Source organism: Psychrobacter sp. JCM 18903 (assembly GCF_000586475.1).
Lineage (GTDB): Bacteria > Pseudomonadota > Gammaproteobacteria > Pseudomonadales > Moraxellaceae > Psychrobacter.
In genome coordinates, this window is the sequence record NZ_BAWJ01000011.1 from 57,672 (window position 1) to 115,342 (window position 57,671).

Annotated in this window: 43 protein-coding genes and 13 pseudogenes; 31 read left to right on the forward strand and 25 right to left on the reverse strand. The window is 43.0% G+C overall.

The genetic code is table 11. The features are described from left to right. Positions 1 to 537: 537 nt before the first annotated feature. Positions 538 to 1,388: pseudogene (gene trmB, locus TT12_RS09105) on the reverse strand (tRNA (guanosine(46)-N7)-methyltransferase TrmB). Positions 1,389 to 1,686: 298 nt separating this feature from the next. Between trmB and TT12_RS09110 the strand changes: the two are divergent. Further along, positions 1,687 to 2,615, forward strand: a pseudogene (locus tag TT12_RS09110) (hypothetical protein). Positions 2,616 to 2,694: 79 nt separating this feature from the next. Here TT12_RS09110 and TT12_RS09115 read toward each other — a convergent pair. The 9 genes and pseudogenes from TT12_RS09115 to gmk form a co-directional block, all read right to left on the reverse strand. Continuing rightward, the gene (locus tag TT12_RS09115; protein ID WP_045454132.1) at positions 2,695 to 4,581 is read right to left on the reverse strand and encodes a monovalent cation:proton antiporter-2 (CPA2) family protein; all 1,887 of its coding nucleotides are present in this window, start codon (positions 4,579 to 4,581) and stop codon (positions 2,695 to 2,697) included. Positions 4,582 to 4,656: 75 nt separating this feature from the next. Beyond that, entirely contained in the window at positions 4,657 to 5,361 is a 705-nt protein-coding gene (locus TT12_RS09120) for a hypothetical protein (RefSeq protein WP_045454135.1), read from the reverse strand. A 635-nt stretch (positions 5,362 to 5,996) separates the two neighbouring features. Next, positions 5,997 to 6,362: a cation transporter dimerization domain-containing protein gene (locus TT12_RS19120; protein ID WP_353511623.1), complete on the reverse strand. Its 366-nt coding sequence runs from the start codon at positions 6,360 to 6,362 to the stop codon at positions 5,997 to 5,999. A gap of 38 nt (positions 6,363 to 6,400) precedes the next feature. Then, the gene (locus TT12_RS09125) at positions 6,401 to 7,186 is read right to left on the reverse strand and encodes a cation diffusion facilitator family transporter (protein WP_353511624.1); all 786 of its coding nucleotides are present in this window, start codon (positions 7,184 to 7,186) and stop codon (positions 6,401 to 6,403) included. A 211-nt stretch (positions 7,187 to 7,397) separates the two neighbouring features. Continuing rightward, positions 7,398 to 9,681: pseudogene (locus TT12_RS09130) on the reverse strand (primosomal protein N'). 249 nt (positions 9,682 to 9,930) lie between these two features. Continuing rightward, the gene (locus TT12_RS09135) at positions 9,931 to 10,311 is read right to left on the reverse strand and encodes a RidA family protein (protein WP_045454139.1); all 381 of its coding nucleotides are present in this window, start codon (positions 10,309 to 10,311) and stop codon (positions 9,931 to 9,933) included. 266 nt (positions 10,312 to 10,577) lie between these two features. Then, a pseudogene (locus tag TT12_RS09140) lies at positions 10,578 to 12,775 on the reverse strand (RelA/SpoT family protein). Between the two features lie 423 nt (positions 12,776 to 13,198). Beyond that, the gene (rpoZ, locus tag TT12_RS09145; RefSeq protein ID WP_045444217.1) at positions 13,199 to 13,459 is read right to left on the reverse strand and encodes a DNA-directed RNA polymerase subunit omega; all 261 of its coding nucleotides are present in this window, start codon (positions 13,457 to 13,459) and stop codon (positions 13,199 to 13,201) included. Between the two features lie 196 nt (positions 13,460 to 13,655). Then, a complete protein-coding gene (gene gmk / locus TT12_RS09150; protein WP_045454143.1) occupies positions 13,656 to 14,282 on the reverse strand; it encodes a guanylate kinase in 627 nt (208 codons plus the stop codon). A gap of 482 nt (positions 14,283 to 14,764) precedes the next feature. Between gmk and ispH the strand changes: the two are divergent. The 12 genes and pseudogenes from ispH to TT12_RS09210 all read left to right on the forward strand — a co-directional run bounded on the left by ispH (position 14,765) and on the right by TT12_RS09210 (position 26,737). Further along, positions 14,765 to 15,719 (forward strand): annotated as a pseudogene (gene ispH / locus TT12_RS09155) (4-hydroxy-3-methylbut-2-enyl diphosphate reductase). Positions 15,720 to 15,771: 52 nt separating this feature from the next. Then, positions 15,772 to 16,017, forward strand: a complete 246-nt coding sequence (locus TT12_RS09160; RefSeq protein WP_045454149.1) for a hypothetical protein — start codon at positions 15,772 to 15,774, stop codon at positions 16,015 to 16,017. A gap of 14 nt (positions 16,018 to 16,031) precedes the next feature. Continuing rightward, a pseudogene (locus tag TT12_RS09165) lies at positions 16,032 to 16,849 on the forward strand (thioesterase family protein). A gap of 388 nt (positions 16,850 to 17,237) precedes the next feature. Further along, positions 17,238 to 18,769: pseudogene (locus TT12_RS09170) on the forward strand (catalase). Between the two features lie 257 nt (positions 18,770 to 19,026). Beyond that, on the forward strand, positions 19,027 to 21,030 hold the full coding sequence (htpG, locus tag TT12_RS09175) for a molecular chaperone HtpG (protein ID WP_045454153.1): 2,004 nt from the start codon (positions 19,027 to 19,029) through the stop codon (positions 21,028 to 21,030). Positions 21,031 to 21,376: 346 nt separating this feature from the next. Continuing rightward, positions 21,377 to 22,858: a C13 family peptidase gene (locus tag TT12_RS09180; RefSeq protein WP_045454157.1), complete on the forward strand. Its 1,482-nt coding sequence runs from the start codon at positions 21,377 to 21,379 to the stop codon at positions 22,856 to 22,858. Positions 22,859 to 23,079: 221 nt separating this feature from the next. After that, positions 23,080 to 23,968: pseudogene (fghA, locus tag TT12_RS09185) on the forward strand (S-formylglutathione hydrolase). Between the two features lie 256 nt (positions 23,969 to 24,224). After that, positions 24,225 to 24,506 (forward strand): TIGR03643 family protein, encoded by a 282-nt coding sequence (locus TT12_RS18405; RefSeq protein WP_374190061.1) that lies wholly within the window; start codon positions 24,225 to 24,227, stop codon positions 24,504 to 24,506. A 110-nt stretch (positions 24,507 to 24,616) separates the two neighbouring features. Beyond that, positions 24,617 to 25,309, forward strand: coding sequence for a ribulose-phosphate 3-epimerase (gene rpe / locus TT12_RS09195; protein WP_045454160.1), 693 nt, complete (start codon positions 24,617 to 24,619; stop codon positions 25,307 to 25,309). Positions 25,310 to 25,429: 120 nt separating this feature from the next. Then, a complete protein-coding gene (locus TT12_RS09200) occupies positions 25,430 to 25,807 on the forward strand; it encodes a hypothetical protein (RefSeq protein WP_045454163.1) in 378 nt (125 codons plus the stop codon). A 121-nt stretch (positions 25,808 to 25,928) separates the two neighbouring features. Then, positions 25,929 to 26,240, forward strand: coding sequence for a hypothetical protein (locus tag TT12_RS09205; protein ID WP_045444243.1), 312 nt, complete (start codon positions 25,929 to 25,931; stop codon positions 26,238 to 26,240). A 185-nt stretch (positions 26,241 to 26,425) separates the two neighbouring features. Then, positions 26,426 to 26,737 (forward strand): hypothetical protein, encoded by a 312-nt coding sequence (locus TT12_RS09210; RefSeq protein ID WP_045444246.1) that lies wholly within the window; start codon positions 26,426 to 26,428, stop codon positions 26,735 to 26,737. A 156-nt stretch (positions 26,738 to 26,893) separates the two neighbouring features. Here the strand turns inward: TT12_RS09210 and rpmG are convergent, their stop codons facing one another. Together rpmG and rpmB are read right to left on the reverse strand one after the other, a co-directional pair. Then, complete coding sequence (rpmG, locus tag TT12_RS09215) at positions 26,894 to 27,049, reverse strand: 50S ribosomal protein L33 (protein ID WP_045444249.1); 156 nt, start codon at positions 27,047 to 27,049, stop codon at positions 26,894 to 26,896. 133 nt (positions 27,050 to 27,182) lie between these two features. Next, on the reverse strand, positions 27,183 to 27,419 hold the full coding sequence (rpmB, locus tag TT12_RS09220) for a 50S ribosomal protein L28 (protein WP_010201401.1): 237 nt from the start codon (positions 27,417 to 27,419) through the stop codon (positions 27,183 to 27,185). A 484-nt stretch (positions 27,420 to 27,903) separates the two neighbouring features. On the opposite strand from rpmB, the gene TT12_RS09225 reads away from it, so the two are divergent. Further along, positions 27,904 to 30,210, forward strand: a complete 2,307-nt coding sequence (locus TT12_RS09225; protein WP_045454165.1) for an Ig-like domain-containing protein — start codon at positions 27,904 to 27,906, stop codon at positions 30,208 to 30,210. Between the two features lie 184 nt (positions 30,211 to 30,394). Beyond that, positions 30,395 to 31,324 carry a formyltetrahydrofolate deformylase gene (gene purU / locus TT12_RS09230; protein ID WP_227678896.1) on the forward strand — a complete coding sequence of 310 codons (930 nt, stop codon included), beginning with the start codon at positions 30,395 to 30,397 and terminating at the stop codon, positions 31,322 to 31,324. 123 nt (positions 31,325 to 31,447) lie between these two features. Here purU and TT12_RS09235 read toward each other — a convergent pair whose 3' ends face one another. Continuing rightward, positions 31,448 to 32,239, reverse strand: a complete 792-nt coding sequence (locus tag TT12_RS09235) for a cytochrome C assembly family protein (RefSeq protein WP_045454168.1) — start codon at positions 32,237 to 32,239, stop codon at positions 31,448 to 31,450. A gap of 472 nt (positions 32,240 to 32,711) precedes the next feature. Here TT12_RS09235 and ffh point away from each other — a divergent pair, with 472 nt between their 5' ends. The 7 genes and pseudogenes from ffh (at position 32,712) to TT12_RS09270 (ending at position 39,096) form a co-directional block, all read left to right on the forward strand. Continuing rightward, positions 32,712 to 34,262 carry a signal recognition particle protein gene (ffh, locus tag TT12_RS09240; RefSeq protein WP_045454171.1) on the forward strand — a complete coding sequence of 517 codons (1,551 nt, stop codon included), beginning with the start codon at positions 32,712 to 32,714 and terminating at the stop codon, positions 34,260 to 34,262. A 204-nt stretch (positions 34,263 to 34,466) separates the two neighbouring features. Next, positions 34,467 to 35,149: pseudogene (tsaB, locus tag TT12_RS09245) on the forward strand (tRNA (adenosine(37)-N6)-threonylcarbamoyltransferase complex dimerization subunit type 1 TsaB). 96 nt (positions 35,150 to 35,245) lie between these two features. Further along, positions 35,246 to 36,088, forward strand: coding sequence for an undecaprenyl-diphosphate phosphatase (locus tag TT12_RS09250; protein ID WP_045454175.1), 843 nt, complete (start codon positions 35,246 to 35,248; stop codon positions 36,086 to 36,088). Positions 36,089 to 36,176: 88 nt separating this feature from the next. Continuing rightward, positions 36,177 to 37,045: pseudogene (locus TT12_RS09255) on the forward strand (class I SAM-dependent methyltransferase). Positions 37,046 to 37,164: 119 nt separating this feature from the next. Then, on the forward strand, positions 37,165 to 37,404 hold the full coding sequence (locus TT12_RS09260; RefSeq protein ID WP_243443546.1) for a hypothetical protein: 240 nt from the start codon (positions 37,165 to 37,167) through the stop codon (positions 37,402 to 37,404). 107 nt (positions 37,405 to 37,511) lie between these two features. Then, the gene (gene ubiA, locus TT12_RS09265; RefSeq protein ID WP_045454178.1) at positions 37,512 to 38,429 is read left to right on the forward strand and encodes a 4-hydroxybenzoate octaprenyltransferase; all 918 of its coding nucleotides are present in this window, start codon (positions 37,512 to 37,514) and stop codon (positions 38,427 to 38,429) included. Further along, positions 38,422 to 39,096, forward strand: a complete 675-nt coding sequence (locus tag TT12_RS09270) for a DUF4112 domain-containing protein (protein ID WP_045454182.1) — start codon at positions 38,422 to 38,424, stop codon at positions 39,094 to 39,096. Before ubiA ends, TT12_RS09270 begins: the two co-directional genes overlap by 8 nt. Positions 39,097 to 39,214: 118 nt before the next feature. Here the strand turns inward: TT12_RS09270 and TT12_RS09275 are convergent, their stop codons facing one another. Beyond that, the gene (locus tag TT12_RS09275) at positions 39,215 to 39,838 is read right to left on the reverse strand and encodes a hypothetical protein (protein WP_045454252.1); all 624 of its coding nucleotides are present in this window, start codon (positions 39,836 to 39,838) and stop codon (positions 39,215 to 39,217) included. 135 nt (positions 39,839 to 39,973) lie between these two features. Beyond that, entirely contained in the window at positions 39,974 to 40,606 is a 633-nt protein-coding gene (locus TT12_RS09280; protein ID WP_045454185.1) for a hypothetical protein, read from the reverse strand. A gap of 195 nt (positions 40,607 to 40,801) precedes the next feature. Between TT12_RS09280 and yiaA the strand changes: the two genes are divergently transcribed. Next, positions 40,802 to 41,359 (forward strand): inner membrane protein YiaA, encoded by a 558-nt coding sequence (gene yiaA / locus TT12_RS09285; protein ID WP_201502800.1) that lies wholly within the window; start codon positions 40,802 to 40,804, stop codon positions 41,357 to 41,359. Positions 41,360 to 41,376: 17 nt separating this feature from the next. Here the strand turns inward: yiaA and mnmC2 are convergent, their stop codons facing one another. The 4 genes from mnmC2 to ispZ all read right to left on the reverse strand — a co-directional run bounded on the left by mnmC2 (position 41,377) and on the right by ispZ (position 45,050). Next, complete coding sequence (gene mnmC2 / locus TT12_RS09290) at positions 41,377 to 43,440, reverse strand: tRNA (5-methylaminomethyl-2-thiouridine)(34)-methyltransferase MnmC2 (RefSeq protein ID WP_227678902.1); 2,064 nt, start codon at positions 43,438 to 43,440, stop codon at positions 41,377 to 41,379. Positions 43,441 to 43,601: 161 nt separating this feature from the next. Further along, positions 43,602 to 43,976, reverse strand: coding sequence for an SH3 domain-containing protein (locus tag TT12_RS09295; RefSeq protein ID WP_227676030.1), 375 nt, complete (start codon positions 43,974 to 43,976; stop codon positions 43,602 to 43,604). Between the two features lie 62 nt (positions 43,977 to 44,038). Further along, positions 44,039 to 44,368: a YciI family protein gene (locus tag TT12_RS09300; RefSeq protein WP_045444270.1), complete on the reverse strand. Its 330-nt coding sequence runs from the start codon at positions 44,366 to 44,368 to the stop codon at positions 44,039 to 44,041. A gap of 130 nt (positions 44,369 to 44,498) precedes the next feature. Next, positions 44,499 to 45,050, reverse strand: a complete 552-nt coding sequence (ispZ, locus tag TT12_RS09305) for a septation protein IspZ (protein WP_045454192.1) — start codon at positions 45,048 to 45,050, stop codon at positions 44,499 to 44,501. 222 nt (positions 45,051 to 45,272) lie between these two features. Between ispZ and TT12_RS09310 the strand changes: the two are divergent. The 3 genes and pseudogenes from TT12_RS09310 to TT12_RS17215 all read left to right on the forward strand — a co-directional run bounded on the left by TT12_RS09310 (position 45,273) and on the right by TT12_RS17215 (position 47,970). Next, positions 45,273 to 46,153, forward strand: a pseudogene (locus tag TT12_RS09310) (PHP domain-containing protein). A gap of 360 nt (positions 46,154 to 46,513) precedes the next feature. Next, positions 46,514 to 47,344: a hypothetical protein gene (locus tag TT12_RS17210; RefSeq protein ID WP_243443547.1), complete on the forward strand. Its 831-nt coding sequence runs from the start codon at positions 46,514 to 46,516 to the stop codon at positions 47,342 to 47,344. 5 nt (positions 47,345 to 47,349) lie between these two features. Beyond that, positions 47,350 to 47,970: a GGDEF domain-containing protein gene (locus TT12_RS17215; RefSeq protein ID WP_243443548.1), complete on the forward strand. Its 621-nt coding sequence runs from the start codon at positions 47,350 to 47,352 to the stop codon at positions 47,968 to 47,970. Positions 47,971 to 48,002: 32 nt separating this feature from the next. Here TT12_RS17215 and truD (TT12_RS17220) read toward each other — a convergent pair whose 3' ends face one another. Both truD (TT12_RS17220) and truD (TT12_RS09320) read right to left on the reverse strand, forming a co-directional pair. Beyond that, on the reverse strand, positions 48,003 to 48,323 hold the full coding sequence (gene truD, locus TT12_RS17220; protein ID WP_243443549.1) for a tRNA pseudouridine(13) synthase TruD: 321 nt from the start codon (positions 48,321 to 48,323) through the stop codon (positions 48,003 to 48,005). Between the two features lie 8 nt (positions 48,324 to 48,331). Next, positions 48,332 to 49,264 (reverse strand): tRNA pseudouridine(13) synthase TruD, encoded by a 933-nt coding sequence (gene truD / locus TT12_RS09320; protein WP_243443550.1) that lies wholly within the window; start codon positions 49,262 to 49,264, stop codon positions 48,332 to 48,334. A 267-nt stretch (positions 49,265 to 49,531) separates the two neighbouring features. Between truD (TT12_RS09320) and TT12_RS09325 the strand changes: the two genes are divergently transcribed. Further along, a complete protein-coding gene (locus tag TT12_RS09325) occupies positions 49,532 to 51,184 on the forward strand; it encodes an FAD-dependent oxidoreductase (protein ID WP_045454196.1) in 1,653 nt (550 codons plus the stop codon). Between the two features lie 90 nt (positions 51,185 to 51,274). Beyond that, positions 51,275 to 51,898, forward strand: coding sequence for a GNAT family N-acetyltransferase (locus TT12_RS09330; protein ID WP_045454199.1), 624 nt, complete (start codon positions 51,275 to 51,277; stop codon positions 51,896 to 51,898). A gap of 30 nt (positions 51,899 to 51,928) precedes the next feature. On the opposite strand, the gene TT12_RS09335 is transcribed toward TT12_RS09330, so the two are convergent. Continuing rightward, positions 51,929 to 52,126: a hypothetical protein gene (locus TT12_RS09335; protein WP_227678900.1), complete on the reverse strand. Its 198-nt coding sequence runs from the start codon at positions 52,124 to 52,126 to the stop codon at positions 51,929 to 51,931. Positions 52,127 to 52,337: 211 nt separating this feature from the next. On the opposite strand from TT12_RS09335, the gene TT12_RS09340 reads away from it, so the two are divergent. After that, on the forward strand, positions 52,338 to 52,706 hold the full coding sequence (locus tag TT12_RS09340) for a hypothetical protein (RefSeq protein WP_045454206.1): 369 nt from the start codon (positions 52,338 to 52,340) through the stop codon (positions 52,704 to 52,706). A gap of 95 nt (positions 52,707 to 52,801) precedes the next feature. After that, the gene (locus TT12_RS09345) at positions 52,802 to 53,251 is read left to right on the forward strand and encodes a DUF2846 domain-containing protein (RefSeq protein WP_045454210.1); all 450 of its coding nucleotides are present in this window, start codon (positions 52,802 to 52,804) and stop codon (positions 53,249 to 53,251) included. A 79-nt stretch (positions 53,252 to 53,330) separates the two neighbouring features. On the opposite strand, the gene gorA is transcribed toward TT12_RS09345, so the two are convergent. The 3 genes and pseudogenes from gorA to TT12_RS09360 form a co-directional block, all read right to left on the reverse strand. Beyond that, positions 53,331 to 54,686 carry a glutathione-disulfide reductase gene (gene gorA, locus TT12_RS09350; RefSeq protein WP_045454214.1) on the reverse strand — a complete coding sequence of 452 codons (1,356 nt, stop codon included), beginning with the start codon at positions 54,684 to 54,686 and terminating at the stop codon, positions 53,331 to 53,333. Positions 54,687 to 54,917: 231 nt separating this feature from the next. Further along, a pseudogene (locus TT12_RS09355) lies at positions 54,918 to 55,369 on the reverse strand (threonine/serine exporter family protein). 1 nt (position 55,370) lies between these two features. Next, a pseudogene (locus tag TT12_RS09360) lies at positions 55,371 to 56,158 on the reverse strand (threonine/serine exporter family protein). A 528-nt stretch (positions 56,159 to 56,686) separates the two neighbouring features. Here TT12_RS09360 and TT12_RS09365 point away from each other — a divergent pair. Continuing rightward, positions 56,687 to 57,541: a M48 family metallopeptidase gene (locus TT12_RS09365; protein WP_045454217.1), complete on the forward strand. Its 855-nt coding sequence runs from the start codon at positions 56,687 to 56,689 to the stop codon at positions 57,539 to 57,541. The last annotated feature ends 130 nt before the right edge of the window (positions 57,542 to 57,671 follow it).

The window sequence follows — 57,671 nt, forward strand, 5'->3', positions numbered from 1 at the left end:
ACAAGAAATAAAGCGTCTAAATTTAGCTTTTGTGAAACATCGGTGAGGATTAATTTAATTTAAAAATATATTGAAAATAAATTACAGTATTATAAAATACGTCATAACTTACTGATTTAAAAGGTTTTTTAAATTGTATAAAAAATGAACGATTTTACCTCATCCTTTGAGCTATCTAGGGAAATTGTTGTCAAGTGCGTACTTATGCACAGGGTTATCCACAGCTTATGGGGAGAACTCATGAATCCCTTATACTATCAATGTTTGAGTAGGTAGGTGACCTGTGAGTGTGGCGCTGCAATATATTTTTTACCCCTATATATAGCGCTATTGATTTAAAAATTCTATGAAAATAGACGATGTTTCACATATTAAAAAAAATTTATTATTTTTAATAAAAATACTTGTAGCTTGTATATTAAGGGTTGTAGCTGAAAAAAATCAAATAATATTGTCATTAGATAATTTGCAAGCACAAAAAAGCGGCTAAATAATTTAGCCGCTATGCAGAAGTCACCGAAGATAAGTGAGCCAAATCTAGTCTTTGATATAGATTAAATCCCAAACGCCATGTCCACTATTTATACCGCGGCGCTCAAATTTGGTCATTGGACGAAAGTCAGGGCGGTCGGTGAAGTGAACTGCGCCTGCTTGATTGGTTAAACCAGTAAAACCGTCTAAAACTTCAACCATCCAAAAGGCATAATGCTCCCAGTCGGTTGCGGTATGGAACCAGCCGCCTTGCTTTAGACTACGAGTCACAATCGCCATACGTTCAGGCTGACGAAGCGGCGCTTGTGATGGCGCTTTTTTTGCCATGGGTCAGGGAAGTAAAGCTGGATGCGATCAATATGGTTCTCTGGTAGTTGCTTGAGCAATTGGATGGCATCACCGTTGATGATTTTGACATTGGTTAGCGCTTGCGTACCTGCCATATAGGCGCATTTACCGATACCTGGCTCGTGCACTTCGACACCAACGAAATTGCGGCTAGGTTCTGCTGCCGCCATCTCAATGAATGAATCACCCAGTCCAAAACCGATCTCTAAGGTAAGCGGTGCTTCACTACCATTAGGGCTATCAGCGAATAGCGTTCGTAGATTGTCAATACCATCAAGATCGCCATCACCGAAACTGTTATTGACCAGATACTCAGAAAATTCTGGCGCGGTCAGTGCCAGTTCGGCATTTTTATTCATGTGCGTACGTCGTTTCATAAAGGTATTGACGATACGTAGATGTTTGCTTTCTTCAGGCTCACTCTCATTACTAATACGGGCTTCAATGTCAGTATGAGTAAGGCTTTCGGTGTTAGTACTGAGGACTTTTTGCTCATCAGTATTACTCGTACTATCGATGTTATCATTAATATCAGGATGTGGAATCATAGGATTGACAAGGCTTCATAAAATGGGTGATGTATGCTCATTATAAGTTAAATCTATACAGCTGTGAACGGACAATACTTTTTTAATATTGTTATCGTTCATTCAGCATAAAAAAGTGAAAGCGCTGACCTTGTTTGACGTATCACATATAGATTGGCATTCGGCTGCCTTGACTTTCTTTTACATTGAATTAACGGTATTTATCTGTCGTTTTACTGTTCTGCACATCGGTTTTGGCGTTATCATATAAAGTGAGTAATGGATTTAAATTTTTCTTCATCGTTAATAGGGGTCATCTATGCTATTTATCGAGACGGATTCGCCGCCCCCTTTTTACCAAGAACAGCTGACTCCTGCTAAGCGTACACAACTTGATAAATGGTTTATCGGTCACCGTAGCCAGCACTATTATCTGAAACGTTTTGAGCAGTTCGATGCGCAAGGTTATCTGTCGCCAAAATGGCATTGGGCAGCATTTTTTGTGACTTTTCCTTGGCTCCTCTATCGCAAACGCTATATGGATGCGATTGTCTATAGCGTAGCAGGCTGGTCGTTTATTCAGCTCAATGTGGCACTGGTATTGGTTGCGTTTGAATTTTTGGCAATGTCCTTCATCCTGATGCTTACCAGATGGCGACACGCATAGGTATTGCCGCGATCATTTGGTTATTTTGGTCGTTCATGGTGGCGCGTTGGACGGATGCGTATTATTACCGCATGGCGCGACGTGAGATTGCAGATGCTATCGATGATTATCCGCGTGATGAAGCAGCGCAAAAGGCACATCTGCGCCGAGAAGGTGGGGTCAGTCTATTTGGGTTAGGATTGGGGTTTGGTATTTTTGCCTTTGCTTTGATGGTTATTAAGATACAGTTTTTACCAATTATTGCCAAGCCAAAAGCCAATGAAGTACTGTTCGATGCGTATGATACAGCCAAAACGGCACAAAATCGTGTGGCACTGATTTATCAACAGACAGGGCAATGTCCGATTCATTTGCCTATTGATAAAGGCACTCAGCAGATACGAATTGATATCGATAAAAAGGCCGCTGGCGTAGTAGAAACGGATTGTGCAGTCATTGCGACCATACAAAATGTTCAGTTCCCTATCCGCTACCTAAATCAGCAGACACTGGTTTTTTACCATGTGCCAGACAGCGATATTTGGAGCTGTATGAGTTCACTAAATAAGAAACTGGCACCGGCAAGCTGTATGCCCGATTAGGGCATGTTTGATGATTTAACGATGACACTGACAGTGTCTATTTGTGAATCATCAAATACGCTTTAAAATATATAAATACTTAGGTGTTAGAGTCAGTTGCAACGTCGTCCTTTTTATCAGCGGGTGTTGCTTTACTTTTTAGCGCGTCATAAAAATCCGTTAAGTCCATTTTTCGTGCCTTATCAATGTCTTCATCAAACAAGCTTTCTAGTTCTGCCATCGCTGATTGTGCGGATTCAATCATGCTGGCTTCATCATCATAGATCGCTTGCTGACGTTCAATCAAGTCATCGTCGTAATCACGGAAGGTTTGGACCGTCTCGCGCGCTTTTTCTGGTGAGATACCAAGCAGTTGTAGCGATTCACGCGACATATCCAAGGACGATAGGTAAGTCTCACGCCAAATATGACGCACACCGACCTCACGCAACCGATAATAATGCTGACGGTCACGTGCCCGTGCCAAGACAATCAAGTCTGGATAGTTTTTACGTAAGTATTGAGCCGTGGTGATAGAGCGCTCTAAATCATCGATGGCTAAAATAAACACACGGGCTTTTTTGATACCAGCCGCGCGCAATATCTCAGGGTTTTTTGGGTCGCCGTAATAGACTTGGTTACCAAATTTACGCACGAAATCGACACGATTCGCTGAGCGTTCAATGGCGGTAAATTCGATGTCGTGCATGCGTAGTACACGACCGATAATCTGACCGACGCGCCCAAAGCCAGCAATAATGACTTGATGTTCATGATCGGGAATGGCATCGTATTCCCGGCTGGGTTTGCTTTTGGCAAATAAAGGCTCACCGATTTTCTCAAGTAATAAAAATGCCAGTGGTGTGAGCGCCATGGAGATAGTGACGATAAGGTTCAGAGTGTTGGCAAGCTCAGGTCGCAACACATTTTGAGCAGTAGCGACACTGAATAAAACAAAAGCAAACTCACCACCCTGAGCGAGCGTCACACCTAGTCTGATACTGGTTGGCCAGCGATTGCCTGATATCTTTGCAATGGCGGTAATGACACCAAATTTGATAGCCATCAATGCCATTGCACAGCCGATGATAAAAATAGGTTTTGCCAAGATAAGTTTGACATCCGTCAGCATACCGACCGACATAAAAAATAAGCCAAGTAGCAACCCTTTAAACGGCTCAATACTGGCTTCTAACTCATGGCGATACTCAGAATCTGCGAGCAGTACCCCTGTTAAAAAAGCACCCAATGCCATCGATAAACCAATTTGACCCATCAAAATAGACACACCCATCACGATAAATAGCGCAACGGCGGTCAGCAGTTCTGATGCACCACTAGACGCTACAAACTTAAAGAAAGGACGAACGACATAACGGCTAGCAAAAATCAGTCCAGCAAAAACCGCAAAAACTTTGCCAAAATAAATCAAATCATAACTTTGTTCGCGCACCCCTGATAGGAAAGGAATGACGGCTAGCAAAGGGATAACCGCAATATCTTGGAATAATAAAATCGTAAACGCTTCACGACCGTGGGTGCTAGAAAGCTGCTGTTTTTCCGTCAGTATTTGTAGTACAAAAGCTGTGGACGACAAGGCAAGGCCAAAACCGACGATAAAAGCAGTATCGAGCTGTAAGCCAAAAATTTGATGTAACAGCCCCATTAATAATGTGCCAGTCAGACCGACTTGCAAACCACCGAGGACAAATATCGAACGCCGCAGTGCCCATAATCGTGAGGGTTGCAGCTCAAGCCCGATAATGAATAGCAGCATGACCACGCCAAACTCAGAGAAGTGCAACAAGCTCTCAGCATCGCCTGCGACGTCCAGACCACTGGGCCCCAATATCAATCCTGTAATGAGATAACCTAAGACCGTCGCAATGCCAAAACGTTTACCAAGGGGTACAAAGAGCAGGGCTGCTCCTAAGAAGATTGTAGCTTGTAACATTAAATTTGGTGAGCCGGTGGCGGCAGCGAACATCTGGAATCCTTAGCAATCATGATAAAATAAGCGTTACAATATGGGCATAGCAAAAATAAAAAATCTTAGCATACGTTATTTTTTACAATAAATCTTCCACACACCATTATCGGCAAGTGGATTGTTATAAGCATCGTTACGGCGCTTACGCGGGGTCTGGCGACTATCTACGATTTTGAAATCGGGCAGCGCATGGACGATAAGCCCCGTTCGATAAAAACGCACGCGTTCAGGCTCCAGCATCTCGCCCTTGCTATCACGGCAAAATACATAGGCGCGCAAATCAATAAATTCACGATGCGCCACCAAACGCGCCTCATCATCATTATCAAATACGGCACTCATACGCGCAATTTCATCAGCACTATAATCACCACACTTATCAGTAAGCGCACCGACCGAACCGAAGCTTTTTGATTCTTTTGCACGAGTCTTGGTCAAATGTAGCCTTTGCACATGATAGATAAATTGCGGTATCTCAAGGCTGGCTGGTAGCGGCAGATGATCGGGCGGTAGGTTGGCCGCAGGATAAAACGCCATGGCGCGCTCAAGCAGATTATGCCAACGCTGCTGATAGGCTTGGACTTCGGCGATATTGCCTTCATAAATTGGCATATCACGAATTTGACGCAAAATATCAGGCGGAAACTGCTCATCTCGAAAGCTAGCAATGTCTTCTTGCAGCGTCGATAACAATGCTTTGGCATGCTTTTTACCCTCTGCTGAGATAGGGTCATCAATGTAGCTTGGAGCAACAAAAGGAGCTGAGCGTCTCGACATGGCAGAAAATAATCCATTAGTGGTAAATTGGGTGTTTCAGCTTTAAGTATACAGAATTTATATGAAAAATATGGCGGCGAGGCTAAATTTTCCATCATTTTTAACATGCCATTACAATGCTAAAAATTGGCGTGATATCAGCTTATTTAAAATAAAGCCTGTTTATGTCGGTGCATAAGAAGTTATATTCATGCATGATGATTCGTCCACTGATAGTAAGTTGCGCGGATTATTGAAGACTTTTAGCAAAATAATTTTAAGGATTTTCGGGGCAGGACTGACGCGGTTATTTGGATTTTGGTTGCTGCATTTGTCAAATATGGCACCCGCTTATTTGACACCTATCATGACTGACGCATGAGATTTTCGGATTCGAATCATATTCTTATCGTTGGGGTTAGGTATTTGGTCAATAACAGCGCTTTGGCTCATTTGGTGCATATGGAATTATGATTGCCACCATTTGATAAAACGTCGCTAATCAATGATAGGCAACGTTTAAATTGATATTTGAATGAAGAATGGTCTTTTCAATGTTTAATGTCTGACTTTCAAAGTCTGACTTTCAATGTCTGACTTTCAATGTCTCATGCTTAATGCCTCATGCTTAATGCCTCATGCTTAATGCCTCATGCTTAATGATTGTGACCAATATGATTATTACCCTCTGTTTGTTGTTCTGAGATATCGCAGACCAGCGCATCGCTATGTGCCTCAGTCTGCGGATGTGATGCGCTTTCTACCTGAATGGTCGCATGATGGATACCGAGCTCAAGCAAGCTTTGTTCTAAATTTTCAATCAATATGCTGGATTCATGAATATTCATCTCGCCATCGACAACGACGTGACAAGACAAGGCATTTAGACCACTGGTAATACTCCAAACATGCAAATCATGGACTTCTTGTACTTGCGGATGGGTAAGCAGTTTTTTTTCGACATCCACTAAGAATATGCCTTCTGGCGTGCCTTCCATCAAAATATGGACCGAATCACGCACGACGCGGTAACCACTAAATAAGATCAGTATTGCGACAATCACCGAGCTGCTGCATCCGCCCAAACCCAGCCGAAGCTCATCATCAAAAGCGCGGCCATGATAGCGGCAACCGAACCCATTAAGTCACTCAATACATGCAGGTAAGCACTTTGCATATTAAGGTTGACCGGTGCTTTACTCGCATTTTTTCCTTGAGTGTCTTCGTGACTGTCTTTATGACTACCAGCATGACTGTGACCATGTGCATCTTCGCCGCGACTGCCTCGATGCATCAGCCACGCAACCAAAATATTGACCAACATACCGATAGTAGCAACGATAAGCATGCCTTGGGTAGCAATTTCAGGCGGTGAATTGAAGCGCTTAATCGCCTCATAAAAAATCATTAGCGCAATAATGACCAGCGTCGCACCATTGACTGTTGCGACTAAAATCTCAAAGCGTTTATAACCAAACGTCTTTTGATGAGTAGCTGCTTTTTCACCAATTTTAAATGCTATTAACGTCGCGCCAAGTGCGATTGCATCACTTAGCATGTGACCTGCATCAGATAATAGCGCCAAACTGCCAGTCAGCCAGCCACCGATGGCTTCAATAAACATATAGCCTGTGATAATGATAAAGCTAAACAGCAAGGTGCGCTGATAGCCCTTGGTATCTCGCGGGGCTGTTGTTTGCTCTAAGTGTTCATCGTGATCGTGAGTGGCTTGATTGTCATGAGTGTAGTTGCTCTCATCGTCTTTATGCAGATGGTTAGCCACATTAACAGTATCATTTTGATGAGAATGGTTGCCTTGTTCAGCGTTTGATTTATTTTGACTCATAACAACACTCAGAATGACAGAAGAGGAAATTTGATTGCTTATAAGGCTGGGCTTGCTGTTCGCAAGCTAGCCAGATATAAAGAATTTAGCATATTTAATAAATGCTTGCTGTATCTAGGCAGTAAACGATGAATGAGCTATTTTGAATAACCTTCTTTATTAACGGCGAGCTACAGCAGAGTAATTGGGTTTAAAGAGTAATAGTGAGAAGTTACCAGCCAACAGGGTCAATATCCAGAGTCAGCTTCAGATATTTGGCGTTTGGAAGGGCAAGTACAGGCTGCCACCATTGGTTTAATACATGGTGTAATTGTTGTCGATTTTTGCCTAAAAGTAGCAGTTGTACGTGGTAGCGACTGTTCTTTTTACTCATTGGTGCATCGATAGGTCCTAGTACGGCGAGATTATGTCCATTTGGCAGAATGGCGATGGCATCTTTAAGGGCTTGGGTCGTGGCAGCAAGGGTTTTGCCTTCACAGCGTATCAGGCAGCATGACTGTGCGGTGGTAAACCCATCATTTACGCTCTTGCAATAGCTCGCGAGCAAAAGACAAATAACCATCTTTGACCAGTTTCAATAATAATTCATTGTCCGGTTGCAGCGTCTGAATGAGTACACGACCAGACTTGTCACCGCGTCCCGCACGTCCTGCTACCTGAATCATCAATTGCGCGGTATGTTCCGGCGAGCGAAAGTCGGCGGACAAGAAACCACGATCGGCATTGGGCAAGCAGACAAGCGTAACATTGGGGAAATGATGACCTTTGGCGACCATCTGCGTGCCAACCAAGATGGCAGGATTGCCTTGATTAATACGCTGATAGATATGCTCCCAGCTGTCTTTACGCCTTGTTGTATCGCGATCGATTTGGATAATGGGATATAGCTCTTTGCTGGTTTGCGGATTGGCAAAAATCGCATGCAGGTTTTCGCTGAGCCTCGTCGTACCCATCCCTTTGGCATCCAAATTTTGACTGCCACAATCCGGGCAAACTGTCGGAATATAAGCTTGCCAGTCGCAGTGGTGACATTTTAGATAGGAGCTACTATAAGCGTTGTGTTGGGACTGGCTATTATAATGAACGGTTAAATGCGCATCGCAGCGCGGACAATCTGCCTGCCAACCGCAAGATTCGCATAGCAAAACTGGTGCATAGCCGCGACGGTTTAAAAATATCAATACTTGATCGCCCGCTTCTAGCGTTTGCCGTATTGCCCCAATAAGCGCATCGGTCAGCCCAGTATCATAGCGCGCGCCTTCGTCCGTCGCTTGTTGATGAGTACTTTGCAGGCGCGCATCAATCAGCTGCATGGTCGCAAGCTTCGCATTACCGGGACGAGTTTGCAGTTGGCACTCCACCAGCTTGCCATCATCGACCAGTTTTAGATGCTCAAGAGATGGCGTCGCCGTACCCAATACGACAGGGATATTGGCTTGTAGTCCACGATACAGCGCGACATCAGCGGCATGATAGCGCAAGGTATCTTGCTGCTTATAAGAGCCATCATGCGCTTCATCCACGACAATTAAGCCCAAATCTGCAAAAGGATATAGCACCGCTGAGCGCGTGCCAATAATGATTTGAGCATGACCTGTACGGCAGTCTTGCCAGCCTTGTAAGCGATGAGTATTATTCATGCCAGAATGCAATAAGACAATGTGAGCGGCAAAGCGACTGGCGAAACGCGCGCGCGTTTGCGGTGTCAATCCAATCTCTGGTACCAAAATCAACACCTGCTTGCCAGCTTCCAATACGGCTTGCATCGCTTGCAGATAGACTTCTGTCTTGCCACTACCAGTGATGCCATTTAATAAAAACCCCGTGTAGCGATTGGCTTCATGAGCCGCAATAATGGCGGTAACGGCGAGTTTTTGCTCGTCATTGAGATCAAGGGGCATTTTTGCTAATTTAACAGGCGCAGGTGATTGTTTGGTCTGAATATAGCGCTCGATTAAACCTTTGTCTTCGAGCGCCTTTAAAAAACTCCTTTCCATGCCCTCTAGCAATAAAACATCTTCACTCGCGCCGCGCTCGCCATGCAGCTTAAGCATATCAAACTGCTGCTTCTGTTTTTTGGCATTGGCACGAAAGTCATCGTCGCTTACCTGCGGCAAAATTCGCCAATGGGTAATCAGTAAATCCAGCGGCTTACCTTGACGAACGAGCGTTGGCAGCATGACTGCTAAAACGTCACCAAGCGGGTAGTGATAATAACGCGCCAGCCAATGTGCCAGCTTTAGCATACTGGCGTCCAAAATAGGCTCAGCATCTAAGCATTTATTGATAGGTTTTAGCTTATTAAGTGGCACGCTGCTATTTGCTTCTGGAATATGAGCGACGACGATACCGATTAAAGTTTGACGACCAAAGGATACTTCGACACGGCAGCCAATAGGGGGTAAAGAAGGGCTTGATAAGGTGTTTATATCTGCTGGTACGCTATAGTCAAATACCCGATAAAGGGGCACGGGTAGAGCAACTTGTACCAACATAAAATGCGTTCCCAGTTTTCAGGTAAATGGTTTTTGGATAAACAGTTTTTAGGTAAATGGACTTTAGATAACCAGCTTTTGGATAACTGGGTTGTAATATTGATAAGAATAATAGCAGTAAGCCCAAATAGTGATATTTGGGCTTACTCTGGCCTTACCTTTTAGCAGTGGCTTTTTTGACGTAACGACTTGAGAATTAAGTACGTCTATGTATTAAGCCTTACCATTTACATGATGATATGGCTTAAGTTACTTAATATATAAAATTGACTCAATCTCGACCACACCGCCTTTAGGTAACGCCGCTACTTGGACAGCTGCACGAGCAGGATATGGCTCGCTCAAATTGGCAACGAATATTTCGTTTAAAACAGCAAAATCACTCAAATCTGTTAATGACACGTTAAATTTAACCACGTCATTTAAGCTGCCACCAGCCGCTTCACAGATGGCTTTGATGTTTTCGAACACTTGCTCAGCCTGTGCTTTAAAACCTTCTTTTAATTCCATGGTATCAGGGTCAAAACCCAATTGTCCTGAAATATAGACGGTGTTACCGACTTTGACGGCTTGTGAATAAGTACCAACGGCAGCAGGGGCTTTATCAGTTTGAATGGTTTGACGAGTCATATTATATATCCTTTTTATCTTTTTCTGGTTTGGTAGGTAAGGGCGCATTATTCATCATTTACATCTCGTTTTTCACCATACAAATGATGACACGCTCTACGTTTATTTGCTAAAAATCAAAAAACACAGTTTATCATTATTTCAGGTCTTTCTAAAATTTTCTAAATCCATTATTCAATGTTCTATTGAGTGAGTGTTGGTGGCAATGTATCACGCGCACTACACCACGTGCACTACACCACGTGCACTACACCTTATTACCAGCACTACAGCTGATACAGCCTGATGATATTTGGAAAACCTAGCAAGGAGCGTAGTTCGCGAATGCCTTGTGCTAGATGATTGCGGCTACGAACGATGATATGAATGATGGTATCACTACTGCGCACGTCTACTTTTTCTACCCCGATATTTAATTGGCGTAAATGATAGATGACTTCAGTAATTTGTTCGTCGCTGAGGGCAATAGATAGCTTTAAATAAGCTGGAAAGCGAATCTTTCCGGTATTTTTTATGTCATGCTCGCCAGCGTCACCTTGTTTTACGGCCTTGTCATTACGCCAGCGCAGTTGTATAACCTGATAAGGATTGTCTTTACGAATATCATCAAGTGAAAAGCACTTGTGTCGATGAACAACCAGACCGTGACGGGACAAGTGACCGACAATAGGGTCACCATAAATAGGATGACAACAATTGGCAAAATCAAGCTCAACCCCAGACGCATTGACTATCAGCTGCTGTGGTTGGGTCATATCATCGCTGTGTTCTTGTGCTTGCAAATCATTGACTTCATCGCTAAACAAGCGAGTTACTACCAGCTGTGGTAATAACGTACCAGAGCTTATTTGCTCGAATAGTTCGGATTTTTCGGTCAAGCCACGCCATTCAGTGAGGTTTTTCCAATCACTATCGGTTAAGTCATCGAGACTTTTTTGATAGGTTTTTAGCGCCCGATCTAAGGCTTGTTGACCATGGTGTTGCTTATCAGCAGGAGACAAGTCTTTAAACCAACGCAAAATCTCTTCACGCGCTTTATTGGTCACGACAAATCCTAGCCATTCTGCTTTTGGTTCTGAGTGGCTATTGACTTCTATTTCAACCAGCTGCCCGTTCTTAACGACTGTGCCAAGTTTGGCTTTTTTGCCATCGATATTGGCGCCAACGGCTACATTGCCGACCATTGGTCCGACAGCGTAAGCAAAGTCTAGCGCGGTTGCGCCTTGTGGTAGCTCATAAGCACGACCCTTTGGACTATAGCAGATGATTTTACTGGAGTGTAGGTAATCCATCAGCTCATTAATGGTAGAGACCGCCGCTGAAAAGTCTGGGCTATTTTCATCTAGCTGTCTTCATCGACCAAGTCTTTCATATTGCGTAATGAGGCTTGGATAACCGATTGGCTAACGTCTGAGGCATGCTCTGCACCAATGACACCAAGCCGCGCTGCGCTTTGCATTTGCTTGGTCAAAATCGTCACTTTGACGACATCGTTATCGCGCTCATAGATAAGCGTGAGCGATTGATTGCCACCTGGTAGCGGACGACGAATATTATCAGCGATATGAGAGTCATCAATCTGGTATTTTTTAATTAAGTAATAGGCCAGCTTGTCACAGGCTTCGACATTATCGAGGACAATCTCAAAGGCATAATGACGGAGTAGAGCGTTGATTTCACCGCGATTGCGGAAAAACTGACGGTAGATGACCACGCGATTGTCTAAAACTTTGACCAGACCATTCAACCCCAAATTATTGAGGACAATACTTAAATAGCGATGTATCGCCTCTCTTTGAAAGTTACGCCCAAGCCCGTGCTGTAGTAGCTTGTCAGACAGTTTGTTGTACATGTCAGAATCAAGGTTACGATAACAGAGCACCTCGATATAATCGGCAATATCATTAAGACCCATTAGCCGCGCAAACGGCACATAAAAGTCCAACGTTTCTTGTGCTGTGGTGCGTTGTTTTTCGGGGCGTACCGCATCTAGTGTCGACATATTGTGTAAGCGGTCAGCAAGCTTAATAATCAATACGCGTGGGTCGGCAAGGGTGGCTGTCAAAATTTTATGAAAGGTGGCTGCTTTATTTTGCTGTTTATTGTGTGAGGACGACTTTAGCTTAGTCACACCGTCGACCAGTCTCGCCACTATTTTGCCATAGCGCTGCTCAATCTGCTCATCGCTCACCTCGGTGTCTTCGACCGTATCATGCAAAATCGCTGCAATAATCGTATCTCGATCCAAACGAAAACCTGCCAGTATCTCGGCCACCGCAATCGGGTGGGTGATATAAGGCTCTCCTGATTTACGCTTATCTTTGATGTGCGCAATATCACCGAACTCACAGGCATCAATAATATCACGGCGTTCAGCAGCAGTGAGGTAACCTACTGAGCGCAGTAAATTATATTGAGCCTCATCGACTAAATGATGGCTGAGTTTGGGTAAGGTTTGACTCATAAAGTAACGATCCTATTTTCCATTACCTGTTTGCCTGACTGTCTATCGGGTAAATGGTGACTGAATGAATGCTGGAATACTATCAATATAAAAAATTTCGAGAAAAAAGATAAAAATAGGTAGACCATCCTCTAATTAATCGTAAATCGCATTCAATGTCAACTGCTAAGCGAACAGGTGCTATAAAAATTTAGAAATTCTAACTCAATGGTAGGTTTTCAGGTATAAATGGTGACTAAAACAGTCAAAGCAATATCAAAGCAATATCACAGCAACCAGCTATTACAACCAAAAAACCACAGCCTATGCTGTGGTCTCTCGTCAATATGTCATCACTGTGTGTATTTGTCTTATAAGGCAGTGGTTAGCTTTATAGGCTTCATACGACAAATCTTCAATGCTGTATCTTAATAATACAGTGTCTTAAAAACCATGATCGCCTGACAGTGCCAAATCTAATGAACTGGTGGCAAAGTTGTGCTCTGGCTGATTTAGGATATCGCGAGTGATTTTACCAGCAGCGATTTCACGCAATGCCAATACCGTAGGCTTGTCATTATCCACATCAACCAATGGTTCAGCGATACCTTTAGCCAATTGACGTGCGCGTTTGCTTGCCACTAAAATCAGTTCAAAGCGATTATCAACATTATCCAAACAATCTTCAATCGTCACTCGTGCCATATGTAGCTACCTCGGTTGTTTTATTAGTCACGGAGCTTGCCCGCCACTCAATAAAAATAATATCAAAATATAAAGGGGGATAGCGAGACATTATAGCATTTTTTGCCCAGCCGCGTAGTTGCTTTTTGCGTGTCTATTAACGTATCTATTAATAAGCGCTCATCGACTGAGTTGACAGTAGTATTTCGCTCTTGCTTTACTCTTCTACTTTATTGCTAAGTAAATTGCTGATGGTGCGATGATACCGCTGCTGTTGACGCTTAAGCGTCTGCCTGTCCGCCACGATAATGGCTTTTAGCTCAGTCAAAGCGACCTCAAAATTGTCATTAATAATCACAAAATCAAAATGGACATATTGCGCCATCTCAGTCACTGCACCAGCCAGACGTTGCTCTATTACCTCCATAGTATCTTGCCCACGCGTCGATAAGCGCTGACGTAAAGTGGCAATGCTTGGCGGTAAAATGAAAATCATAATGGCGTCAGTAAAGATTTTTTTGACTTGTAGTGCGCCCTGCCAATCAATCTCTAAAATAACATCGACGCCTGCTTCTAACTGCGTCCGCACACTTTGCTCCGAGGTGCCATAGTAATTACCAAAGACCTCAGCATGTTCTAAAAACTTGTTTTCACCGATGGCAGTCACAAAATTTTCGACGTCGGTAAAATGATAATGGTGACCATCAATCTCGCCGGGACGTGGCGTGCGCGTGGTGTGTGATACGCTGACGGTTAAGTCATTAGTCGTGGCAAGTAGCTGCTTTACCAGTGAGGTTTTGCCCGTACCTGAGGCAGCGGTAATAATAAATAATGAACCTGTCATACAATTTGTCCTAATGGAGTGTGTGCTAGTCAAATCTGTGCGAGTAAAAGAGCCAAAGCTGTTTTAGTAAACAATTCAAAACTGGTAAAAAGAAAAATCGCCATCATGTATGGCGATAGACATTGTCATCGATGCACTATTATAAACTGCTTTTGTGGCTTTTATTTTAATTAAAGCCGCCTTTGACCAGTCGTTATCATCGAAGCGATCTAAAGATGGCATAGGGCAACTTATTATAAATCACATTTTTAGTGCATTAAGTGCAGTTAACGCTGCCACTATGGATAAATACTTTGAACGTATGAATATGTGTGTGCTTCTAGTTAAAACAGCCTCTAGTACCGTGCTATTTTCAAAGGCAATAAAAGTAAATTATGCTAAAGTAGCGTAATGAATTCATCCCAATTTTTGAGTTAAAGCTTTTGACAGTAATGTCGTGTATTTAAGCTTTAATAATAAATTATCTAATGATAGGCCCTCTTATGCAAATTTATCTTGCCAATCACGTGGATTTGTGCTGGTGTGGATCGCGCGATTGCGATTGTGAACGAAGCATTGACACGTTTTGAACCGCCCATTTATGTTCGTCACGAGGTGGTACATAATAAATTTGTCGTCTCTGATTTGGCCAATCGCGGTGCGGTTTTTGTGGAAGAACTTCATGAAGTGCCAGATGGCTCTATCGTTATTTTTTCTGCTCATGGTGTATCAAAAGCTGTCGAAGATGAGGCTGAACGCCGCGATTTGACCGTATTTGATGCCACTTGTCCGCTGGTCACTAAGGTACATATCGAAGTCGCTAAATTTGCGCAAGAGGGTATGGATGCGGTATTGATTGGGCACGCTGGACATCCCGAAGTGGAAGGCACGATGGGGCGCTTTAACCGTCGCCACGGCGGTCACATTCATTTGGTTGAAAACGAAGCCGATGTGGCAGCATTGAGTGTACAAAATGCCGAACGTTTGGCATTTGTTACCCAAACGACCTTATCTATGGATGACACAGCGCGCGTCATCGATGCACTGCGTGAAAAATTCCCTAGTATCCAAGGTCCGCGCAAAGACGATATCTGTTATGCCACGCAAAACCGCCAAGATGCGGTAAAAGACTTAGCCAGTCGCTGTGAGGTGGTCTTAGTGGTCGGCTCGCCCAATTCATCAAACTCTAATCGTCTGCGTGAGCTGGCTGAGCGGATGAATTGCCGTGCGTATTTAATCGACAATGCCAGTGAGATGGATAAAAGCTGGTTAGATGGTGTGCAGAGTATCGGCGTCACCGCTGGCGCATCAGCACCCGAAGTACTGATTCAAGAAGTGCTACAGCAGCTGCAAGATTGGGGTGGTGATTTACCGAGTGAGCTATCAGGGATCGAAGAAAACGTCACTTTCAGTCTGCCTAAAGCCTTGCGTATCCCAGTTACCCAAGTGGGTAAATAGATAAGGCTTTGTACAAGACATCTAATAGGTAACGTATAGTAGGTAACGCAAAATGAAAAAGCAAAAAAAAGGATTTGTATTGGCAGAAGCCACTCTCGGTGAGGTTAACAAGCAATTGAAAGTGAATTTGTTTGTCATCGTGGTGGTGGGATTCGTGTTAGGTAGTAATATTCTGCATTTTATGCGAGAAAAGAGTGTTTTTTATGGCGTATTAATTGCCGCGATGGTCGTTGCGTTATTTTTTGTCATTAAGAGTCGACAGGTTCTTAAACTAAAACAACAAGAGCTTATCAAATAAATCATAGGACAGTCATGTCAGCTTATTATAACTTTATCAAACGCGAACAGCGAGAAGACGGCGTCAACATCGCACATTATCAGCCAACCAAACATGCTCAAGGTGCTTGGAATGAGCATGAACAGCATATGGCACCAGCGACAGGATTGCTCACGGCTGAGCTAAACGGTTATGCGCCGCAAGAAAACATGCGTATCGCTCGTATCAGCTAGATATCTTAGGATTGATTCCACTGGATGACTTTACCATCACCACGCGTTGTATTCGTCCGGGCAAGACCATTGAGCTGATTGAATCAGTCATGAGCAGTCGCGGTCGTGATGCGATTATTGCGCGGGCATGGCGTCTAATGACCCAAGATACCAGCGAGATTGCAGGCATTGAAGACCAAAAAGCGGTACATAAGCCCGAAGAGTTGCCTATTTGGGAAGACATGAAAGGCTGGCCGGGCGGGTTTATTGAGAGTGTGCGCTTGGTCGCTGATGATACGCAGCGTCGCCCAGGACGCGGTATGGTCTGGATTACTAATGATGTGGAAATGATCGAGGGCAAGCCGACTGATGACTTGGTGCATCTATTGGGCATGGTCGATACGGCCAATGGCATTGTGCCGCGCCTTGGGCTTGGCTTGTCAGAATTAGAATGGATGTTTCCCAATACGGATTTGCAAATTCATATGCATCGCGCGCCGCAAGGTCGCTGGCTTGGCATCGAAGCGGTGCAGCAGTATGGCAATGATGGCATTGGCTTAACGAGCGCTGTGTTGCATGACGTTCATGGCCCTTTTGGTCGTAGTGAGCAAATTTTGACCATTCGTCCGATGCCGCGCTAATTGCTCGGTGGTATTTAATTAAGCTCTATTTGATATGGTCAATTCGCTTTAAAAAAGTGATAGCAAGGCTGATAGAGAGTAGTTGCACTGTTAATATTTATCGTTGTTAATAACAACTATCCTAAGAAATAAAGTATTTGGATGAGTAGAAAACACGTTAAGTGGTTCTGAAAAACAAAACGAAATCATGTAATTAATTAATTATACAAATCAATGGTAATGGGTTGTAATAGTATCTAACCACAGAACATGACTGTCATTAGACATTACTATGAAAAAAACAAACCGTTTTTCGAACAAGCTGACAACTATTCTGGAACTATTAATAGAAGCGTATTCAGAATAGGTTTTGTACTTTAATCCATTTGCTATTCACAGGAGTATGACTATGAGCAACGATATGAGCGATAAAAAATGTCCTTATGCACCGACCCAATTGACCATGGGCAATGGTGCACCAGTGGCAGACAATCAAAACAGCATGACCGCCGGCAAACGCGTCCATTATTGGCGCAAGATGTTTGGCTCAATGAAAAGTTAGGAAATTTCGTCCGTGAAGTGATTCCAGAGCGCCGTATGCACGCCAAAGGCTCTGGCGCATTTGGTACTTTTACCGTGACCAATGACATCACTAATTATACCCGTGCGGATATTTTTAGCGAAGTGGGTAAGCAGACAGAGATGTTTGCGCGCTTTAGTACCGTCGCAGGTGAGCGCGGCGCGGCTGATGCCGAGCGCGACATTCGCGGATTTGCTTTGAAATTCTACACCGAAGAAGGTAACTGGGACATGGTGGGAAATAATACACCTGTGTTCTTCTTACGTGATCCGCGCAAATTCCCAGATCTAAACAAAGCCGTCAAACGTGATCCACGTACCAATATGCGTTCGGCGACCAACAACTGGGACTTTTGGACTTTATTACCAGAAGCTTTGCATCAAGTTACTATCGTTATGAGTGATCGCGGTCTGCCAGCCTCGTACAGAAATATGCATGGTTTTGGCTCGCACACGTATAGTTTTTGGAACGAAGCCAAAGAACGTTTTTGGGTAAAATTCCATTTCCGTACGCAACAAGGCATTAAGAACTTGACCGATGCAGAAGCGGCAGAGGTGGTTGGTTCTGATCGTGAGAGTCATCAAAAAGACTTGTACGATGCCATCGAAAATGGCGATTTCCCAAAATGGAAAATGTATGTGCAAATCATGCCAGAAGCTGAGGCGGATACCGTTCCTTATCATCCGTTTGACTTGACCAAAGTATGGCCAAAAGGTGATTATCCACTGATTGAAGTGGGTGAGTTTGAATTAAATAAAAACTCTGACAACTACTTTGTCGATGTGGAACAAGCTGCATTTGCGCCAAGTAATTTGGTACCGGGTATCAGCGTTTCACCAGATAAAATGCTACAAAACCGCTTGGTTAACTATGCTGATGCTCAGCGTTATCGTGTCGGTGTCAATCATCAGCAAATTCCGGTAAATAAGCCGCGTTGCCCTGTGATGAGCAATCATCGTGATGGTCAAGGCCGTGTCGATGATAACTATGGCAGTCGCCCGCATTATGAGCCAAACAGCTTTAGCCAGTGGCAAGAGCAGCCTGATTATGCTGAGCCACCATTAAAAATTGACGGCTATGCGGCGCATTATGATTTCCGTGAAGACGATAGCGATTATTTTAGCCAACCTCGCGCATTGTTTAATTTGATGAGTGCTGAGCAACAACAAGTGCTATTTGAAAACACAGCAAATAATATGGCTGGTGTGCCGGACTTTATTCAGTATCGCCACATTCGTAACTGTAACTGGTGTGATGCCGCTTATGGCGCAGGCGTTGCCAAAGCACTAGGCTTAACGGTTGAAGATGCGATGAATGCTCGTGAGTCAGATCCAGCGCTGCATTTGCCTAGCTGCTTATAGTTGATAGGTTTATCTAAAAACGTATTACTAAATCTATTTGCTAAACCTATTATCGATATAACGACACCGCCTTAGGAAACTAGGGCGGTGTTTTTGTTGAATTGTACTTTTTAGCTTGAAATATTCTGCTGCGCCCCTATTAGTATAAACAACTTAGCGATATTCGAAATTGAACTGCTTAATTTGTACCTGAGTAGAGACAGTCAAATGATTGCTATTTTATGATACGTTTTTGACATAAATTAAAGGAGTTTTTTATGAGTGAACAGACCCCAGTTGATAACCAAAAAGTTGATAGCATCAATGTTAATAAAAGCAGCCCTGAATTAAAAAAACATACCTTTGAGGCGGAAGTAGCGCAACTGCTACATCTAGTCACGCATTCGCTTTACTCTAATTCTGATATCTTTGTGCGTGAGCTGGTTTCAAACGCCTCTGATGCTTGTGATAAATTGCGCTTTGAAGCGACCAATGATGACAGTCTTTATGAAGACGATGGTGAGCTGCGCATTCGCATTGCTGTCGACGAAGACGCCAAAACCATCACCTTTACCGATAATGGTATTGGCATGAATGAAGCCGATGCTATCGAAAACTTGGGTACGATTGCCAAGTCCGGTACCAAAGCATTTTTAGACAAGCTGTCTGAATCACAAAAGCAAGATGGTCAATTAATCGGACAGTTTGGGGTTGGCTTCTATTCAGGTTTTATCGTTGCTGACACGATTAGCGTCGAATCACGCAAAGCGGGCGAACCTGCGGATAAAGGTGTACGCTGGGTATCAGATGGTACCGGTAGCTTTACGGTTGAACCTATCACTAAAGAAACTCGTGGCACCGCCATTACTTTGCATTTAAAAGAGCAATATAGTGAGGGCGAAGACAGCTATTTAGACCGTGGCAAAATTAAGCAGTTGGTTAATAAATACTCAGACCATATCAGCTTACCGATTCAGATGCGTAAAGAAGTTTGGCAAGAAGATGTCAAAGAAGATGAGAACGACGACGCACCTGCTGGTGGCGAGATGGTATTGACCGATGAATGGGAGACTATCAATAAAGCCAGCGCGCTATGGACACGTTCAGCCTCTGAGATTGAAGATGATGAGTATGTCGATTTCTACAAAAACATCACTTATGATATGGATGCGCCACTCGCATGGACGCATAACCGTGTCGAAGGTCGCGTTCAGTATACTCAGCTGCTATATATTCCGAAAAAAGCCCCTGTTGATTTATATACTCGTGACCAGCAGCATGGACTAAAGCTATACGTGAAGCGCGTCTTTATTATGGATGAAGCTGAGCAATTATTGCCAATGTACCTGCGTTTCGTCAAAGGGGTCATTGATTCAGCCGACTTGCCATTGAACGTCAGCCGCGAGCTATTACAAGAGTCGCGTGATGTGAAGTCTATCCGCGATGGTAACGCCCGTCGTATTTTGACGTTGCTGGCCAGTCTAGCCAACAGTGAAGACAGTGATAAGCAAGAAAAATTCGCGCAGTTCTACGCTGAATTTGGTGATGTTATCAAAGAAGGCGTTGGCGAAGACATGGGCAATCAAGAACGTATTGCCAAATTGCTCCGTTATGCGACCAGTACTCAGGATAGTGTGACCACCAGCTTTGAAGACTATAAAGCGCGTATGAAGGAGGGTCAAAAAGCCATCTATTATCTAACGGCTGACAATCTAGCGGCTGCTAAAAATAGCCCACAGTTAGAGCTGTTTAAAAAGAAAGGCATCGAAGTTATCTTGATGACCAGCCGTGTTGATGAATGGGCAATGAACTTCTTGACCTCATTTGATGAGACACCGCTACAAAACATCGCTAAAGGTGCCGTTGATTTGGGCGACTTGCAAGACGAAGCCGAAAAAGCTGAAGCTGAAAAAGCGCAAGAAACCATGAAGCCTGTTGTCGATAAACTTAAAGCAGCGTTAGGCGAACGTGCCAAAGACGTTAAAGTATCGACGCGTTTGGTTGATAGTCCTGCCTGCTTGGTCGTTGGGGAAGGTGAGTTATCACCACAAATGATTCAGATGCTTAAACAAATGGGTCAAGATGTGCCAGAAAGCAAGCCGACATTAGAGGTCAACCCTGATCATCCATTGATTAAAAAGCTTGAAAGTAGCGAGCAATCTGACGTTGATTTTGATAAATTGGCGCAAGTAATTTTTGACCAAGCATTGCTAGCAGATGGCGGTCAATTAGATGATCCAGCCGCTTATCTAAAACGTGTGAATGAGCTTTTGATGAGATAGTAGTGAGTCTTTGATACAGTCATTATTGAGAAAAAAGGAGGTCTTGGATTCAAGACCTCCTTTTTTATATGTCCTTAGCCAAATTTAAGCGAATTTTACAAATCAGCCTTATCCTCTTGACCGACAATCCGTTACAATCGCGTTATATTAGCGAGCTAAACTGTTTAGTCATATTTTTAGTCTTTGCTATTCGTCTCTTAAAATCATCTCATTGTGAATTGCATGTAATCTTGATGTCCATATGCTATATAAAAAATGTGAATTAATGACATTTTGTAGGTAGCTGCCACACCAAAAATCATCATCAACTCACTTTCTTTTCTCGACTGGCTAGAGGTTTAAGTCTTTGTCACTTGCGTCGTTAAAAACCGTATCGCTTCAGCGTTTTTCGCTCAATTTCGCTGCCAATATTATTGCAACCTTGTGGATGCTAGTAGGGTCGACGCGCGCGTTTTCTTGGGTAAAACCTACCTTTATCCAGTTTGCCGTATTTGCACTATTGGCACTCGGTAGTAATGTACTGTTTTCTTGGTTAGCCGCGGAAAATGGCAGTATCTTTAATGAGCAAGGGTTGGTCAGCTACTTGATTTGGCCGATGATAATTTTATTGGGCGGCATCATTTTGGCACGGCGTTCTGGCAATCAAACGTTGGTGTTTGTGCCCGTGGTATTGTGGCTAGTGGCTGATACCTTATCTGCACTATTACAAAGTTTGGTGCAGTTTTTGGGCAGTTATGGTTGGTTGCCAGATTGGAGCTATTCACTTTTACCCATACTGTTTTTGGTGCTGTTTTTATGGCAGACCTTGGCGTTATTATGGATTTTTTCTCGTCGTCTACGCATACCGTGGTGGGAGCGGGTCATTGTATTGGTAGGTGCAGTCGCACTGTTGACGATTTGGCAGCGTAATGTCGCGGACCAGCCTATATTTAAGCAGATTCCTGTAGAGCCTGTTTTAGCAGAAGCGGCATTATATGAGCAGCCTCGTTTGTTACAGCAAGCATTAAATAGTATCGATCCCAGCACTTCGGGCAAGACCGACTGGTATTTTATGGGTGTGGCAGGATTCTCTGGTCAAGATGTTTTTCGCTCTGAGATTAATAAAGTGCGTGAGCTATTCGATGTGCGTTTTGGCACTAGTGGACATTCACTCTCGTTGATCAACAATACTTATAGTTGGCTTGATGAGCCAATCGCTACCAAAACCAGCATTCTGCGTGGATTAAAGAAAATTGGTCAGCAGATGAATGCCGATGAGGATGTGTTATTCCTAACCTTGTCTTCACACGGCAACGAAAATATCATTCAATTAGCAAATCCACCATTAGCAATGGAGAATCTAGATGCCGCATGGTTACGGGAGGCGCTAGACGCTTCAGGTATTCGCTGGCGGTTGATTGTGGTATCTGCTTGCTATTCAGGCTCATTTATCGATGAATTGGCCTCTCCAACCACGGTGGTGATTACCGCATCAGCGGCGGATAAGGCATCGTTTGGCTGTACCAACACAGCTGAGATGACCTATTTTGGGCAAGCGTTTTTTGCTGAAAGCCTGCGTGGCAATACCAGTTTTGAATCTGCCTTTAAAGATGCCCGTTTGCGTGTGAATGAGCGTGAAAGTGCGATGGGTTTTGAACCATCAGAGCCGCAGATGGTGATTGGTAGTCTGATGGAGACTGCTTTGCCAGCGTTCGAACAAGTATTGTTTGATAAAACCCGACCACCAGTCGCCAGCATTATTAATGACAGTGATTCTATCGCCATTAATATCGTAGAGGATAGTGCTTCTGGTCAGCCAGTGGCTAATACTGCGATCACTGTCAATTAACAGTAAACCCAAAACCCACAACCCAAAAATCACGATGAGCCGTATTCAGCTCGTTCAGTCTAGAATCTGTAATACTGACACTCGCTTTCCTTACTACTTTAATTCTTGTGAATGGTATAATGATTGAGTACTAAGTGAGTTTGGAGAAGTACTAGTATTACTTTACCAATGCTTTTTATAAGTCATCGTGTACTTTACTTTGGATAAAAAGGATGTCGCTTATGAACAACTCTTATAAACACAGTCTATCTACTAACTCAAAAATCACGCAGATCAGCGTCAACCGCTGTTTCGATGGTGAGCAGCATTACTATAGCCATCAATCATTATCGACCAAAACGCCGATGACCTTTAGCATTTATCTGCCAGATGAAGCGCTTGCTGGTCGCCGTTGTCCTGCGATTCTATATTTATCAGGTCTCACTTGCAATGCTGATAATGTCACCCACAAAGCGCATTTTCAGCAAAAATGCAGCGAGCTTGGTATGATATTTATCGCCCCTGATACATCACCTCGAAGTAGTGACAGCAATGAAGTGCCAAATGATGAGCGTTATTTTGTCGGTCAGGGCGCAAGCTATTATGTTGATGCGACGCAAGCACCATGGTCAGAGCATTTTAATATGCAAAGCTACATCGTTGATGAGTTATATGACTTGTTACGCTCAGAATTTCCTATTGACAGTATTGGCGTGACAGGGCATTCGATGGGCGGTCACGGAGCATTACTATTGGGCTTTAAGTTTCCAGGCAAGTTTGTTAGTGTCTCAGCTTTATCGCCTGTGTGCGCGGCCAGTGAGTCGGCATGGGGGCAAGCCGCTTATACAGAATACTTCGGCGATGATAAATCACGATGGGCGCAGGCAGATGCTGCGCAGATGATTGAAAAATCGGGGCAGCAGTATGCAAGTATCTTGGTGGATCAAGGCGCGGCTGATAATTTTTTAGCAGAGGGTCAACTGCAAACCACCAAATTACAACGCGCTTGTGACAAAGCCAATCAGCTTAACCTTGCGTTATCAGGCAGGTCACGATCATAGCTACTATTTTATTCAAACGGTGATTAACGATCATATCGAACATCATTGGCGTATGGCACAGCTTGGCTAATCCATAATATTACTGTGTTTTTCATTATACTGTTTAAGATTAAAAAGGTACTTTTATGGCAAGTTGTCAAGATTTAATCGCAGCTAAATCAAGTGAGCAGTCAGCGCCTGACTATCAGTTATACGTTACTAGTTCCCAGTCGGCATTAGCAATGATGCAAGCTGATATGGATGCCGCGATAAAGAATAAGCAGCACAATAATACTCATGCGAGCGCAAATGGCGAGCAATCAAACGCTGATAAATCCGATGAGCTTATCGCAACCGTAGTCAATGAGTCAGGTGATAAAGTGCTAGATGACGCGCAAGTCTCACGAGTGATAGAAATGGCGTGGGAGGACAGAACACCGTTTGCGGCGATAGAGCATAGCTATGGTCTCAATGAAGCAGGCGTGATTAAGCTGATGCGCCAAGCGCTAAAGCCGTCATCTTTTCGCTTATGGCGTCAGCGCGTGAGCAATCGCGCTACCAAACACCAAGCTAAGCGAGGCTTCGATGTCGGTCGTGCTTATTGCAAAACCCAGTATAAGCAGCGCTAATAGTTTGAGTTCTTAATATTATTGCTTTAAAGGCACAGCTTTTTAAGCCAGTACTTAGTTTCTTTTTATTTTATTCGTATTTTATTTCAACAGAATCAGGTAGCTCAACTATGATTATTCCTTCTAAACCTTATCTTATCGCCCCATCAATACTCTCAGCTGATTTTGCACGTTTAGGTGAAGAAGTTGAAAGGGTGTTGGAATCAGGTGCTGATGTGATTCATTTTGATGTAATGGACAACCATTATGTACCCAATCTCACCTTTGGTAGTATGATTTGTAAGGCGCTGCGTGATTATGGGGTCGATGCACCAATCGATGTGCATTTGATGGTCTCACCAGTTGACGGCATGATTGAGCAGTTCTTGGAAGCAGGCGCGAGTGTTATCACTTTTCATCCAGAAGCCAGTGGGCATATTGATCGCTCTTTACAGCTGATCAAAGATGGCGGTGCTGAATGTGGTTTAGTATTGAATCCCGCAACGCCATTACATTATTTAGACTATGTGATGGACAAGGTAGATCAAATTTTATTGATGAGCGTCAACCCAGGTTTTGGCGGTCAGTCATTTATTGAAGGGACGTTAGAAAAAGTGCGCCAAGTCCGTCAGCGCATCATCACCAGTGGTCGTGATATCAGATTAGAAGTAGATGGCGGTATCAAAGCCAGTAATATCCGAGCCATTGCCGAAGCGGGTGCTGATATGTTTGTGGCAGGGTCGGCGATCTTTAACCAAGATGACTATAAAGTGGCTATTGATGCTATGCGTGCTGAGCTGGCTTTGGCTAATGGTAACGAATAACTACGGTCTTATGTGATCGATAAATGCGTTCGTCAGTCATTTTTGTCATAAAAGAATAGTAGCAAAATGTGCTGTATAACGGATAACGATGCATAACGGTAAGTTACGTAAAGGTGAAATATGGACACAAAAAACTCAATCAATTCGTCAGAATCACCTGAGTCAGAGCAAATCACTGAGCAGCCAATTCAGAATGAGACACAGCAACGCAGCTTGGTGCCAAAGGGTATTACTATTGGCTTGGCTGTATTTGCCTTGGTTCTAAGTTTGGCAGGTTACGGCTTTCGGCTAATGGTGGGTGATGATACTGGTGAAGTATTACGTCATGCTGCGGTCATTGTGCCTGCATTTATGCTGGGCATTCCCCTGTTTTTTTGGCTAGGTTCGAAGATACTTAACAAAGTTAAAGGCATGCATATAGAGAGCTGGAATGCCATTAGCTTGGGTTATTTAACCTCTTGTATATCGATGCTTTGGTTAATGGGTACTTACAGTTAGAGTCTTATGAGCAGAGATAAAGCTGTTTGGTAATATAGTGCACTGCAATATTTATGATAGGCTGTTTTTATACAATTTTTAATTATTAAGTCACGCGCTGCAAGCGTGACTGGAATTTTACATGAGAATCATACCGACCAAGATTGCCAATATCATCTATCCAAAAGATCTACCCAATGGCTTATTCACCAGCTTAATTATCGCCTGTTTGCTGCTAGGGCTAGCATCATTGCGTAACGGTACTGATTTACAAGGTTGGCTCAATGTCATCGAAAACTGGCTGCTTATGCTGTTGATATTTCCGACCGCCACCGCCACTGTAGCCTTACCGTTTAAATATCGAGATCCGACATTAGAGTTAAAGCTCATGTATTATCTCGGTATGTTTGTTGCCTTCTTATTTACTGTGGCAAAATTACGCTACTGGCGCTAATACTATCAGTGATAGCACACCCAAAAAGCCTATATGTAGAAGACTTATGTGACAAGCCTTGAATTTCAAGACCAAAGCGTCCATTGTATGACTAAGATAGTTTTACCCGTATTATTGTAAAACAATAATGTTGCGACGCGCGATTTTTCTTGCAAGTATTAGACGGGACAATGAGGAAGCAATTCATGCCATACGATATCGATAATGATATAGAAGTAGATAACGAAAGTACGGATCAATTTGCAGGATTTGCCAAAGAGACTACCCTTGAGTTGGTAGAGGCAGAAGATGGTCGCTTATTGTTACGTGACGCGGAACAGGACGAAGCGCCGCTGATGACCATTGATTTTTCTGAAAAGCTTAAAGAGCTGCTCGGTAGTGACACCCAAGCGATAGGTCAGCATATGATTCATGCCGCGATTCAGGTCATTATGCAAAAGCAGATGAGCCAATGGCATGCGCATGTTTATGACAAAGAGCCGACGCACTATAGTTAGTGATGAGTTGCTGTTAAGCTGGCTAGTAGTCAATTAAAATAATCATCATGAAAAGTAGCAAGCATAAAAAAGGGTATATCAATTGATATACCCTTTTTTTCAAATAACTTATTTATAGAAAGTATTTATGAAAATATATTCTATAAATTATAGCAATTATTTGATTTTAGCTTCTTTAAACATCACGTGCTGGCGAATTTTTGGATCGAATTTCTTCATTTCCATTTTGCCAGGCATAGTGCGTTTGTTTTTAGTAGTGGTGTAGTAATACCCAGTACCAGCTGTTGATACTAATTTAATTTTATCTCTCATGATAGCTTTCCTGTAAATGAGGGGTCTTCAAACGATAGGTACGGATCTAAAATATTAAGTAGCTACATAAGATGTAGCAGAAAAGCAGCTTAAACGACGAAAATTATCGAGATATTAAGCTGCCAGTCTTAACTTATACTTTTTGACCTTGTGCGCGCATATCTGCTAACACTTTATCGATACCAAGTTTGTCAATAGTGCGCATACCTTTGGTAGACACACGTAGACGTACAAAACGATTTTCAGACTCTACCCAAAAACGATGGTTATGAAGGTTTGGTAGAAAGCGACGACGGGTTTTGTTGTTTGCGTGCGAAACATTATTACCCACCATAGGGCGCTTTCCAGTCACTTGGCAAACTCGAGACATGGCGAACTCCTAATCTATGAGGTATGAGTTTTTCTCATACCAGTCTGGGCAAGTTGCACGTTTTTGCGGCATGGACACAGCAAGCGGCAGCTTTGCACCAAACAAAACTATATGAATGTTGAGTTGATATTGCTGTTATCTAAAGGCAAATAACAAGCGTACCAATCAGAAAATTTTAAAGCCGACATTTATACCATAAAACAGATGAATACTCAAATATTTTTATGATTATTGTCGATCTAAAGGATGGCTATTATACCCTGAAATTCACTGGCTATGTTGTTGATTATTTAATAGTAAAAATTAATTTTTAGTTGTAAGTTATGACAAAAGTCAGTAAAGTTGCTGTTATATATTTAATACAATCTGTTAATACAACGGGTATTAATGTAAATCTATGTATCATTACCAATCTATTATGATTCTGTGTAATGATTTTTGTTTATTTGCTCGAATAAATTACTGCTGACGCGGAGTCCAAAACATGTCATATAGTTCACGCCCACTTTCTTCTAAGTTGTTTCAATTGACAGCGTTATCACTGGCTTTAACATTAGCAGGATGTGGTGGCGGTGATGGTACAGATACAATTGCGCCAGCGCCTGATTTGGGTGTAGAGCAGCCTGGTACAGGTGACGGTGAACAAGCTATTGGGGAAATCAATATTGTAGAAGGTGCACTCTTTAATGCTGATAGTAATATCATAAACTCAATTAGCTTAGAAGGAGCCTACTACAAGATAAAGGTTGTTGATAAAGCTAAAAACCCTATTATAAATGCGAAAGTTGTTTTCGATATTGATGCAGAAGGGATAAATCTTTCTCAAACAACATCAGGCGCAGTTTTGACAGATGCAGAAGGTATAGCGCAAATATTTTTGAAACCTAATAATGCAGAGGTTTCAGGCGCATATACTATCTCAGCGAATGTAACCTATAAGCAGAAAACCGCTACAACGGAGACAACTTTCTCAGTTCAGGCAACAAATGTTACTTTGTCAGAAATAACAGTTGGGTCCAGTAGCTTGGCTTCAGGAGGCCAAACGCCTATCAGTCTAAAAGTTACTAATGAAGCAGGTGATGTACTAAGTGGTGTTTTAGTAAACCTCAATAGTAGCTGTGGTCAAATACCAGAACAAGTTACCTCTGATAGTGAAGGGATGATTAAAGCAGTTTTTAAAGCCATTAATTTAGATACCACACTATGTAGTGGTCCAGTTAGTATGTCTGCACGTACAGGTAATAAAACTAAGTCAACGACAGTTACTGTTGCCTCTGCTGAAGCTACATCAATTATCTATACTTCTAATGACATCAGTCTAGGTATTCGCGGTAGTGGCTCATCTTCTACAGGACAAGCTGAGTTTACGGTGTACTCTGGATCTACTACCCTGGCAAATGAACAAGTCAGAGTGTCTTTAGAGAAATCACCCCTTGGTCTTACTTTTGGACCAAATAGAAACCAGCAATCTTATGTAGCAACCACTGATGCTAGTGGTCAGATTATTGTGCCTATATTCCCTGGTACAACGCCTGGGCCAGTAGAGATTGAAGTATCTTTAGTAGATGACCCATTAATAAATGCTTTGTCAAAAAACATAACAGTAGCCAGCTCACGAGTCACTCAGACGGGCCTTAGTTTATCATGGGAGAAGAACGTTTTAGATTGGTCTTATGATGGCGATAGTACTCAAATCAATGCAAGAATGGTGGATCGTAATGGTAATAAAGTGCCCGATGGCACAGTAATTAACTTTACTGCCGAAGGCGGCAAGGTTACCTCTAGTTGTGCCACAGTTGATGGTAACTGTGATGTCACCTTTACAACGCAAAACCCGCGTCCAGGTGATGGACGCGTAAGTATTTTAGCAGTTGCTGAAGGTGAAAAAGACTACATCGATATGAACGAAAACAATGCTTGGGATGAAGGTGTTGATATACTAGTTCATAATATCGGTGATACATTCCGTGACGATAATGAAAGCGGAGATTTTCAGATTGGTGAGTTTACTTATCCACTGACAACTGGGGCAAGCAATGCATGTGAAAATAATATTGATAAGTACATCAATTTAAAATTTCCATCATTGTCTGATTTGAAAAAACGTCAGTACGAATCTAGGTATATCAATGAGTTCGTTTCACCCAACAAAGTAAATAGCTGTAACACTGATTTAGATACGGTAGTACGTTATCAAGCTGTTACTTTGCTGTCTAACGGTAACGATACGCGTTTCACTGTGGGAAGTTTAGATCAAGGTGGTAATTTTACAGTTCGAACACCTCAAGCTATTTTTAGTAGTGACACATCCATATCATTTAGAGTGAATAGCGGTGGTTTTTACGACTTAAATCCTATGCCTTCTGGTACAACGATAACTGGTTCAGCAATTGACCAAACTTCTGCAAATCCAACTGCTACAATTGAACGTGTCGCAAATGGATTTTTCATTGAGGTTTTGGATGCTAATCCAAGATCAAGAGTTACTGTAAAAGTTGGTAATGAAGAGTTTTTAGTTCCTATTGGTAGTAACGGTACGGGAACTTCACAAGTATTTACTACTAATCCACCTATAGGCGACATTAGTGTAGAAAGCAAAAATAATACTTGTGAGGCTACCCTATCAGGTGTTACTAAAGTACCTGCTAACTTAGCAACTGGTATGCCGGGTGATAACTTGGGTACTTTTACAACCTTTAAGCTGAAAAACTGTCAGGCAACGGATGAGGTTAAGATTACTGCCACTTCACCAAATGGCAATGTAACTAGCTATACTTATACTATTGGATAGTTGCTTTAGGCTTTAGAACGAACCCCTAACCTCGCGTTGGGGGTTTTTACGTTATGAATCTTAATAACTAAAAAAACCAACTCAGTCAGCAAAGTTAGGTAAAAGCGATTAGAATAGTCGGTTTCCTATGCTAATGACCGTATTGAAAGTCAGTAGCAAGTTTAATTTTTTGATTGGGCGCACTATGTCAGACACTGCAACGATTACTTCAGTAAAACACTCATCTCATAAACTATCTAGTAACCTGTCTAACAAGACGGCAATCGATACTGCCACGCTATTGATTAAATGCCGCGATCAAGCCGGTATTGTGCAAGCGGTATCTGAGTTTATTCATCGCTATGGTGCTAATATTATTACTCTCGATCAGTATTCAACTGCTCATGAGGGTGGTCAATATTTTATGCGTTTAGAGTTTGCTTTAGCAGGATTAAGCGAGATTATTGAGAATTTTGAAGCCAGTTTTGCGCATACGGTAGCCAAGCGCCATAACATGGCTTGGCGTTTACATGATAATGCGATTAAGACGAAAGTTGGCATTTTAGTATCAAAGTTTGATCATGCATTGTTGGATTTGTTATGGCGGCATCAGCGAGGTTTACTTGACTGCGAGATTACCTCTGTTGTTAGTAATCACGAAGACTTGCGCCAATCGGTAGAGAACTTCGGTATTACTTTCCATCATGTGCCAGTGACCAAAGACAATAAATCAGAGGCAGAAGAGCAAATTCATGAGTTGATGGAAGGCAATGATTTGCTAGTGTTGGCGCGTTATATGCAGATATTATCGTCTGATTTTGTCAAGCGATGGCCGATGCAAGTCATTAATATTCATCATTCATTTTTGCCTGCATTTGTGGGAGCTGATCCTTATCGTCAGGCTTATGATAAAGGTGTGAAACTCATCGGCGCGACCGCGCATTATGTCACCGCTGAGCTTGATCAAGGCCCTATCATTGAGCAAGATGTACACCGAGTCACTCACCGTCAAGGTGTGACGGAGCTGCGCGCTATTGGTCGTGATATCGAGCGTAATGTCTTGGCACGCGCTGTGAACTGGCATGTACAAAACCGCGTGATTGTAGCGGGTAATAAAACCGTGGTTTTTAATTAGCATTTAATTAGAGCGAGTTCAAATTGAGAAGTGCTGGTTAACAGAAGGTTAAAAAAAGCCGTGAGTATTATTCATTAATACTCACGGCTTTTTTCTGGACCTATTGCTATTGCAGCGCTGATTTTATATCAGCATCTCTAACACAAACTTGCTGCCCACAAAGCCGATGGCTAATAGGATAAAAGCATAGATAGTCATATTGGCGGCACGTTTGCCCCGCCATCCAGCACGCCAGTTACCGACCAGTAGCGCCCCAAACAATAACCAAGACAGCAGGCTAAACACGGTCTTATGCACAATATGCTGCGCCATCAAATCCTTTACATAGATAAAGCCAATGCCCAATGCGATACTTAGTAGGACAAAACCGACCAATAGCATATCGAATAATAGACTCTCCATACTTTGTAGTGACGGTAGTTTATTCACCCAAAAACGATGAATAGAGTGGTGCTTGAGTTCGCGTATTTGTAGGCGTAAAAATAGCGCTTGCACCGCTGCCATCAGCAGCACACAATAGGCGGCAAGTGATAGTAATATATGAGCTTCAAGCCCAATACTGATATTTGTAATGGGTTGATAAGGCGCACGGCCAATATAGCCAATTGTTAACCCTACCAATGCTGTTGGCGCTGCCAGTATGCCCAGACTGACGATAGGGCGATACAAACAAAATAAAAAATAGAAGAACAAAAAGAATAAGCTGATTAGACTAATGATATTAAAAAGATTAAAGTTTAGCCCGTAAAGCGTAACAACATAAGGATAAAGTAGCGCCGCATGCGCGAGCATGCCGACCATCAATAATCCCAAACTGATGCCTTTATGGATAGGCTTATCCCGAGTCAGTGCCCAACTAAGGTAAGCGCTGACTAAGATATAGGCTAGGCTAGCAAGTAAGAATGCAAAGTGCACAGATATAATGCCTCATCTCATACTGAGCGCAAAATAGCCGCTCAATTTAATGCTAAAGTGGTATTATCGGAATGATTAGAATAATCGTCCAATTTATCATAAAATGGGTGCCAATTGAGCACCAACTTGCTTATTCCTTATAAATGCTTGGCCAAGTTTGCTTGAATAAGCGCTCATATGCCTAGCTTGTAAAGCGATTGTCTATAAGTCATAAAGCGCCGCGCCAAGCTTTGGTAATGCTGTATTTGCAAAATCATTATAATTTTGGCGTCGTCTTGGTGCTATAGTGTTGATAATATACTGTTTTTTATCATTGTTTTTATGAAGATACGATTAAATACTTTACAGTATTCCCTAAGAATATTTATCCGCTATTTGAGCTGAAGCCAGTTTCACTAAGTATTATTTTAAGTAAGCATTATTTTAAGTAAATATTGTTTTCACCAAGAATTATTTTAACTGAGAGTTATTTATGTTTGATACCTTAACAGAACGTTTATCGTCGAGCCTGCGCAATATCGTCGGTACTGGGCAGTTGACCGAAGACAACATCAAAGATACCCTGCGTGAAGTGCGTATGGCGCTACTAGAAGCCGACGTCGCGCTACCCGTCACCCGTGACTTTGTAAAGCGCGTCAAAGAGCAAGCGCTTGGTGCAGAAGTACTCAAAGAGTTGGCGCCAGGGCAAGCCTTTGTCAAAATCGTCCATGACGAACTGACCGAAATGATGGGCAGTGCCAATCAGCAGCTTGAGATGACGGGTAAGCCACCAGTTGTTTATTTACTGGCTGGTTTGCAAGGGGCAGGTAAAACCACGACGGCTGGTAAATTGGCGAAGTTTTTACAAGAGCGCCATAAGAAAAAGGTGATGCTAGTATCCGCTGACGTCTATCGTCCAGCGGCGATTGCTCAGCTTGAGCAAGTGGCAGGTCAAGTGAATGCCAAGTTTGTCAACTCAAGCATTGATGAAAACCCGATAGACATCGCGCTGCGTGCTATCGAAGAAGCCAAAATTCAATATCAAGATATTCTGATTATTGATACTGCTGGTCGTCTGGCTATCGATGAGACTATGATGGCTGAAATTAAGGCGTTAACTGCAGCGGTCAATCCTTCTGAGACCTTATTCGTCGTCGATGCGATGACTGGTCAAGATGCGGCAAATACCGCCAAAGCCTTTAATGATGCGCTGCCATTAACGGGTGTGATTTTAACTAAGACTGACGGTGATGCTCGCGGCGGTGCGGCACTTTCTGTACGCGCGATTACTGGTAAGCCAATTAAGTTTTTAGGTCGCGGTGAAAAATTAGACGCGCTAGAGCTGTTCCATCCTGAACGTATCGCTCAACGTATTCTTGGTATGGGTGACGTCTTAAGCCTAGTCGAAGAAGTTGAACAAAAAATCGACCGTGATAAAGCCGAAAAAATGGCGAAAAAGATGCAAAAGGGCGGCGATTTCGACCTTGAGGATCTATTGACCCAATTCCAACAAATGAAAAGCATGGGCGGCATGGCAGGCTTCTTAGATAAGATGCCAGGTATGGGCGGCTCGGATATGCAAAAAGCGGTCGAAGATGCTAAGCCAGAAGAAAAAGTACGTGAGATGGAAGCGTTGATTAATTCGATGACGCCATTTGAGCGCAAAAATCCTGATAAAATTAACCCAAGCCGTAAGCGCCGTATTGCCGCAGGTTCGGGACGTGAGATTCAAGACGTCAATCGTTTGCTCAAACAACACAAGCAAATGGCAAAAATGATGAAAATGATCTCTAAGCCTGAAGGCATCAGTAAAATGATGAAATCGATGCAAGGGCTAATGGGTGGCGGCGGTGCTGGTGGCGGCGGTGGCGGTCCTTTATTTGGTGGCGGCGGTCAGCAAGGCGGCGTCAAGGATGTGAATCCACAACAAATGGCTAAGCAGATGGGTCTAGATCCAAACAACATGCCAAGCACCGAAGAGATGCAAAAACAAATGCAGGAAATGCAGAATCAAGCGCCAAAAAAGTTTAAAACCCGTTTTTAATTGATAGATGCTTAGATTGCTATAGTATTCAATTCTTAATGAAAACCCCAAGGTGCAAGTCGCTTTGGGTTTTTTTATGTCTGTCATGTTCCCATAAATATTGATGGATTAAGTATGAAAATTTAGAAATTAATAAAATTTGCCTATCCTAAATGCTATGATAGGCGCTGTTTTATAATGCTAAGTCAATAGGTCGAGGTTATGATGTTTTTAGCAATGGATACCGTGTTTGATCAGTGTTCGATCGCGATTTTAGATGCCAGTGGTCAAGTGCTATCGAGTCATACAGAGACGGGTAAACGCCAGCAAACCCAGCAAATTCTGCCAATGATTGACGCCGCTTTGTCCGAGGCTAAGCTCAACCTTGCTGATTTACAAGCCTTGATATTTAACCGTGGTCCTGGTGCCTTTAGTGGCATACGGATTAATACGGCAGTAGTACAAGCATTGTCTGTCGCCCATGATATTCCTTGTGTAGGAGTCTCAAGCCTACAAGCGATTGCGCAAGCGGCGTATCAAAAATATGGTGTGACCGAAGTGTATAGCGCCCTTGATGCGCGTATGCAGCAAATTTATTTTGGGCAATATGTGCTAATAGACAACCTTATGCAGGCGGTTAATCAAGAAAATGGCGAAGATACCGAGCAGTTGCTCGATTATGACAGCCAGACCGTGCTTAATATTCCCATTGCTGGCAATGGTGCGCCGTTATTAATATTACATGACGGTCAGAGCATTCAGGCAGATATTCACCCTGACGCTACTGTGATGGGGCAGCTTGGTATGGCTCAATTTAGGGCGACAGGCGGCACAGAAGCCTCGCAAGCTTACCAAAGTATCTGCGCAATCAAGCGTGGAAAACGCTAAAAGAGCAAGGTAAGGCGTAACCATCATATTAATGCCAGCCATTATCAGCGCTATATAAAATATAAAAATACTCTAAAACGCTATTAGCCAATAGATCCATATTTAGGAAAGCCATCGTGGATATCATTTTATTAATTCAAGCTGTTATCATGGGTATCGTTGAAGGTATCACTGAATTTTTACCAATCTCTAGCACTGGCTACTTGATTTTATCAGCGGATTTGATGGGCTTTTGGACCAAAGAAAAAGTCGATTTATTTGTGGTAGTGGTGCAGCTTGGCGCTATCTTAGCGGTCATTTATGATTACTGGGACAGACTATGGCAAGCGCTGATGGGTCTGCTGACAGGCAAAGCTGAAAGCATGAGTAATCCACGCCAGCTAGGACTTAGCTTGATTGTGGCGACTATTCCGGTGATGATCGTTGGCTTCACCTTCGCTGATGAGATTAAATCATATTTATTCAATCCCATCGTCGTGGCAATTATGCTGATTATCGGTGGCTTATTGATATTCTATGTAGAAAATCGCCCTAAAACGATTATTGCGCAAGAAGCAGAAGACGTCAGTCTAAAAACAGCGTTGATGATTGGTCTGCTGCAATGTCTGGCATTGATACCGGGAACATCACGCTCAGGCGCGACAATTATCGGCGCGCTATGGCTCGGCGTCTCACGTAAAGCTTCCGCTGAATTTTCTTTCTTTTTGGGTATTCCAGTCATCGTGGGCGCGGCATTATTGGATTTGCTGAAGCACCATGATGTATTGACCAATAGCGAGGATTGGCTGGTATTAGGTATAGGTACGGTGGTGTCATTTATCGTCGCCTTACTCTGTATCCGTTTGCTAGTAGAATGGGTCAGTCGTCGTGATTTTAAAATATTTGCGTGGTTACGCATTATTACTGGCATCATTGTATTAATAGCGGCTTGGGGTTTTGGTTATCAAATGGCAGGCTAGAGCCGATTGTGGGATGAGTCTATAAGCCGCGAATAGGAAAGTAGAGATGACCGCTTCACGCCAAGGGTTCAAAGAGAGTAGTAACATTATGCACTGCCAACTATACTATGTCAGCGAGTCGCAGCATAGTCAGGTTGCAGATATACAAGCGTTGATAATCGCACATCAGTTGCCCATTATTTTACACCTTGAGCTGTTTACCGATAAGCTTAGTCAAAAACGTCGCCAGCAGTTAACCCAGGCAGCTACCCAACCTATATTGTTGTTGGATGAAAAAAATAAGCTATCATGGCTGAGCGATGGGTTAAGCGTTGCACCAGAATGGGATAAGCTGCAACGCCGTGTGGTGAGTGCGGGGCGTAAGTCTGAGTTATTATTACAAGCGGTCAAAATTACATCGGACAGTCAGGTTATCGATGCCACAGCAGGCTTTGGTCATGACAGCTTGATATTAGCCAGTACGGGCGCTCAGGTCATCATGATCGAGCAGCAGCCTTGATGGCATTGTTATTGTTAGTAGAGCAGCAGCGTATGAGTGGGCTAGCAAATTGGCAAAAGCTGATGAGCCGTCTGCATATTATCAATACCGATGCGCTTGGCTATTTTGCAACTCTAGCAGCGGATACGATAGATGACGCTAAAGAAATCGATATGAAAGCAGTCGATGTGGTGTATCTGGATCCTATGTTTCCGGAAGACAGTTACCAAGATAGCAAAACGGGTAAAGGCGCTAAAGTGGGCAAGCACATGCAAGCCTTACACCAATTGGCTAGCCCACCAACGCTAGAACAAGAAGAACAGTTGCTACAAAGTGCGCAAGCAGCCATCCGTCAAAATGCTCAAACGTCTGGCCGCGTAGTCGTTAAGCGTCCGCAATTTGCGCCGTTACTTGCGCATCAACAACCAAGTGAGAGCTGGCATAACGAAGCCGTACGCTTTGATGGTTATTTTGTTTAATAGCCATTTTTTATGATAATGACTGTGCTTAGCTATTGAACTCAGTTATTGAGCTTAGAGTGCGCAGTTAGCAACTCCATATTTGTAAAATTAAGAGTGATTGGATTTAGGAGCAGGGAATGTCGACGCTAATTATTTGGATCATGTGCAGGATTATTATTAATAAATATCATGTTGCGCACCCGAATATTAAGCTAGAAGCCCGTTTAAAAGAGTTCAGTCGTCCTGAAGATTATGTGGCATTTTTGCGTCAACAAGCCGCACAAAAAGACAAAATCCCTGCCATTAAAGCCTTACGCAAACAATATCCTGAGCTGTCGCTCATCGAGGCCAACAAATTGTGGCAACAAATCCAGTAGCTCGCCAATGTATTAATAATTCAATGTAATAGCACTTCATATAAGAGCTGCCGAAAAAGTAGGCAAACACGCACAAAAAAACCTTCTATTAATGATAATAAAAAGCCATGACATTTAACGACAAACTACAAGCTTACCTGCAGCTGACGCGCTTTGATAAACCAGTAGGTATAGAACTACTACTCTGGCCAACGCTATGGGGCGTAATGCTGGCGGCGATGGGTCAAGCGCAACAGCAAGGGGCAACAGCAGGCTTGCCAAGCCTCAAGATATTTGTACTTTTTGCGCTAGGCGCAATTTTTATGCGGGCGGCAGGTTGCGCGATCAATGATTTTGCCGATCGTAAGGTCGATGGTCATGTGACCCGCACCAAAGGACGTCCATTAGCTGATGGGCGTCTGTCTGCTAAAGAAGCAATCGCTGTTTTTTTAGTATTGGTATTACTCAGCGCCAGTTTGCTGTTCTTTTTGCCGATAGCCGTATTTTACTGGTCGCTTGGCGCAGTGTTATTGGCATTCATTTATCCATTTATGAAGCGTTTTACCCATTTGCCGCAGGTGTTTTTAGCAGCGGCTTTTGGTTGGGCGATACCGATGGCGTATGTGGCGATACAAGGCGCGCCTGATATCTGGTGTTGGCTGTTATTTGTCGCTTATATGTGTTGGACCGTGGCTTATGATACCCAGTATGCTATGGCTGACCGTGAAGATGATTTAAAAATTGGGGTCAAATCAACGGCGATATTATTTGGTCGCTATGATGTGATTATTATCTCGCTGCTACAAACATTGTTTTTGCTTATCATGGGCGCGGTCATTTGGCATTACTTTGCACCGACAAGCTTAGGCCTGACGCCAGTATTTGGCTTGGCGTTAGTGGCGATGATGTTTGCTAAGCAAAATAGCGCTTGTGCTACTCGTAATGCAAGAGCCTGTTTTCAGGCGTTTTTAGCCAATATATGGGTAGGGCGTTACGTATTTGCTCTCATTGCAATCGCTTGTCTATGGACGACTTTTAATGGATAACTTCAAAAAGCTCTCAAAGTCAAAAGCGAAAAAATCTTCTGATGCCAATGCACCTGTCATCGATTATCAAGCAAAGCTAGCTGAGCATGGATTAACACGCGAACAAGTGATCGCCACCGAGCGTAAATTGGCTAAGTTTGCTAATACGATGGATTCGCTGGTACGTGTGCCTTTTACCAAACAAGGCATGGGTGCAGATGCGGCGCTTTCAACGATTCCGCTGGCAGGAGATTTAGCAGGACTGGCTTTAACCAGCTATGCTTTTGTATTAGGGCGTCAGCTGGGTGTGCCAGCGCATAAAATGACGCCTGCGGTCAGACTGGCACTCATTGATATGGTCGTTGGTATCGTACCGGGTATTGGCACGCTGCTCGATATTTTTATTCGCCCCAGTCGTAAGACTTTAGGCATCGTGCATGAGCATCTGCACGATGAATATGGTATTACTGAAACGATGCACATGGATCGGCCGTTTTTGCATCAATCGCTTGAAGATAAGCAGCGTAGCCGTTTTGGCGCTTTTTGGCGCAATCCTATCATTGCGTGGTTGTATTTGCACATTCCTGATCTGTTGGGACTAATCGTTATTGTAGTGATTGGTTGGGGACTGTGGGCAGTAATCAGTTGGCTGGTCAGTCTGTTTGGAAAGGTAACTGGATTTGGTTAGAGAAAAGTTAATAGCATTAAAAAGGCGGCAAATATCATAAATATTTGCGCCTTTTTAATGCTCAAGAGATTTCTTTTATGTAACTTTTTAAAGGTTCTAAGCTGTATTTTTTAATCAATTACTCAGTGATGACTTCTGCTTCGGCACTGACTGCATCAAAGCTAGTAATTTTGTTATTTTGGACAAGGTCGATAGTACCACCGCCTGCATGACTGACCAGTTGGATGCTGCCATCGCTTGATCGATAAGTTGGGTTATTGCCTTGGCCTTCTGGCGCACTTAGTGTCATTTTTGGTTTGTTCGGTAGGCTAATGATAGCGTTGAGTACGCCTGCTGCTGAGGTTTCAAAAACGACCGAGAGTGATTCACCAGCCGCATTTTTATAACGGACATCAGTAATTTGCGCGCCTTTAATGGCTTGTTCTGGATTTGGTGCTGGTGCAGTATTGTTTGCTACCGAGTCTGTTGCACCAAGGTCATTCTCTAGCTCAGTTAAACTTACATCTTGTTCTGAGCTTACTTCAGGATTTGCGATATCATCACCATTATCAGCGGTCGTATCAACATTAATATTGGTAGTCACGGGTGTGGTTTGTACTGCCGCTTCAGAGATTGTTTCGTTATCTGTCTCAGGCTCTGGTGTTTTTTGGCAAGCACTCAATAGTGAGAGACTTAAAAAAATAGCAGAAATCGCTTGAAAAAAGGGTTTTGATTTTGCAATTGTAAGAGCATCGATTTTCATAATCATACGGCTACCCATTGGCAGAGTTTTTGTTTAAATATAGTGAACGACGTAGAATTATTTATCCCTCACAGTCAAATATGACCGTCATCTGCTATTACTATCAATTTCTTGCTTACTATCTACAGGCATTACTTATTTCAGTTTTAGGTTGTCGGCTGCCATACCGCTTTCTTTATACACGTCATCTAAGTATCGATGGCTGGCAAGTAGCTTGTCTACAACGCCACTTTGGCTTTGAATATTGAGCTTTTGAGAAAAGTCTAAAATCGAGTTTAATTGATCTAATACCATGTCATAGCTGGTATTTTGTTTGTCGGTATCAATAATGACTGTTTTGGCATAATGTTGATCGAGGCTAAGGTAGTCGCTAATCAATTCTGGAACACGTGTGGTGATGAGTTTATTGAGGGTAAATAGCTGTGATTCAGTGATTTCTTCATGATGGGTAGACTCATATTGTTGTCCAATATCGTCCATAGTCACTCGAAACGTCTTAGGTACTTGCTCGTCATAAAGTAGCTTGATAAAAGGATGTCGAGCTGAAAAATTAATCATGCTGAGCCCGTTAGCTCGCTCATGATTTACCTCGTTGTTTACAGCCATATCTGCTTTAGACTGGGTAGCGACAAGATTCGCAGAAGCCAAGTATTCTTGATGCCGCTGTATAGAAGCAATCTGTGTGTGCTTAGACTTTTCTTTCATCACAAAAAATATGGGCACAATAACAATTAGGCTAAGCAAAATGAGTAAGGTAAAAAAAGACATGTCGGGGCTCTGTCATAAAAAATGCTATTTATTAAAAAAAAGTTTTTAGATTACAATATAACATGCTTGTGTTATGTTAAGGCAAAATAGCGGTCGATAAAAGTTGTATCTCGCTACTGTTTATCTCGCTATTATGTATCTTACCACTATATATCTTACGACTAAGTGTTTGCCTATTTCTAATTAAGGAAGATGATGAATAATGACACGATTACTAAGAGTCAGCTAGCCGCTTATAAACCAACTACTGCTTATGTCGGGACTTCTTGGGCGGTGATGTTGGTGGGTGTCCTAGCGTATTTACTTGGCTTATGGAATGCACAGAGTATGTTATTAAATGAAAAAGGCTATTATATAGCGGTGCTGGCGCTAGGTCTTTATTCAGCAATTAGTTTGCAAAAAACCCTTCGTGATCGTAGCGAAGGTATTCCAACAACCAATATGTATTATCTAATCAGCTGGGCGGCTCTTGGATTATCCATTGCGCTAATCGCTATTGGTTTGATGAATGCGGGAAGTTTAAGCTTAAGTGAAAAAGGCTTTTATATGATGGCATTTACCATGAGTTTATTTGCTGCAGTGACCATTCAAAAAAACACCCGTGACGAAGCACAGATTCGGACTTTAACTGCCCCAATGATTACGACTGATACTCAAAGTAGTACTAAAATTGGTCATCAAGAGTCCCGCGACTCTGACACTGGAAAATCACTTTTTGGTGCGGTTAAATCTAGAATGGAAGGCACTGATTAAACCTTTGACTAAAAATCTCAAGTAAGCGGTGTTTGTAAACGCGTACGATTTGGCGACAGGCGCGCAAGCATCGCTGTTGATAAGGGGGCAAATGCTCCTAACATCATATCTGTTAACGCTTCAGCACATATTGGTGCAATGGCATACCCTTTAGCACCCATCGCACTCATTACCCAAATTCTTTTGCTGTCTGCTAACGCTCCAACGATGGGGTGATAATCAGGCGTTTGCGTGCGAATCCCCGCTCGTCCTTGCCACAAACTAATATCTGTTGGAATAATCGAGTCCATCTCAGGAATGGCAGTCACTAGTTTGTCTCGGCTAATCTGATGCTCTTCTGTGCGGATATCTATGTCTGTATCATTACGTATAAAGCTTGCGCCTAATAAAAACTGAGAGTGCTGTTCTATAACATCGTTCAATTGTGCATCGCCTGTTTGCGCGGTAAATAATGCACAGTAGCCACTATATTTAAGCGGTATTTTGGGCAATATGGTGAGCTGTTCGGTTGTGGGCGTAAACCAAGAAAGCTGACCACGAATTTTACGACAATCAAAAATACGCTTGTCCAGTTGATGGCTCTCAAAAGCTGCGCAAATGACCACGTTATCAGCGCTAATGGATATCGTCTGCTTATCCTGATTATTGCCTTCGATACAAGCATTTTCTTCTGTTTCGCTAATACTCTTAACGTCTACTTGCTGAAAGTGGATGAGCGGATGCATTAGGATAGTATCTTTTAATGCTTGCGGATTGACCAAGCCAGACTGCGGTAAATACAAATTCTCTGATAAATCTTGTGTTTTTAACCCGCTGACAGTTTGCGCCTGCTCATGGGATAGTGTGGTGGCCATCTCATCGGGGTAATCAGCGATTTGCTCTGTGCCAATATTGGCTTTCATAAGCAGATCAAGAGCACCCGTTGGTTCAAGTATTGGCACTAATCCTAATTTTTCAGCATCTACATTTAAGCATCGATATAGCCTGCTGCTATAGAGATAGCCTATGGTATGCAAATGTTCATCGACATGATGAATGGGCGTCATCTTAGGAGCGAGCAGAGCACGAGGGTTGCCTGATGCGCCTGCCAAAGGTGCTGATTTATCTAGCAAAGTCACTTGAATACCACGATTGGCCAATGACCAAGCCGTTAATAGCCCTGAAACGCCAGCGCCAATGACAATGCTATGGGCGGGCAGGTTGTCAGTGGGTTTGGTAGATTGGCTATCGTTGTCGGGCGCGGCGGTGCTAGCATTATTGTAAGAGGTTATGTCTTTACTATTTATGTCTTTACTATTTATGTCTTTACTATTGTTGCCATTATTATTGTCAGTTAAATTTATGGTATCCAGCATGATCGCCGTTAGCATTTCGTTCTTACGACCAAAGCCTTTCACTTTTTTAATCTGAAAGCCACAATCTTGCAGCGCACGTTTGACGATACCGGCACAGCTATAGGTGGCGGCAGTTGTATTGGGTCGTGATAAACGCTGCATTTGTGCAAAAATACTATCCGCCCACAAGGTACTATTGCAAGAGGGCGCAAAACCATCTAAAAACCAAGCGTCAACATAAGGTGCATGCGAGCTAGAAGAGTTACTTGATAGTTTGGCTAAGCTCTCAGCTGCGTCACCCAACCATATATCAAAAGTCAAATTATCATCAAAGAAACTCAAACGATGACAGCCCGCGATAAGAGGCGGATAGGCCGCCAATAATAGCTCTATTAGTGTTGTCAATTCAGGCGCGCGCTGTCCCCATAAGGCAAGTATTTGGGTAAGGTCGGTAAGGGGTATCGGGAACTTTTCAGTGGTAATAAAATGCAGTTTTGCAGTTGCTAATTGAGGGTGTATATCCCGCAGCTGTCGCCATAGCTGCCACGTAGCGAGAAAATTCAGTCCAGTACCAAAGCCCAATTCAGCAATCGTAAAGCATTGCTTTGGTGCAAGATTGGTCAGTCGTTCAGGCAATTGATTGTGCGCCAAAAACACATGACGCGATTCCGCTAAACCATCAGCATTTGAGAAGTAAACATCACCAAACTCACCCGATACAGGCACTTTATTACCCGTATCATCCATCTGCCAATCAATCTTGGCAGGGGTGATATTTGATGAGTGAATGCTTAGTGACTGAGTGTTTTTAGAGGATGTCGACGATGTATCAGTATCTTTTGATTCGAACGTGGATTTAGACATAGACAGTCACATAAGATAAATCAATAAAAAGCGCGTGGTACTAGTTACCAGCGTTCACGGCGGACAAACACCAACCAAGAAATAAAAATACCGACCAGTAAGCTAATTAACACAGTAAATGCACCGTATAAAAAAAGCTGACCTTTGCTCTCGTAGACCAAAACATTTACTTGAGTTTGCAAGTCATTCAACTCGCGCTGCAACTGTGCATTACGGCTTAATAGCTGCTGATTGGCATCGGATAACGCCTTATCAGATGGTTGTAATTGCGCCGCCAATGTATCGCTGATATTCATCACTGAGTTTTTCGTTGGTTGAGCGGTCGATATTGGTTGAGCTGGCACGGGTGTCGTGAGTGTTGGATCAGCCACATCGATAGCTGTCACCGTCGGCGCAGCCTGTGCTGAAACAGTAGCCATAAAAATCATACTAACAATGCTACGCTGATAAGAGCGACTTTTTAACAAAGATAGGCACTGAATCACGATTTTGCTACTTTAACTGATGCGCTGTCATCCGCTTTTGGCAATGTATGAATAAAGGGTTTGATATCTACGTGACTGTACACGCCATCACGTAAGTAAGGCTCATCGTTTGCCCATGCTTGCGCTGCTTCTGCAGAGTCAAAGTCAGCAATAATTAAGCTGCCTGACATCTCGCCTTTGCCATGCTCGATGGGTGTTGGACCAGCGATAATCAGTCGATTGTCATGATCTAAAGCTTGCAAGCGTTCGACATGTTCAGCGCGGGTAATCTGACGTTGTGCGCTGCTATTGGCCACGTCATGACCAATAATGGCAAATAAGGACATGAGACTTCCTCGATTAATAAAAATTATGATTAATTTAAAGTGTTTTGCTTAATGCGCCCGAGCTAATTGCGATTAATGATTGTCGCTATTGGCATTTAGAGATAGCATTGGCTCTATTATAAAATGAGTATTATTTGACGGTTTTATCGGCGAGCGCAGGGTTGAGGTGCTTTTTTAATACGGCAAACTGGGCGATGACGAATACCAACATAATCGGAATCCAGCCATAAGTTTTAAAGTTAATCCATGCCTCATCTGACATCGTAAACGCTGTGATATAATGCAGTATGCCCATAAAGGCAAAAAACAGTGCCCAAGCGAGAGTGAGTTTTTTCCAACCACTCATCGTCAGCAAAAAAACATCTTTCATCGCCAGTTGCATCAGTGGCTTATTAATCGCAGCACTGACTAAAAGTGTTAGTGCAAAGATACCGTTGATAATAGGTGACTTCCAACGCAGATAGATATCATCACGCAATAATAAAGTACCACCACAAAACAAAATGGTTAATAGTAAGACAACCCATTGCTGTTTATCAAAAGTGCCTTTTTGGCGAATAAAATGAATGGCATAAACGACGATGGTGGCGATAAGCAACGCACCTGCCCCCGCTAGGATACCACTGTAGCGAGCAGCAATAAAAAAGGCAATTAAGGGAATAAAGTCTAATAAAGCTTTCATAGCAAAGGGGATGTCCGACAAAAACGTATGGGGTAGTTTACACGTCTACTGCGCCAAAAAAAAGCAATCAACACGATAATCATGCTATATCACAGGCCTGCGTAGCAATATCTGATGATTATGACTCATAATCATGACAACTGCCAAATATAACGGCTTATTGCAATGTGCTCATTTTTTTTATTTTCTACACTTTTAATTTTTAATGCTAAGGCTTCTCTTATGAAATTCGATTTACATTGTCACAGCACTTGCTCTGATGGTACTTATGCACCAACGGAAGTGGTGCAGCGCGCCCATGCGGCCGGCGTCAATGTATTGGCATTGACCGATCACGATACGCTGGCAGGAATTGATGAGGCGCGTGCGGCTGCCATTGCCTGCGATATGCAGCTGATTAATGGGGTCGAGATAAGCTGTGAGCATACACTTATTGGTGGTTATGGCAAAAATAAATCAACCAATAAAATCATCCATGTGCTGGGGTTAGATTTTACCGATCGCGAAAAAATGCATGCAACGCTGCAGCAATTACAGGATAGCCGTGCCACGCGTGGTCAACGAATCACTGAAAAGCTCAGTGTGCTATTAGATATTAACTATGATGCGCTGTGGCAAGCCGTACTTGATAAAGCTGGCGGCAACCCACAAGCGGTCGGGCGCGCGCATATTGGTCAAGTATTGTTTGAGCGCGGTGAAGTCAAGACAGTACAAAAAGCCTTTGATAAGTATTTGGCAGATAATAAACCTGCTTATGTGGCGATTGATGCACTGAGTATGGCTGACGGCATTGAGCTGATCCATGCTTGTGGTGGCAAGGCGGTGTTGGCGCATCCCACGCGCTATCAGCTTTCAGCGACACGAGTTCGTAAACTGATTGAAGAGTTTGCTGGTCTTGGTGGCGATGCTTGTGAGCTGCCGTCGAATAGCGAACCGGTTAGTACTCGCAGAATGGTCGATCGCAGTATCGCTGCCCACAATCTTGTCGCCTCGATCGGCAGTGACTTTCATGGTAGCAATATGCCGTGGCGTCGTTTGGGTGATGTACCGACAATGAACCTGATCAGCAGGGAGTTTGGCAGTCTTTTGCAATGTTTTCTTAAACGAAAATTCATTGCTGAGTACAGTTTTGAATGTTGACTAAGCTCAAACATCAATTGACAGGTTATCCAAAAAACATGCGTCATATATTGACGCATGAAGGCAGTAAATAGATTGATAACTGCGACAGAAATTGCCACACTAGATGAGTGGGGTTTTTTTAAAAATGAAATTTTCGGGGTTAACTCCCATTTAGTTTACAAAATGTAGTATCGACACTCGCATTCTTATCTACTTAAGTTTTTGGGAATGGTATAAGGTAAAAAGTCATACCATTTATTATTGTTGATTCAGGCTTTTGATTTTTATTTAATGGTTTTAATGTCGACTTAATTACTTTCAATATTTGCGGTAGCCCTACTATGGCTGTATCGATATCTCATCTAGGCTACACCAAGCTATCTCAAGCAATTTTTGAGTGGCAAGCTGCTGATAAAACGTCATTACTGGCTTTATTTATGGTGATGGAGGTATCTTTACACTGGCTATGGTGCTTATTTGTTTGGTGGCGCCGCGATATTTATGACACCTATGTCGATATAGCCCTGCTGTATCCACTATGGTTCGGCGTGACACTGGTAGCTTTGTTTTTATTATGGATGACCAGTCGTTTTTCACCTGTCAAAAAAGCCAATAGCAATTTGTATAAGTGGCAAGGCATACTAATTACGGTCTATAGTACCTATATTGCAATGGTTATTTTAGTTTTAGGACATAGTAGCTTGGTCGCGGGCGTCTCTTTAGTCGGCGGTGCGATATTGGGGATGATGCTTATACGTCGGCGCTACGTATGGAGAGCATTTTTAGGGCACGCAGCCGTCATTCTAGCAGTCACATTTATTCCTTATCTTGGCGTTACTTTACCCAATCTGCGTCAAATGACGCTCACGGTCATTCCTCTTGATACCTATTATAGTTATATCAATTATAGTGAAATTACGACAATCGAAAACGCCATCTCTGCCTCTATTTTTCAAAATGGCACGCTAAATTGGGACAGTGTTGATCAATTGCGCCGATCTTCCGCTTTTTTTTGGCGTTCTACACATATTTATATGGCGCTACCAAAAGCTATTTTTATTATCTATATGTTTCGTACTTTGTTACTAATATTAGATGATAGTAAAAAGGAAATTTTGCAGCATGCCAATCAAGATGAGCTAACTCAACTCAAAAGTCGCCGTTACGGATGATGCAAATGAAGCAGGTGCTGAAGTCAGTAGAAGACCATCAAGATATCAGCGTTATTTTATTGGATTTGGATTGGTTTAAAGAGGTCAATGACAGTTACGGTCATGAGATCGGGGATCGAGTATTGGTGGAGGTCGCGCAGACGCTCTTGCAGTCTTTAACTGATGAAACAATCGTGAGTCGCTATGGCGGTGAGGAGTTTTTGATTGTATTGCCAGATACGAAGCACGACACAGCTATGATAATTGCTGAACAATTACGGCGTGTTATCGCCAAACACGTCATCATTCTCGATGACGATACAACCTTTAGTGTGACTGCTAGCTTGGGGCTATATACACTGACCCATGGTGAGCGTAATTGTATAAAACAAGCCTGCGAAACTCTGAATAAAAAGGATGCCTCGCAGTCGCTTGCTAAACCGCAGAGAATCCCCTCGTATAGTAGCAAACGCGTGAATCGTAAAATTCCCGCAGTGCAGCTACCTCACGATATTTGCCAGCGCCTAATTTGTATGGCAGATAAGGCTTTGTATGAAGCCAAAGGCCGTGGCCGTGATCAAGTGGTGAGTGCCAACGAGATGTTGGCAGCAAAAAATAATAATATTGAGGCACTCTATGGCACATGACTAGCTGCCATAGTCGAAGGGTCAACTACGTTTTAGTATATTAATTGTTTTACTAAGCTTGCCAAGACACTGGTGGCAAAGCTACCTGTCGTTAACGTAAAGCTCAGCACCAATGTCTGTTCATTATCTTTATCCTGCCATTCCCAATACAGCGCTTCAATAGGTAGGCGCAGCGCGCGTCGCTGTGCTTTTACATCGCGCTGCTCTAAGCCATTGGCTAAGCGAGCCAGTAGCGGATTTTGCTGAATCACATTTTTCTCAGTACTTGCCGCCATGCCGCTGACTTTATCATTATCCTTGCCCCATAATGCAGCAGTGGGATGGATATCACCCGTCTCAAGGCGTTCACGCAACGTGTCGTCTATGGCTTCGCTAGTAAATATTGACCCTGAACCTCTAAGTTAAACACTTCGCCTGCCAGCCCAGTATTCCAGCTGCCATCACGTACACGTAACGCCAATATCTCATTGAAAATTAAGCTACGTGCGGCAGACAGCTCCATTGTATTCTGCTTACGTGGCGCGTGCTTGCGTTTGCTCTTTTTGGGTTGTGGTCGACTTTGTTGCGGTGGGCGTGGGCGGGCAAACAGCGATAATGCTTCTCTAATATTATTGCCATTTCGTCCAAAACGCTGAGGGCCGAAATAATTGGGCACGCCATTTATAGCGATGCTTGCTAAATGCTGCTCGACATCTTGCTTCGCCGACAATAATTGCTCAGGTGCTGGCAATGCTGTATCAAAATCAGCAAATTGGATATCACGCAAGGTGATGATAAATTGATTGGCGCGATGCGTGCCGCGATTGAGCTTTTTGTTGTGCCATTTCTGGTCGATGATCGTGACCGATTCATCGGCTCCGATATCGACTGGTGCAAACTCAGCCGCTGGCAGCTGTTTTTTTGGGATTCGCAAGCTAAACCACTGAGTTGTCAATGCATGGCGATCCTTAAGACCTGAATAACCAACATCACGCAGAGGAATCTCTGCCCACTCTGACAGCAGCTTTGCAAGATAAGCGGTATTCATCCCTAGTTTTTGGATATGCAGCCATAAATGCTCACCTTCACCGGTGAATTCGAGCGGCAATAGCTCATTAACGATAAAGTCTGTTGCGTGGGCTTTATAGGTCGCTTGCTGTACAGGTGGTTGAAGAGGCTGCGGTAACTGCGCAGTATCCGTCGCGGTGGTAATATCGATACTTGCCATATCAAACTGCTCATTATCAAATTGATTGTTTTCAAGAGCGGATTGAGGGCTAGCATTAATATCGGTCATGTCATCACGAGAAGTCATAAAGTCGTCTTTTATTTTGAGGATAAGATTTAAAAAAATAGGTAAGCATAGGGATTAACAGTTAACGATTACGTTTTGCAACGCAGGAAACATACAAAAAAAACAGCGTGTGCGAAAGTGTCTTGCTACTATCAATGGATAGCGTTTTAAAAAAGCATTTAAATAAACGTATCGAGAATGGTATTTTTCGTTGAAATTGGCTGATGCGATAGGGTTATTTTCAACACGTTTGATTCAGGGAACCATTATAACTGTTAAGGAAGACTTATGACCAATGCAACGATTGACACAGTGACTATTAATAAGGCTGATATTGCCAATGGCGGTATGAAATCGTACAAGCAAGATGATGATAGTATCATTTTAATTACCCGTGACGACGATGAGTTTCAGGCGTTCGATGGTAAATGCCCGCACGCAGGCGCAGATTTAGGCACAGGATTACGTTGTGGCAATCGCGTGGTCTGTCCTTGGCATCATGCGACTTTTGATAGCCGTGATGGCAATCTGTTAGAGCCAGTAGCGACAGCAGGCTTGACTCAATATGAAGTGACCGATAACGGCGACAGCTTGACGGTGAATATCTCAGCGAAGATAGATAAACAGATTACAAATGATAAGCTTATCGAGACGCATACTCTCATCGTGGGCGGTGGCGCGGCTGGTTTTATGACAGCGCATCAGCTGCGTAACACTGGCTATGGCGGCAAAATCACCTTGATTAGTGCTGATGATAAAGCCCCTTATAATCGTCCATTATTGTCCAAAGCATTTTTAGCGGGCAATATGCCTGAAGAGAAGCTTCTACTAGGCGGTGCAGATTGGGCGAGCAAACACGATATTAATTTACGCTTGAATCAAACTGTCAGCGAAGTATTGCCCAATGAACGTACCATTATCATTAAAGATAAAAATGGTCATAGCGACAGACAAACTGCTGATTTTTTAGTGGTTGCAACAGGCGCTGAGCCAAAGATACCGCCCTTTAAAGGGGCTGAGCTTGATGGCGTTTATACGCTGCGTAGTATGGATGATGCCAAATTGATAAAAGCGGCCAGTCACGATCAGCGTGTGGTGATTATCGGTACTGGCTTTATCGGTATGGAGGTCGCTTCCGCATTGGCGCAGGCAGGCACGACGGCTTCTATTACCGTCATCGGAAAAGACCATCGCGTCATGGGAAATATTGTCTCCGAAACCGTCAGTAATGCGCTGATCAAGCTGCATGAAGAAAAAGGCATTCAGTTTGTTTTTGATGCCACGGTCAATGAAATCACTGAGGTTAAAAGGGTTGTTAATCGGTCTGAGAATGAAGAAGAAAATCAAACCTTTTCACAAGTGGGCGGTGTCACGCTGGCGAACGGTGAGCAAGTTGATGCTGATATTGTGATTTTAGGGACTGGCGTAGCACCACGTATAGAACTGTTCGAAGAAGTAAACGCGCCAGATGGTGTTCAAGTGGACGAGTATTTACAGCTGCGTGATGGGGTCTATGCATTGGGTGATATTGCGAAAGCTTCTGGGCAAATGGGGCGCATGCGCATCGAACATTGGCGCGTGGCCTTGCAACATGGCTTAGTGACTGCGGCTGCGATATTAAATGATGAAAGTGTCAGCTCGCTCGCCGCGCGTATCCCGTTCTTTTGGACGATGCAATATGGCAAGAGCTTGCGCTATAGTGGTCATGCCACGACACCCGATAACAATATTTTGTTTGGTTCACCAGACACGCTAGATTATATCGAATATTATTTTGATGATGACGGGGAAGACACACGTGCTAGTGCGGCTAGCACTTTAGGGCATGATAAAGAATTGGTTGCCTTTTCTGAACTACTCCGCCGTGGTCATGCGCCAACGCGTGCACAGCTTAAGGCAGGATTTAATATTATCGACCAAGCACAGGTATTATCGCCCTAGTACTCAAGATGGATACATATTACTATTAAGGCTGACCTATCGATTTGGGTCAGTTTTTTTAATACAAACAAGGAAAGGAAAAATTATAATATGAATAAAAACACTATAGATAAAAATTACTTGGATAGAGAGTCCGTGTTTTTACGACAAGCGCAAGCCGATGATATTAATGCACTGGAGCAGTTATTGAACTGCTGCTATCGCGAGACCGCAGGTTGGACCAATGAGGCGGATTTAATTGGCGGTATTCGAACCACGTCAGCCGAGCTCGCTGCCGTGATTAATGACCCTAATCACTATTACTTTGTCTATCCAAAAACGACAACGGGCGACCGTGATGGAGAGGAAACGGGTGAGATACTTGGTTGTATCGCTGTCGATATCAAAACCGATGCTGACTCAAATAACAAAGCCTATATCGGCATGTTTGCAGTAGATCCAGAGCTGCAGGGGCAGGGCGTTGGTAATATTATTTTGCAAGCGGCAGAAACCTTTGCTACTCGTCATCTACAGTCAGATGGGCAAGCAGCAGCTAAAAAAACTGCACGTTTGACCATGTCTATTTTGAGTCATCGTCCTGAGCTGTTGGCTTACTATCAGCGCCGAGGTTATGAGCTAAATGGTAATAAAATGCCATTTCCAAATGACGGCAATAATGGTGAGCCAAAGCGTGAAGATTTAGAATTATTGGAGTTAGAAAAAATGGTTCATTAAAGAATATTGAATGTTTAAAGGCTGATTTTATCAACCCCAAAAATGACCAAAGGTCATAAATAGCCCAATACTTAGCAGGATAAATGCCACGATAATTAAGCGCTTGAACCAGTTAAAAGCGGGCAAGCGCGTGGCATTGTCATCAGACATCAGATAAGCAAATAAAAACAACAAACTTGCTGCCAAGGTCATGATTCCCAGACCAATCGGTAATATAAAAAAGTACACCTGCCACACAGTTATCTCGCAACGGTTTTGAATACCACATCATAGCAGTATCGTGAATGTACTGTCAGTATGCACCGCACGTTAATTCTTTCATCTCATTAAATTATTAAAGCTATTCATCATAAATCTAACCTTGTGTTCTAAAATTAAGTTGGGTATTTAGAAGTAATTCTGTATAGTGAAGTAACATTATAGATACATTGAGATTGAGATGACTAATCTGAAAAAATTGGCAGTCATAGCATTACTAACACCGCTATTTGTCGCATGCTCTAATGCACCTTCTGAAAGCACGGTTGAAGCGTTAATCGAGGCACAATACGAGCAAGCCAATAGTATGATGGACGATGCGATGGCGAACGCAGGCAATGATGAGATGGCAAAGGCGATGAGCGGCATGATGGAGGGTATGATGCCAAAGCTTGAACGCGTCGAGAATATCAACTGTGATACTGTTGAGGGCGACAATACTTATATGTGTACCGCTGATATCACTCAGACAATCGCGGGGGAGAGCCGCACTAACAAGACCAATTTCAAGGTTTATCAAGTGAACGATGAATGGGTATTAGGCAATTAAAGCAGAGCTATGTTTTTTAAAGTTACTCATAATAAAATCATCAGAAATTTCAAGTTATATTTATTTTATTCTTAGAGAGATAAAATGCTAAAAAAATCGCTTTTCTAACGATTACATCAATACTATTTGCCGGTTGTGCTTCTGTACCCACTGAAAATATCGAAGCATCTAGCGTACTCAAGCAAGTGAAAGCACCTAGTGCCAACAATGCTGGTCTATATATTTATCGTAGCAATAGTGTGGTGGGTGGGGCTCTAAAGAAAGATGTATGGGTAGATGATGAATGTATTGGTGAAACTGCACGAGGCACTTTTTTCTATCATGAAGTACTAGGCAATATGCCGCACAAAGTTTCTACCGAATCTGAATTTTCTCCTAATGATTTAATGATTGATACTACAGCGGGTAATAACTACTTTGTAAAACAATATATTAAGCCAGGTTTAATTGTTGGTGGTGCGGGTGTTAAACTGGTACCTGAAAGTGAAGGCAGGGAAGCAATCGCTGACCTCAAACTCGGCATAAAAGGGACTTGTAGCAAGTAGTGCAAGTCATTATCTATAAAGAAAGGCTACCTCATTAAGGGTAGCCTTTCTACTAACTTAGCCCAGTCTTTCTATCAAACTAGCGCATTGTCACAAATTCTTCTGAGCCAGTTGGATGAATGGCAACTGTATTGTCAAAGTCCGCTTTAGTCGCGCCCATTTTGATGGCGACGGCAAAGCCCTGAATCATCTCATCGACACCAAAGCCAAGACCGTGTAGACCAATGACCTTTTCCTCATCGCCCAAGCACACCAGTTTCATCATACATTTCTGACGATGCTGGGTCACCGCGCTATACATCGAGGTAAATGTTGAGTTATAGCATTTGATATTATCTTTGCCATAGCGTTCAACCGCGTCGATTTCAGACAAACCAATTGTACCAATAGCAGGATGGGTAAAGATAACCGTCGGTATCAACGTATAGTCCAAATGCTCATTAGGCTTGTTGTTAAACAAGCGCTCGGATAAGCGGCGACCTGCTGCAATCGCCACGGGTGTTAAATCCACACTGTTTTCGATAATATCGCCGACCGCATAGATGTTTTTAACATTGGTGTTCTGGAACTTATCGACTTTGATTTTGCCAATTTCGTTCGTTTCCACACCCGTCACTTGCAGGTTGATATTGTCTGTCGATGGCGCACGACCAATCGCCCAAATCAAGCAATCTGTCGTGTCTAGGCTGCCATTTTCGGTATACAAAGTCAGGCTGCCATCTTCGTTTTTATTGACTTCCTTGAGCGTGGTATTGGTATGTAACTGAATACCGTCTTGCTCCATCTCTATGAGCAACGCCTCTACTACACTGTGGTCAAATGAGCGCAGCGGCGAGTGCTGGCGTACGTATAAATGCACCTCAGCGCCCAAACTGTTCAACACGCCTGCGATTTCAACAGCGATATATCCTGCTCCCACAATCGCCACGCGTTTTGGCAAATGATTCAATGCAAAAAAGCCGTCAGAATCGATACCGTATTCTGCGCCTTTGATATCTGGCTGAATCGGGTGACCGCCGGTGGCAATTAAAATATGGTCAGCGGTAATCAGTTCGCCATTCACTTCTACAGTATTGGTATCGACAAATTTGGCAAAGCCTTTGATCACTTCTACGCCATTTTTGGCTAAGTTATTGTCATAAGAGCGATGAATGTTTTCGATATATTGTTGACGGCTCTGCACCAGTTTTTGAAAGTCAAAACCTTTAACATCCACATCAAAGCCATAGTCTGGCCCATATTTATGAATCGCCTCGGCAATTTGCGCGCCATACCACATTACCTTTTTGGGAACGCATCCCAAGTTCACACAAGTACCGCCCAGTTGGTTGGCTTCGATAATGGCGCATTTTTTGCCATAGCTCGCCGCACGGTTGATGGAAGCAATGCCACCGCTACCGCCGCCAATGGCGATATAGTCATAATGTTTTGTCATGGTTAAGTCTCTTTATTCAGGAAGTATTGATGCGTATTGGTGCAATTTTGCCGTCTATTATTTTTTAATTCTGTTGTTTTGAACTCTATTGTGATGGGTATCATTATTAATCTTACAAGGTTTTGCTTATAAGGATATGCCAGCTAGCATCAGAATATAAAAGCATTTAGGCAAAAATAGCCTGACATCTAATCATCCTATCTAAACCCAACTGGACTCATCTAAACTTACTTAAACAATGGCACGTCGTCTATAAAATAACAGTCCCGGAATAGATAAGCCAAGCACCAATCCTGAGGTGACAAATAAAGCTTCGAACAAGTACACCATCATTTGGCTAAATAACTCTCTGAAAAGCCAAAATAACCAATCTGTACCATACTAACCATCGCCTTATAAGCGGCGATACCAGGCATCATACAAATGACACTAGGCGAGATAAGTGCTTTGGGCGGTAGGGTATACTTTTTAGAAAAGTAGACACCCAAAAAGCTGGCAAGCATCGCCCCAAAAAAGCTGGCAACCACGAGATGCACATGCTGATAAACGAGAGCAGTCTTTAACCCGAAGCCAAAAGCAGTCATCAGCAAACAAGGCAAAATATAGCGTTTGGGTACGCTGAACATGAGCGTCCAACCAAGGGTAATAATACATGAAAGCACCACAGTTTCAATGAACCACATCTCAAAACCCCCAATGCTGTATGCGTAGTAAAACCAGCGCCATCACGATACCAACGCACGCGGATAGGGTGAGCATATAGGTAAATACCGCACGCCCAACGCCAATATTGACATAGCCTTTTAAGATATCTGAGAAAGAATTGATCAAAGGAAAGCTGGGCACCAGTAGCAAGACGCTAGAGGCAACCGCAATATCGGCATTATTACCAATATCAAAATAGTAGGTCGTCGCTCCAATTAAAGAAGCAATAAAAGCGGTCACAATGACGGTGATAAAAGGATTAAAGTGGTGTTTGGACAGATAAATACGGGTGAACATCGCTACCATACCCGCAATAAATGTCACGGCGGTAATCGACCAACTGCCACCGTTTAGATAAGCAAACGCCGCACAAGATGCGCCAACAAATATGCCCACCAGCCACGTTTGGTATACGGTCTTATCTAACTCATCAAAGGCAAGGGTCGTACGGTCAATCAAATCGGTACTGTCTACGGTGGCTTCGGTTTTATTGATAATTTGCTGAATTTGTACCAATAAATTGACATTGATGCTTTGATTGATCGTGTCTCTGGTGGTGGTGATACAGCGCTCGTCACAGATAGTCGTCAGGGTGATGGCGTTAAAGTTCAGCGAACATTCGACGCTGTTCATCCCCAAAGCAAGCCCCAAGCGTTTAGACAAGTCCACCACCACGCAGACTCAGCGCCATACTGCATAAGGAGTAAGCCGCAGCGCACGCATAGTCTAGTAATGCGCTGCTGCTTTACGTAGCTGATAGAGGTCATGGGTGAGATACGCAGGTTGGTTGGTATTGATACGCTATTATAAAGGGTCTGGGAGCTGCTGCGCAGACATTATTGGACATTATGTTTGATGCTACGATAAATCATAAAATTTTTTGGCAAAGAGAAAATAGAACGTACGGTAGATGCGCGAGTGATCAATGTGATACGAGCGTTCATGTAGGTGGGATCTATTGCAGGATGCTCTCTGAGCGATAACTCTAATTAAAAGAATAAAGTTATAGGCGTTAAATGGAGGTTGGCTGGGGCTTGTGATATCAAACAAATAATAGATTATAAAATTAATAGACTTTTGTTTTCTATAGTGATAATCTCTTTCTCGATAATTTAGACACATTACTTACATGATAATTACATATTGATTGAATTTTAGTTACGTTATCAATTATATGTCGCTCTCAATTAATGTGTTGCAAGACATGAATTTCGATAGTGGAATGTTAAGTCTATCAATTCATTGCCTTTAGCTCAGTTATTTAACTCAATTGCATCTCTCAATCAGGACGTCTAATGACCAGTTTTCATAAAATAAAAAATGCTCTATTGCTGACTACTATCACTACTTTAGCAGGGTGTACTACGGTCGCCGATATGGCAGGGTACGATACGGCTACATTAAATACTGATGCGGCTAAAAGTTACTCTCAAGTGGTCTCTAAAGCCAGTAGTCAAGGCGCGGTAGATAATACTTCTGCTACCGCCATTCGAGTGAAAAACGTCTTTAATCGTATGAAGCCCTACGCCGTTCGCGCTAATACAACAGGCGTCCCTTTTGATTGGCAGATCACTGTTCTACGTTCACCTGAATTAAATGCTTGGGCAATGCCGGGTGGTAAGATGGCTTTTTATACCGGTATTGTAGAAAAGCTACAGTTAACAGATGCAGAGATCGCGGCAATCATGGGACACGAAATGACCCATGCGCTATCTGAGCACAGTAAAAAAGATGCTGGGCAAAAAATTCTGACAGGCTTAGCGCTGCAGTTAGGTGGTGCCGAACTACAGTCAAGAACAGGGTTAAGTGATGATGCGTTGGGTTTGATTAGTGACTACGGACTTGATAAGCCATTTTCTCGTAGTCAGGAGTCACAAGCCGATGCGGGTGGTCTACGCTTGATGGCGCAGGCAGGCTACAATCCAGAAGCTGCCGTTGCAGTATGGCAAAAAATGGAGGCTGCCAATGGTCGTAGCAACACCATAGCTACTTTAATGTCTACCCATCCAAACTCTGGGCAGCGTATCGCTAAAATTCAGGCACTGTTACCTGAGGTTACGCCAGTTTATCAAGCGGCGGCTAAAGCACCTACTAACGCAACTAGTGGGGCAACGACTGGAGTAACTACTAGAACCATTAAACGTAAATAACTCAGTAGATACTCTCAAAAGTAAATGTTATCAAAAAAGGTAAGTCAAAAGACTTACCTTTTTTGCGAATAAATGTTGAAAATTGGTTGGTTTAAATTTCATCTTACGTCTTGGTGTTGGGTGTCAAGTA

Excerpts from the sequence above, each read along its gene's own strand:
- TT12_RS09115 (WP_045454132.1), bottom strand. The coding sequence starts at position 4,581 with ATGTTCGCTGCCGCCACCGGCTCACCAAATTTAATGTTACAAGCTACA.
- TT12_RS09120 (WP_045454135.1), bottom strand. The coding sequence starts at position 5,361 with ATGTCGAGACGCTCAGCTCCTTTTGTTGCTCCAAGCTACATTGATGAC.
- TT12_RS09125 (WP_353511624.1), bottom strand. The coding sequence starts at position 7,186 with ATGAGTCAAAATAAATCAAACGCTGAACAAGGCAACCATTCTCATCAA.
- TT12_RS09135 (WP_045454139.1), bottom strand. The coding sequence starts at position 10,311 with ATGACTCGTCAAACCATTCAAACTGATAAAGCCCCTGCTGCCGTTGGT.
- rpoZ (WP_045444217.1), bottom strand. The coding sequence starts at position 13,459 with ATGGCACGAGTGACGATTGAAGATTGTTTGGATAATGTTGATAATCGC.
- gmk (WP_045454143.1), bottom strand. The coding sequence starts at position 14,282 with ATGACAGGTTCATTATTTATTATTACCGCTGCCTCAGGTACGGGCAAA.
- TT12_RS09160 (WP_045454149.1), top strand. The coding sequence starts at position 15,772 with ATGAAAAAGCAAAAAAAAGGATTTGTATTGGCAGAAGCCACTCTCGGT.
- htpG (WP_045454153.1), top strand. The coding sequence starts at position 19,027 with ATGAGTGAACAGACCCCAGTTGATAACCAAAAAGTTGATAGCATCAAT.
- rpe (WP_045454160.1), top strand. The coding sequence starts at position 24,617 with ATGATTATTCCTTCTAAACCTTATCTTATCGCCCCATCAATACTCTCA.
- TT12_RS09200 (WP_045454163.1), top strand. The coding sequence starts at position 25,430 with ATGGACACAAAAAACTCAATCAATTCGTCAGAATCACCTGAGTCAGAG.
- TT12_RS09205 (WP_045444243.1), top strand. The coding sequence starts at position 25,929 with ATGAGAATCATACCGACCAAGATTGCCAATATCATCTATCCAAAAGAT.
- TT12_RS09210 (WP_045444246.1), top strand. The coding sequence starts at position 26,426 with ATGCCATACGATATCGATAATGATATAGAAGTAGATAACGAAAGTACG.
- rpmG (WP_045444249.1), bottom strand. The coding sequence starts at position 27,049 with ATGAGAGATAAAATTAAATTAGTATCAACAGCTGGTACTGGGTATTAC.
- rpmB (WP_010201401.1), bottom strand. The coding sequence starts at position 27,419 with ATGTCTCGAGTTTGCCAAGTGACTGGAAAGCGCCCTATGGTGGGTAAT.
- TT12_RS09225 (WP_045454165.1), top strand. The coding sequence starts at position 27,904 with ATGTCATATAGTTCACGCCCACTTTCTTCTAAGTTGTTTCAATTGACA.
- purU (WP_227678896.1), top strand. The coding sequence starts at position 30,395 with ATGTCAGACACTGCAACGATTACTTCAGTAAAACACTCATCTCATAAA.
- ffh (WP_045454171.1), top strand. The coding sequence starts at position 32,712 with ATGTTTGATACCTTAACAGAACGTTTATCGTCGAGCCTGCGCAATATC.
- TT12_RS09260 (WP_243443546.1), top strand. The coding sequence starts at position 37,165 with ATGTCGACGCTAATTATTTGGATCATGTGCAGGATTATTATTAATAAA.
- ubiA (WP_045454178.1), top strand. The coding sequence starts at position 37,512 with ATGACATTTAACGACAAACTACAAGCTTACCTGCAGCTGACGCGCTTT.
- TT12_RS09270 (WP_045454182.1), top strand. The coding sequence starts at position 38,422 with ATGGATAACTTCAAAAAGCTCTCAAAGTCAAAAGCGAAAAAATCTTCT.
- TT12_RS09275 (WP_045454252.1), bottom strand. The coding sequence starts at position 39,838 with ATGAAAATCGATGCTCTTACAATTGCAAAATCAAAACCCTTTTTTCAA.
- TT12_RS09280 (WP_045454185.1), bottom strand. The coding sequence starts at position 40,606 with ATGTCTTTTTTTACCTTACTCATTTTGCTTAGCCTAATTGTTATTGTG.
- yiaA (WP_201502800.1), top strand. The coding sequence starts at position 40,802 with ATGAATAATGACACGATTACTAAGAGTCAGCTAGCCGCTTATAAACCA.
- mnmC2 (WP_227678902.1), bottom strand. The coding sequence starts at position 43,440 with ATGGATGATACGGGTAATAAAGTGCCTGTATCGGGTGAGTTTGGTGAT.
- TT12_RS09295 (WP_227676030.1), bottom strand. The coding sequence starts at position 43,976 with ATGGCTACTGTTTCAGCACAGGCTGCGCCGACGGTGACAGCTATCGAT.
- TT12_RS09300 (WP_045444270.1), bottom strand. The coding sequence starts at position 44,368 with ATGTCCTTATTTGCCATTATTGGTCATGACGTGGCCAATAGCAGCGCA.
- ispZ (WP_045454192.1), bottom strand. The coding sequence starts at position 45,050 with ATGAAAGCTTTATTAGACTTTATTCCCTTAATTGCCTTTTTTATTGCT.
- TT12_RS17210 (WP_243443547.1), top strand. The coding sequence starts at position 46,514 with ATGGCTGTATCGATATCTCATCTAGGCTACACCAAGCTATCTCAAGCA.
- TT12_RS17215 (WP_243443548.1), top strand. The coding sequence starts at position 47,350 with ATGAAGCAGGTGCTGAAGTCAGTAGAAGACCATCAAGATATCAGCGTT.
- truD (WP_243443550.1), bottom strand. The coding sequence starts at position 49,264 with ATGACTTCTCGTGATGACATGACCGATATTAATGCTAGCCCTCAATCC.
- TT12_RS09325 (WP_045454196.1), top strand. The coding sequence starts at position 49,532 with ATGACCAATGCAACGATTGACACAGTGACTATTAATAAGGCTGATATT.
- TT12_RS09330 (WP_045454199.1), top strand. The coding sequence starts at position 51,275 with ATGAATAAAAACACTATAGATAAAAATTACTTGGATAGAGAGTCCGTG.
- TT12_RS09340 (WP_045454206.1), top strand. The coding sequence starts at position 52,338 with ATGACTAATCTGAAAAAATTGGCAGTCATAGCATTACTAACACCGCTA.
- gorA (WP_045454214.1), bottom strand. The coding sequence starts at position 54,686 with ATGACAAAACATTATGACTATATCGCCATTGGCGGCGGTAGCGGTGGC.
- TT12_RS09365 (WP_045454217.1), top strand. The coding sequence starts at position 56,687 with ATGACCAGTTTTCATAAAATAAAAAATGCTCTATTGCTGACTACTATC.